Raw genomic sequence first — 56313 nt, 5'->3', positions numbered from 1 at the left:
GGGTGTCGTCTCGCTCGCCGAGCGCTTCGGCGGCCGCACCGTCACGCGCGAGACCTTCGCCGCCATGGTCGAGGACGTTGCGGTGCGGCTCAAGGCGTTCGACGGGCGCGACCGGCTCGCGCATGTGCTGGCCAGCCCCAACTTCCACCTGCTCGGCACTTCCGGCACGGTGACGACGCTCGCCGGCGTCCATCTCGATCTCGATCGCTATGACCGCCGCCGCGTCGATGGACTTTGGATGAACCGCGAGAGCGTCGACCGCATGGTGGAGAAGCTGATCGGCTGGGATTTCCAGCAGCGCGTCGCCAATCCCTGCATCGGCGCCGACCGTGCCGACCTCGTGCTCGCCGGCTGCGCCATCCTGGAGGCAATCCGCGGCGTATGGCCGTCCGAGCGCCTGCGCGTCGCCGACCGCGGCTTGCGCGAGGGCATCTTGAGCGAATTGATGGCCGACGACGGCGCCTGGCGGCGCTAGAGCCGGATGATTTCGGATCGAGTCGATCCGAAATCTGAATCCGGCTCTAAATCAAAGAGATAGAGCATGATGTCGTTCGAAAACCACTTCACACTTTTCGGCGTCATGCTCTAGGCAATTCCAGCAAAAACCGTGCAGCGGTTTTGCGCCGGGAATCGCGTAGAGAAGGGTGAGCATGACCCCAAAGTGGGAGCCGGTTCTGGAGACGATCGTGCTCAAAAGAGATCGTTCATGACGAAAAAGCCGGAAAAACCGGGCTCGGCCGGCATACGCGTGCTGAAGACGAGGATCAAGAAAAAGAGCGGCCTGAAGGAATCCTCGCGCCGCTGGCTCGAGCGTCACATGAATGATCCCTACGTGCAGCGCTCCAAGGCCGACGGTTTCAGGTCGCGCGCGGCCTATAAGCTGATCGAGATCGACGACAAGCATCATCTGCTGAAACCCGGCATGAAGGTGATCGACCTCGGCGCGGCGCCCGGCGGCTGGTGCCAGGTGGCGGCGGCGCGCACGAAATCGACGGCCGAGAACCCGCACGTCGTCGGTATCGACTATCTCGAAATGGACGCCGTGCCGGGCGCGGCCATCCTGCAGCTGGATTTCCTCGATCCGGACGCGCCGCGAAAGCTTTCCGAGGCGCTCGGCGGCCAGCCCGACGTCGTGCTGTCGGACATGGCCGCGCCAACAACGGGGCATCGCCGCACCGACCATTTGCGCACCATGCATCTTTGCGAGGTGGCGGCCGACTTCGCGCTTTCCGTGCTGAAGCCCGGCGGGCATTTGCTCGCCAAGACCTTCCAGGGCGGCGCGGAAAATGAGCTTCTGTCGCGGCTCAAGCAGAACTTCCGCTCGGTCCACCACGTCAAGCCGCCGGCCTCGCGGGACGAGTCCGTGGAGCTTTATCTGCTGGCGAAGGAGTTCAAGGGATAGCGCCGGCTAAAGGTGCTTAGCAGCGATCCTTCGCGCCCCCCTCTGTCCTTCCGGACATCTCCCCCACAAGGGGGGAGATTGGCGATTTCGGCGCTCCGCCTAGTTCTGCGAGGTTGGAGATTGGCGAAAGCCGGCGTGAAGTCCGATCTCCCCCCAAGTGGGGGAGATGGCCGGCAGGCCAGAGGGGGGCGCTGTCCTGCCAGCTTAAAAATTCTGGCGCTGTGCTCCGCCGCTCACTTCCCAGCCGTAGCCGCCGGCTCCAGCGTCTTCGGCGTTGTTAGCCGGCCGTGGCCCGACACCGCATTGCCGGCATCGGGCGCCAGCCGCATGAAGGTCAGCGACGCCGCCGCCGAAACCGCTGCGACGATGAAGAAGGCAATGTGGAAATCATTGAGCGTCAGCGGCCCGCGATGGATCGACGTCGATACTTCCAGGATGCCGCCGGCCAGCGCCACGCCGAGCGCGATCGAGAGCTGCTGGAATACCGCAGTGATCGGCGTCGCCTTGCTGGTGTCGGCGGCCGAGACCTCGGCATAGGAGAGTGCATTGACGCCGGTGAAGAACATCGAGCGGATGAAGCCGCCGACCAGCAATATCGCGAGCATCAGCGCATAGGGCGTTTGCGGCGTGAAGAGACCGTAGATGGCGATCGAGCCCGCGGCGATCAGCGATCCCCAGATCAGCACCCGCCGGAACCCTGCCAGGCGGAAAAGCAGCGCGGTGACGAACTTCATGCCGATGGCGCCGATGGCCGAGACGAAGGTGATCATGCCGGACTGGAACGGCGTCAGCCCGAAGCCGATCTGGAACATCAGCGGCAGCAGGAATGGCACCGCGCCGATGCCGACGCGGAACAGCGATCCGCCCAGCACCGAGGAGCGAAACACCTGGTTGCGGAAGAGCTCAAGCGCCAGCAGAGGGTTTTTGGCGCGCCGCGCGTGCAGGAGATAGAGTACGCCCGAGATGACACCGACTGCCACCGTGATGAAGCCGGCGATCGGCGGCAGCGCCGGCAGGCTGATCACAGAAAGCCCGAAAACAATGCCCGACGCGGCAAGCCCGCTGAGCACGAAGCCCGGAAAATCCAGCGGCGGGGTCTCGGTCGACTCCGTCTCCGGCAGGAAGCGGGTGGCAAGCCAGATGCCCAGCAGCCCGATCGGCACATTGATCAGGAAGATCCAGTGCCAGGTGAAATAAGTGGTGATGAAGCCGCCGATCGGCGGGCCGACCAGCGGTCCGACGAGCGCCGGCACCGTCAGCCAGGACATTGCCGCGACAAGCTCGCTCTTCGGTGTGGCGCGCACCAGCACGAGGCGCCCGACCGGCGTCATCATGGCACCGCCCATGCCCTGCAGGAAGCGCGACACGACAAAGGCTGGCAGCGAGTCGGAGAATGCGCAAGCGACCGAACCGGCGATGAAGACGGTGATCGCGGCGCGAAAGACATTCTTGGCCCCGAACCGGTCCGCCATCCAGCCGCTGATCGGAATGAAGATCGCCAGCGACACGAGATAGGCTGTCAGCGCCAGCTTGAGCGCGATCGGGCTGGTATGGATGTCGATGGCAATCGCCGGCAGCGAGGTCGCGATCACGGTCGAATCCATGTTCTCCATGAAGAGTGCGACCGCCAGGATGAGCGGGATGATGCGGTTCAAGGGAACGCCCTGACTTGTCTTCGCGATTCGAGGCCGAGCCGGCACGACCGGGCGGTTATCACGCATTGCCCCGGATGTCGTATTAAATTGCTGTCACTTTTGTGCGACCGCAACCGCTGGTGGCTCCAGAATGGAAACGCCCAACACTTTGCGATGGACCGCAAGGTTCGGCTTTTCATCGGCAACAGGACGTGTTACCAGCCAGCGCCAATCCTGAAAGGGAAGATGAGAGTCGGCGCTGGTCATCGCGGTCCAGCGCCTTTTCGGCATTCATGAGGACTGGCCATGGCAAAAATCATCGAGACGTCCACCGGCGCCCTGGCGCTGACCTTCGACGACGTGCTGTTGCAGCCCGGTCATTCCGAGGTCATGCCGGGCGAGACCGACATCCGCACCCGCATCGCCACCGACATCGACCTCAACGTGCCCATCCTGTCGGCCGCCATGGACACCGTGACCGAGGCGAGGCTCGCCATCGCCATGGCGCAGGCCGGCGGCATCGGCGTCATCCATCGCAATTTCTCGCCGGCCGAGCAGGCCGAGCAGGTCAGGCAGGTTAAGAAATTCGAGTCCGGCATGGTGGTGAACCCCGTCACCATCGGGCCTGATGCAACGCTTGCGGACGCGCTGGCGCTGATGCGCGCCCACGGCATTTCGGGCATTCCGGTGGTGGAGAACGGCGGAACCGGCGGCCACACGGTGGGCCGGCTGGTCGGCATTCTCACCAATCGCGACGTGCGCTTCGCCTCCGATCCTTCGCAGAAGGTCTATGAATTGATGACCCGTGAGAACCTGATCACGGTCAAGGAGAATGTCGACCAGGACGAGGCCAAGCGCCTGCTGCACAAGCATCGCATCGAGAAGCTGGTGGTGGTCGACAGGAACGGCAACTGCGTCGGCCTGATCACCGTCAAGGACATCGAGAAGTCGCAGCTCAACCCGCATGCCACCAAGGACTCGCAGGGGCGGCTGCGCGCAGCCGCCGCCACCAGCGTCGGCGATGACGGCTTCGAGCGCGCCGAGCGCCTGATCGATGCCGGCGTCGACCTTCTGGTCATCGACACCGCGCATGGCCACTCGCAACGCGTGCTGGACGCGGTGACGCGGGCAAAGAAGCTCTCCAATTCCGTGCGCATCCTGGCCGGCAACGTCGCCACTGCCGAGGGCACGCAGGCGCTGATCGACGCCGGCGCCGACGCCGTCAAGGTCGGCATCGGACCAGGCTCGATCTGCACCACCAGAATCGTTGCCGGCGTCGGCGTGCCGCAGCTGTCGGCGATCATGTCGGCGGTGGAGACGGCCGAGAAGGCGGGCGTCTCGGTGATCGCCGACGGCGGTATCAAATATTCGGGCGACCTCGCCAAGGCGCTCGCCGCCGGCGCAAGCGCCGCCATGATCGGCTCGCTGCTTGCCGGAACCGACGAGAGCCCGGGCGAGGTCTATCTGCATCAGGGCCGCTCGTTCAAAGCCTATCGCGGCATGGGTTCGGTCGGCGCCATGGCGCGCGGTTCGGCCGATCGCTACTTCCAGGCCGAGGTGCGCGACACCCTGAAACTCGTTCCGGAGGGCATTGAGGGGCAGGTCCCCTACAAAGGACCTGTGGCTGGCGTGTTGCACCAGCTTGCAGGCGGTCTGAAAGCCGCTATGGGTTATGTCGGTGGGCGCGATCTTGCCGAGTTCCGCGAACGCGCCACCTTTGTGCGCATATCAAACGCCGGACTTCGTGAAAGCCACGCCCATGACGTCACGATCACCCGCGAAAGCCCGAATTATCCGGGCGGACTTTGATCAGGCTGGCGATCGGCCGGATCGCCAGAGGCTTTTGCGTGGTTTGATCGGAGCGGTGCTGCGCCTGTCGCGTCACGCGGCGGCGCTGTCGGTCGCTTCCGCCGCGGTCTTCACCGCCATGACCGCACTTGAATTCCTCTATTTCCGCAGTCTCAGCGGCGGTCTCGCTTCGCTCGACATGCGCGTCACCGGTTTCACGCCGGACGAAGGCATGGCATGGCTGACCGCGCTTGGACGCCGGGGCGGCGAGATCATCCTGGTTTGGCACTATCTGACCTTCGACCTGCTGTTCCCGGCACTGCTGTCGCTTACCCTGGTCAGCCTGATCCTGGCTTTTGGCCGACGGCACGCAGGTTTCCGCGCCATGCCGGCGCAATTGCAGGCGCTCTCGGCGGTGCTGCTGGTTGTGCCTTACACGATCGCGGACTACGCGCAGAACTTTGCCGTTGCGCGGCTCTTGTCGGATTTCCAATCGGCCAATCCCGATTCGCTGGCTTTCGCTTCGTCGGTGACGGTCACGAAGTTCGCGCTTCTGGCCATTCCCTTCATGGCCGTGGCGGTTCTAGCTCTGGCTGGGCGGCGGCGTTGAGCAGGGCAGGGGGCGACAGGTGAACCAAACCGCCATTTTCTGGCCGATGCTGGCGCATGTGCTGCTCGTCTACATCGTTTACCTGGTCATGCTGAAGCGGCGCTACCTCGCCGTGCAATCCGGCGAGGCCAAGCTCAGCCAGTACAAGGTCCGCTCCACCGAGCCGGCCTCGAGCGTCACCGTCGCCAACAACCTGATCAACCAGTTTGAACTGCCGGTTCTCTTCCACGTCCTGTGCCTGGCGCTCTTCGTCACCAACGGCGTCAACTACCTGACGCTGGTGCTGATGTGGCTTTTCATCGTCACGCGCTATGTCCATGCCTGGGTGCATCTCAACAGGAATCATGTGCTGCACCGCAGCCGCGCCTTCTTTCTCGGCGCCGGTATCCTCTTGGTGGCCTGGATCTGGTTCGCCCTGCACCTGCTTGGCGTGGTGTGAGCTCTCCTGAGCTTCTTTCCTTGCGGGAGAAGGTGAGGGCGCTACAAATCGAACACAGCGATCTTGCGCTTATCGAACTTGATGCCGATTTCGCCGCGCACCAGTCTCAGCGCCTGCTCGCCGAACACCGCGCGCCGCCAGCCTTGCAGCGCCGGCACCTCGGCGGCATCGCCCTCGGCGGCGATGCGGTCGATGTCGTCGCTGGAAGCGAGAACCTTGGACGCGACGCCCTCCTTCTCGGCGACGATCCTCAGCAGCACCTTGAGCAGTTCGGCAGCCGCGTTCGAGCCTTCGGGTGGCTGGAACGTCTTGGGCAGTTTCGGCATCGCTTCCTTCGGCACGGCGAGCGCCGCGTTGACGGCTGCCAGCAGCGCCGTTGCCGTCGCAGAGCGTTCCCAGCCCTTGGGCGTGGTGCGCAACCGGCCGAGCGCTGTCGCATCGCGCGGCGCCTGCTGCGCGATCTCGTAGATGGCGTCATCCTTGAGCACGCGGCCGCGCGGCACGTCGCGCTCGCGCGCCTCGCGCTCGCGCCAGGCGGCAACCGCCTGCACGACGGCAAGCTCCTGCGGCTTGCGCAGCCGCATCTTCAGGCGCTTCCATGCATCCTCGGGGTGCGGGTCATAGGTCTCGCGCGAGGTCAGCACGTCCATCTCTTCGTTCAGCCAGTGGGCGCGATCCTCGCGCTCCAGCTCGGCGCTGAGATGCTGATAGACCTTGATCAGATGGGTGACGTCGGCGAGCGCGTATTCGAGCTGCTTGTCGGATAGCGGCCGATGGCGCCAGTCGGTGAAGCGCGAGGATTTATCGAGCCGGGCGCCGGTGACGCGCTGCACCAGCTGGTCGTAGGACACGCTGTCGCCGAAGCCGCACACCATCGCCGCCACCTGGGTATCGAATACCGGATGCGGCACGAGGTCGCCGAGGTGGACGATGATTTCGATGTCCTGGCGGGCGGCGTGAAAGACCTTGATGACCGCTTCGTTGGCCATCAGCCGGAAGAACGGCTTCAGGTCGATGTCGGGCGATAGCGGATCGATCAGCGCCGTCAGTCCGGGTGCAGCCATCTGGATCAGGCAAAGAATCGGCCAGAAAGTCGTCTCGCGGATGAATTCGGTGTCGACGGTGACGAATTCGGACTTTTCGAACGCCGCGATGACGCTCTCGAGTTCTTCCTGGGTGGTGATGACGTGCATCAAATCGCTTTTGGCAAAAAATCAGGTCTCTCTCCATTCCAGCCGCAGGCGCTTTCGTCAAGCCGCCGCTGGAGCAATTCCAGGAAAACTGTGCAACGGTTTTCGGCCTGGAATTGCGCAAAAACAATCGGTTAGAGGGCTCAGCGTTTCTACCGGACGCTGAACCTCTCTAGCCGGCTGCGTCCGGATCGCCGTTTCGGCGCGCCAGTCGCCCGAACAATGTCGAGGTTCGCAAAAGCGCGGTGAAGCGGCTCCGATTGTCGGCCGGAACGCCGGATCGGACCTGCATCCGGTAGAGGATCACGATGATGAGAATGGCGTAGACGGCTGCACTGAAGATGAAGAGCGCGCTCGGCCCGAAGAATTGCATCACCGCCGATGCCGCGATCGGCCCGCCGATGGCGCCGAAGGAATAGAACAGCATCAGCGCCGCATTGATTAGCACGAATTCACCCTTGCCTGCGCGGTCATTGGAATGTGCCGCCGACAGCGAGTAAAGCGGCATGGCGAAGCTGCCGAAGATGAAGACGATGACGAAGTTGAGGAACGGGTCGCTGCGCGCCACGAAGGCCAGCGCCAGCGCCGCGAGCATGGCGCAGCATGTTGTCGTCAGCAGCACCGAGCGCCGGTCCCAGCGGTCGGAGAGATAGCCGAGCGGATACTGGATAAGCGCCCCGCCAAAGATGCCGACGCTGACGAAGGTCACGACGTCGGCAACCGACATGCCGATCTCCTCGGCATAGACCGGGGACAGCGTGCGGAAGGCGCTGTTGGTCACTCCGACGGCGATGCAGCCGATCGAGCCGAGCGGCGAGATCCGCCACACCCGCGGCAGGTCGAGCTTGACCTCTTCCGGCGGCGCCGGATTGGAGCGGTCACCAAGCGAGACCGGCACCAGCGACAAGGTGATCATCATCGACATCACGGCGAAGATGGCGAAGCCGCCGGCGCCGAACACCGGGATCAGGAACTGCGCGCTGGTCACCGAGCCGATGTCGACCATGCGGTAGATGGCGAGCACCCGGGCACGGTCCTTGTTGCCGACGCCTGAATTGAGCCATGCCTCCATGACGGTGAACAGGCCGGCGAAGCAGAAGCCGCCGGCAAAGCGTATCGCGCACCACATCACCGGGTTGATAACAAGCACCAAGAGCAGCGTGCCGACCGAAGCGATCGCGGCGAGTGCCGAGAACGTCCGTACATGGCCGACGGCCTTGAGGATGTGGGTGACCGCAAGGCAGCCGAGCAGGAAGCCGGCGAAGTAGAACGTGCCCATCAGGCCGATGTCGGAGGCGGAAAAGCCTTCCCGCGCGCCGCGCAATGCAATCAGCGTGCCCTGCAGTCCGTTGCCGCCGAGCAGGATGCCTGCGGCAATGAGGAGAGGGATCAGCGGGCGGATAGAGGACATCTGGAAGGGCAATCACGTTCGAGTGATCCTTCTTGGACCATTGCCCCCATCAATGCCAGCCCAATCCGGCCCTGGTCCGGTCATCCTGTCGACCTGGACGAGCGCAGCCCTCGTCGCGGTCCGGCTGGCCAACCCTTGGCTGTCCGGCTCAGGCCCGCAATGCATCCCGGATGGCATCGTCGAGGCGTTCGACGATCGCATCGATGACCTGCTCGCCGCTGATGAACGGTGGCGCGAGAAGCACGTGGTCGCCATTGACCCCGTCGATCGTGCCTCCCATGGGGTACACGAGAAGCCCACGCGCCATCGCCGCCTTCTTGATCCTCGCATGCAGTTTCCGCTTCGGATCGAACGGCTGCCTGGTCGAACGGTCTTCGACCAGTTCGACGCCCATGAACAGGCCGCGCCCGCGGACGTCGCCGACATTAGGATGATTGCTGAACCGCTCGCCAAGCCGGCGCGACAGATAGTGGCCCATGGCTCTGACGTTTTCGAGCAGCCTGTCGCGGGCGATCACCTCCCGAACGGCAAGTGCCGCCGCACAGGCCATGGGATGGCCGATATAGGTGTGGCCGTGCTGGAAAAGGCCCGAGCCGTTCGCGAACGCATCGAATATCTTTCGGCTGAGCAGGACGGCGCCGATCGGTTGATAGCCGCCGCCCAGCCCTTTGGCGATCGTCATCAGGTCGGGAACGACGCCGTCCTGCTCGCAGGCATGCAGCGTTCCGGTGCGGCCCATGCCGCACATGACCTCGTCGAGGATCAGCAGGACGCCGTGGCGGTCGCAGATTTCGCGGATGCGGCGGAGGTAATCCGCCACCGGCGGCACGGCGCCTGCCGTCGCGCCGACCACCGTTTCGGCAACGAAGGCCATGATCGTTTCAGGCCCGAGCTCGAGGATCTTGTCCTCCAGCGCCTGTGCCGCGCGCGCGGCATATTCTGCATCCGTCTCGCCCGCTTCCTGGAAACGATAGGCGAAGCAGGGATCAATGTGATGCGTGTCGATGAGCAGCGGCCGGAACTGCGCGCGGCGCCATTCGTTGCCGCCGGTCGCGAGCGCGCCGAGCGTGTTGCCGTGGTAGCTTTGCCTGCGGGCGATGATGTTGCGGCGCTGCGGCTCGCCGATCTCGACGAAATACTGCCGCGCCATCTTGAGCGCGGCCTCGACCGCCTCCGAGCCGCCCGAGACGAAATAGCAATGGCTGATCCCGGCCGGAGCGTCCGCCACGAGCCGGTCGGCGAGCGCTTCGGCGACGTCGCTGGTGAAGAAGCTGGTATGGGCATAGGCAAGCCGGTCGGCCTGCCGGTGCATGGCGGCGAGGATATCGGGATGACCGTGGCCGAGGCACGAAACCGCTGCTCCGCCCGAGGCATCGATATAGGCGCGCCCGTCGGTATCGAAGAGCTCGACGCCCTTGCCGCCGCTGGCGATGGGCAGCTTGGCGTGGATCTGGCGGTGCAGGATGTGGGTCATGCTTTCCTCCGGCCGCGCGGCGTCAGAATGTGGATGTCGAGTTGGGACAGTTGATCCTCGGTGCGGCGAATGGCGGCGAGCGAACCTTCTCCCCCCTTGCCGGCGATCAGCGCCGCGAGAACCTCGCCGACGATGAAGGCCGGCGCCATGGTGTGGAAGAAGGACGGGCTTTCGGTCGCGATCAGGACCGAAAGTCCAGCCAAACCGACGAGCGGCGATACGGCGCTGTCGGTGAGCGCGATCACCGGCACGCCATTGGCTGCCGCGCGACGGGCAAGGTCGACGGTTGTCCTGGTGTAGGGGGCGACGCTGACCACGAGCAGCACGTCCTCGTCGGTCGCCAGGCGAATGGCGTCGGTACCGGCTCCCGATGCGGCGTCCAGCATGACGGCCTTTTCGCCGAGGAAGGACATGACATAGGCGAAATGCGCGACGACCGGATGGCTGGAGCGCAGCCCGAGGCAGAATATCCGGCGCGCCGCATGCAGCGCCTCGGCGGCGGCGACCAGAGACTCGAGCCGGTCGGTCTCGCCGAGTTCGGCGACTTGGGCCGACAGCGACCTGATCATCTCGGCGGCCAACGCCCGGTCGCCAACCTGCTTTTGCCGCGCGAGCTGCGCGCCGGCCTTGCCCGCAAAGCCGAGTTCTCCTTGTCGCATGGCGTTGGCGTAGAGCGACCGCAGCGGTTCGTAGCCGTCGAAGCCCAGCCGTTTCGCCAGGCGCACCATCGTCCAGGGCTGCAAGCCGGCGCGACGGGCCTGCTCGCGCATCGACAACAGCGCGACGTCTTCGGGATTGTCGAGCAGATAGCGCGCAGCGCCCTGCAACTGGGAGGGCAAGGTGTCGAAGATCTCGACGATGGCATCGGAGAGTGGCGCGCGGATCATGCCGCAACCATAGACGCCGCTGCTCGGGCATGCAATAGATGTTGCAAACAATAGCAGTATGCAACAAATGGAGCTGGCCATGCGCAACGGCACAACTGAAGGGCAGGCCGCTTCCGGGCGATCCGATTCGGTCGTCATCGCCGTGGCGCCCAATGGCGGCAGGCGCACGAAGGTGGATCATTCCGCCTTGCCGATCACCCCCGAAGAACTGGCGAGCGTTGCCGCAGCCTCGCTCGATGCCGGCGCTCCATGATCCATGTCCATGTCCGCGACCGCGATGGAGGTCACCTGCTGGACGCCGAGGCTTATCGGGCCGCGACGGCGGCGATCAAAGCTCGCGTCGGCGAAGGTCTGGTGGTCCAGATCACGAGTGAGGCCTTGGAGATGTATCAACCAGAGCAGCAGATGCGCGTGGTGCTTGAGACGCGCCCCGAAGCGGTTTCGCTGGCCTTGCGCGAATTCGTCCCGGATGAAGCGCACGAAAGCGCCTTCGCTGCGTTTCTCCAAAAGTTGCGGGTGGAGAAGATCGCGCCGCAGGTCATCCTCTATTCGCCGGAAGAAGCGACCCGGCTGGCGGCGCTCGCGAAGCGCGGCGTGATACCCTTCGACAACGTGCCCGTTCTCTATGTGCTTGGTCGCTACACGGTCGGGCAGAAATCCAGCCCTGCCGACTTGCTGCCGTTTCTGGCCCCCGGCACTGCCCCATTCAGGCATTGGATGGTCTGCGCCTTCGGCGCTTGCGAGACGGCCTGCGTCACCGCCGCGGCACTGCTTGGGGGGCACGCGCGCGTCGGATTCGAAAACAATCTTTTGCTCCCCGATGGAGCGCTGGCTTCCGGAAATCAGGACCTTGTCGCGGCCACCAGACGGGCGGTCGAAGCGTGTGGGCTGAGGCTTGCCGGTGCGGACGCGTTGCGAGCCCAATGGGCCTTCGACTAGGGCTCATTTCTCCGGGACCAAACAGGCGGTCATGCAAATCTAAAAGGCATTCATAGAACAAAATGCATTTTAGATTTGCGATAAGGGTACAGCGGTGCTAGGGTTCCGTGGCAATTCCAACAAACAGGGGAACCCGAAAAATGAAGTTCGCGCTTGCAAGCCTCACCGCCGCAGCGGCCGTCGCGGCAACACTTGTGCTTGGCCAACCTGCCTTTGCCGCCGACCTGATCGTGGCGACGGACACCGCCTTTGTTCCGTTCGAATTCAAGGAGGGCGACAAGTATGTCGGCTTCGACATCGACCTGTGGGCGGCAATCGCCAAGGACATTGGCGTGACCTACACGCTGCAGCCGATGGACTTCAACGGCATCATTCCGGCGCTGCAGACCAAGCAGGTCGACGTCGGCCTTGCCGGCATCACCATCAAGGATGAACGCAAGAAGGTCATCGACTTTTCGGATGGCTATTACGACAGCGGCTTCCTGCTGATGGTGCCGGTCGACAGTGCGATCAAGGGTCCGGACGATCTCGCCGGCAAGACGCTTGCCGTCAAGACCGGCACCTCAGCCACCGACTACGCCAAGGAGCACTTCAAGGACACCGAGTTGCGCCTGTTCCCGAACAGCGACAATGCCTATCTGGAAGTCGCGACCGGGCGCGCCGACGCCGCCATGCACGACACACCGAACGTGCTTTACTACATCAAGACCAACGGCCAGGGGAAAGTGAAGACCGTCGGCCCGCAAATGATGGCCCAGCAATATGGCATCGCCTTCCCGAAGGGCAGCGAGCTCGTCGCCAAGGTCAACGCGTCGATCGCCAAGCTGAAAAGCGACGGCACCTATAACACGATCTACAAGAAGTGGTTCGGCACCGAACCGCCAAAGAGCTGATCGCCGGGATTCTCTGCGCGCCGGGCGCGTCCGGTGCGCTTTCCTTGAAGGACAGCTCTCATGGATTTCGATTGGTCCGTTATCTGGCAGGCCCTGCCTGAGCTCTTGAAAGGAGCGCGCCTCACCGTGCTGATCGCGCTCGCCGGGCTCGCCGGCGGGCTGGTGATCGGCTTCACCGCCGGCCTGGCGCGCGCCTACGGCAATGCCGTTCTCAACGCGATCGCCTTCCTCTATGTGGAGCTGATACGCGGCACGCCGATCATCGTGCAGGTCATGTTCATCTATTTCGCATTGCCGATTCTTGCCGATGTCCGCATCAACCCGCTGGCGGCCGCCATCATGGCAATCGTCATCAATGCCGGCGCCTATATCGCCGAGATCGTGCGCGGCTCGTTTCTTTCCGTCCATCGCGGCTTGCGCGAAGCCGGCCTGGCGCTTGGCCTGCCGTTCTGGAAGGTGCTTTTCTACATCATCGGTCCACTCGCGTTCCGCCGCATGATCCCGGCGCTCGGCAACCAGTTCATCGTCAGCCTGAAGGACACGTCGCTGTTTATCGTCATCGGCGTCGGCGAGCTCACCCGGCAGGGCCAGGAAATCATGGCGGCCAACTTCCGTGCCGTCGAGATCTGGTCCGCCGTGGCCATGTTCTACCTGATCATGACCGGCACGCTTACGCTGATCCTCAGGCTGACCGAGAAGAGGATGCGCATCCTGTGAGCATCGTGGAATTCAGGAAGGTTACCAAGCGCTTCGGCCACGTCACGATCCTCGACGAAGTCGACCTGGCGATTGAACCTGGCGAGAAGATCGTTCTGATCGGTCCCTCCGGATCCGGCAAGTCGACGCTGCTTCGCTGCATCAACGCGCTTGAAGAGATCAACGGCGGAGATCTCGTCGTCGACGGCATCAGCGTCAAGTCCGGCGGCCGCATGGTTCGCCTGATCCGTCAGGAAGCCGGCATGGTCTTCCAGCAGTTCAATCTCTTTCCGCAGATGACGGCGCTCGAGAACGTCGCCTTCGGCCCGCACCGTGTGCGCGGTGAGACGCGGCAGCAGGCGCGCAAGCAAGCGCTGGAAATGCTGGCCAAGGTCGGGCTCGCCGATCGGGCGCATCACTATCCGAGTGAACTTTCCGGCGGCCAGCAGCAACGCGTCGCCATCGCCCGCGCGCTCGCCGTCAGGCCTAAGCTGATGCTGTTCGACGAGCCGACCTCGGCGCTCGATCCCGAGCTCCGGCATGAAGTGCTGCGCGTCATGCAGGCGCTCGCCGAAGAGGGCATGACGATGATTGTGGTCACCCACGAGATGGCCTTCGCCCGCAAGGTCGGCACCAGGCTGATTTTCATGGAAGGCGGCAAGATCGCCGTCGACGGCGAGCCGCGGGAGCTGCTCGAGAACCCGCAAAATCCTCGCTTGAAAGAGTTTCTGCAGCATGTCGCATGATGATTGCCGCCTGCTTTCCTTCATCGAGGTCTCGGGCTCGCCATATGATGTCGGAGCAACCCTGGGGCGTTTCGGCCGCGCGGCCCTGCACGATCATTTCCGCCAATCTGCCGCATGGCAGGAGCTGGTTTCTCGCCGCTTCGATACCCGCATCGGCATGATGGCAACGATCGTGCGGGACCGGTTTCCGCGATACTGGGCCGAATTGCGGGGCCTGGCCGCCGGTCTGGAATTGCCCTTCGAGGACGTTTTCCTGTGGAACTGTCGCGGCGATATCTGGGCGATGGCGCCGGACGGCTGCACCACCGTGCAATTGCCGGGTTCGCCGCACGTCATCGGCCATAATGAGGATGGCGCTCCCGACTTTGCCGGTCACTGCGCGCTGGCGCATGTGGCTTCCGAGGGCGGCAATCACTTCACAGCCTTCGTCTATCCCGGCTCGCTGCCCGGCCACACGTTTGGCGTCACGTCGACGGGCCTGGTCCAGGCCGTCAACAACATCAGGCCGCTGGCCGCCGGCGCCGGCACGCCGCGTATGGTGCTCGCGCGCGCGATGCTTGATGCATCAAATCTTGACGCGGCGTTGGCCGTGCTCAGATCGGCGCCCCGCGCCGGCGCCTTTCACCTGACCCTGGGCCAGGCCGGAGACGAACGGCTCCTCAGCGTCGAGTTCACCGCCCAAGTCCTGTCGGTCGACCGTGTCGACGTGCCGCGGGTTCACTCGAACCACCTCATCCATGCCGACTCCGGACGCGTGTCGCAGATCGTCACAGGATCGTCCGGTGTCCGCCAGCGGCGTGGCGAACTGCTGCTCGATCAGCCGCTCCAGTCTGATCCGCAAACCCGCGCGCTTGGCATATTGTGGGACGCAGCCGACCCGGAGCTGCCGATTCACCGCACCGACCCGGACGACAGCGATATCGAGAACACCTTGGCGACCGCGGTCATCTGCATCGGGGCTGACAAGGTCGAATGGTCTGTCTACGATGCCCCGCATGAAGCAGCTCGCTTCGACATGCGCGACGGGTTGGTCCCTGTCGCCGCGTGAGCAGGAACGGGGGCGATGCCTGAGGAAGCCATAGCGGAGCCGCCGCGCACCATCGAAGAACTCAGGGCGCTGGCGCTCTCGGTCGGCCGCGACGAGGCTGGCTTTTCCCTCGGCTCGAAGGCGCATGACGTGTTCGCCAAGCTGGTGGAGGCTCCGGAACAATCGGCGGTGCGCTCGATCTCGGAGCTCGCCGCTCAGTTCGGCATCAATCCATCGACACTGACCAGGCTGGCGAAACGTCTCGGCTTCGAAGGTTTTGGCGATTTCCAGGCCGTCTTCCGCAAGGCCATCGCAAACGACCAGCAATATTTCTACAGCCGCCAGGCCGGACGGTTGCTGGCGACTCCGTCCGCCGGCGATGCAGAGGTCGAGGTTTTCGCGCAGTTGGCGCAGGAAACGGCGGCGAATGTCGACGCTTTCCTGGGCCAGTTGGATGGCGCGTCGCTGAAGGGGGCGACGAAGCTGCTCGCAAGCGCGCGTCGCGTGCGCATCCATGGCGTTCGCCAGTTCCATTCGCTGGCGAGCTTTCTCACCTATTGCCTGGGAATGGTGCGCTCCGACGTCGCGCTCCTGGACGCGCCGCGGCTGGGTGTCGCCGAGGCGCTCTCACAGCTGGATAAAGGCGACGTCGTCATCATCGCAAGCTGCGCGCCCTATACGAGGAGCGTCGCCGAGGTGGGTCGCATCGCCGCTGCGAACGGCCAAACCGTAATGGCGATCACCGATTCCCGATCCTCGCCGCTCGTCCCTCCGGCCAAGCACGCCTTCTTCATTCCCCATGCCAGCAGTTTCTATTCGAACAGCATGGGTGCCTATGTCGTCTTTTGCGAAGCGCTGCTCAACCTCGTCGCCCGGGAACTGGGCGACAAGGCTCTGAACTCGCTGGCCGGGCGCGAGCGTCTGATTGCAGAAATGAACATAGAAGTCGGCTGATCCCACAAGGGACAGCTTGATCTTATGCCTCGTTGGCCCGCGCCAGCGCTTCCTGGGTCGTGCCGGATCCCACCTCGGCCAGCGTGGGGCGCCGGCCAAGAGAGCCCGCTGTCAGCAGGCTGAGTGCGATGAACGGGATGCCGATGCCGAAGGCCGAGCGAATGCCCCAGTGGTCGGAGACGAAGCCGAGCAGCGGCGGGCCGAGCAGGAAAGCAATGAAGGAGATTTGCGACAATGCCGCCACGTTGATGGCCGCCGGGCGGTCGCTTCGCTGCGCGGCTGCCGAAATCGCCAGCGGGAAGATGGCGCTGCTCCCGATGCCCAGGAGCACGAAGCCGAACATCGAGACAAATGGCGCGGGCGAGAAGAAGACCACGACGACGCCGGCGGCCATCGTCGCCAGGAGGGTGCGCGCCACGCCGCTCGGCGAGTGGCGGTCGACGAAGCTGTCGGCAAAGAAGCGCGTCGCCGCCTGCGAGAACGCAAACAGAGCCACCGTTAAGCCGGCGATGAACGGGCCGGATTCGAAGACGGTCCGCATATAGATGGCCGACCAGTCGATGCTCGCGCCTTCCAGCAGCATCGCCGAAAGCGTCACCGCGACGAGCACGAGGATCGGCAGTGTCGGCCGCGCAAACATGGGCGCCGTGTCGCCGGAGGTGGCAAAGCGCGCAGGGGCCGGCTCGTAGCCGCCGAGAAACAGCGCCATCGCAACGGCCACCATCGGCACGACGAGGGCCAGGTGGAGTTGCGGTGACAGGCCGAGATGCGCCATGGCGCCGCCGAACAGGCCGGCGCCGAAGAAGCCCGCGCTCCAGAATGAATGCGCGCGGTTCATGATGCGTCGCTTGAGCAGGAACTCGGTTCTGTCGGCCTCGACGTTGAGAATGATTTCGACGCTGCCGATCATCAGGCCGATAGGAAGCAGCATCAGAAACAGCGCGACCGGCCCGGACGCGTGCACGGCGATGGCGTAGACAAGCGCCAGAAGCGGGACCAGCCAGAGCAGCGCCCGGCGGAAGCCGACACGTTCCAGGATCGGCGCTGCCAGCGTCAGCGCGATCAAGGTGCCGATGGGCGTCCCTATCAGACTGAGCCCCAGTGTTCCGTCTGCGATGCCCATCGCGTGCTTGATGTCGGGCAGCCGTGGGAAAATGTTGCCCATGGCGAAGGAATAGATCCCGAACCCGGCATAGACGCGGTGCTGAGGGGCGAGTTTGAGGCCAAAGGTCATAGCGGCCCTTTCCGATAGGACGTTTTGCCAGATGGATGGTCGCCAGCCATCAGTCGATGCCCCCCTCGACTTCGCGCACTCGATTGGGCCGGTCAAAAGTCGTCAGAGACCACCCGCGAATGCATTCTCGTTGAATGAATTCTGCGAATTCGTCGGAAATAAACCGGCGTTTGATGCGATAGTCGTACCAGATGGCACGACCTTCCGCGCAGGATCGCCAGATCGCGATCTTGGTCTTGCTTCCGCCCTCTTCCAGGTAGCGGAAGTATTCGGGCAGTTCCGGATCGTAGACCCGTTTGAATACGCCTTCCGAAGCATCGAGCGCGACGCAGTCCAGCCGCCCGCAAATGTCGAGGAATCTCCAGCGGTCGATCCCCGTCTCCGTGTCCGTGGCAAGGCGGGCCGGGAGAAACTTGTGGCGACCGGGCTCGATCCGCTCGATCTCGGCCCTGACTTTGTCGCTCACCAGCCAGCCCATTCCGGTACTGATGATGTCGGGAAGGTCGGCCGAGCTTCCCCTGATCTTGATCTCGAACGGTTCGAAGTCCGGGAGTTCGAAACCGTTGATCATCTCGACGGGATCGGCAACGGCGTACAGCGGATCGTCTTTCGGCAATTGCTCATATTGCGCAGTCATCGCGTCGCACACCTTGTCGTATGCGGCCACGTTTTCCGGAGCGACCGTCAGCTTTGGGCGGTCCTCGTTGCGGAGAGATGTTGCGATATACCACGCCATTCATGCGCCCCTATTTTGCCGTTGCGCCACGGTCGGCATCGCCGATCCATGCACCGTTTCTTGCATGAACAGGCAAATCATGCAAGAACGTGCATAAAGAAAGAGGTTCGTGCATGCTGACCGAGGAACGTCACCAATTCATACTCGACCGCCTGGCGGCGGACGGGAAGGTTCTTGCCGGCGAGCTGGCCAGCCGCTTCGGCGTTTCCGAGGACACGGTACGCCGCGATCTGCGAGAACTCGCCAAGGCCGGCCAACTCCGGCGCGTCTATGGCGGGGCGATCACCTTGGCGCCGTTCGCTGCCGCAACGATCAGTCAGCGCAGCAGCCACGCTGTCGAGGAAAAGATGCGCCTGGCGAAGGCTGCGGTGGAGGTTGTCACCGCCGGTCAGGCGCTGTTCATCGATGGCGGCACCACCAACGAGGCGATCGCCCGCGCCCTCCCGCGCGACATTGAGCTGACGGTCGCCACCAATTCGCTGGGGGTCGCATCGGCGCTGGCCGATCTTCCGCTGGTCGAGCTGATCATGCTCGGCGGCCGCTATTCGCGCGACCTCGGCACCTGCGTCGGCGGCGACACACTAGCGGCCGTCGCGCAGCTCGGGGCCGATCTGTTTTTCCTCGGATCCTGCGGCCTCGATGCCTCGCGCGGCGTCACGGCGTTCGATTCGGCCGAGGCCGAGGTAAAGCGCGCCATGGCCAGGAACAGCGCCGGCATCGTCATCGCGGTCACGAACGACAAGCTCGCCACCGCGGCTCCCTACCGGGTCGCTGCGCCCGACGCGATCCGGCATCTGGTGGTCGAAAGCACGGCGCCTGCCGATATCCTCGCCGATTTCGAGCGACAGGGTGCCGAAATCCGCTTCGCTTGAACAACGAGGCCGCGAGCCTGTTGTGACGCTTGCCCCATGCGACCACTTAACTTGACAAAGCGGGTCTCTCATGCGCTTTTCGCGCCAATTTTCGAGCCGGGCTTTCGCTCGCAATTCCGGATTCCAGCAATGACCATGCATCGTTACCGCAGCCACACCTGTGCCCAATTGCGAAAGAGCGACGTCGGCAATCCCGTCCGTCTGTCGGGTTGGGTGCATCGCGTGCGGGACCATGGCGGGCTGCTGTTCATCGACCTTCGCGACCACTATGGCCTGACGCAGATCGTCGCCGATCCGGATTCGCCCGCCTTCAAGATCGCCGAGACGGTGCGCGGCGAATGGGTGATCCGCGTCGACGGCGCGGTCAAGGCGCGTCTGCCCGAAACCGTCAACGCCAACCTGCCGACCGGCGAGATCGAGATTTTCGCGCGCGAGATCGAGGTGCTGTCGGCGGCCAAGGAACTGCCGCTGCCGGTGTTCGGCGAGCCGGACTATCCGGAAGACATCCGCCTGAAATATCGCTTCCTCGACCTGCGCCGCGAGACGCTGCATAAGAACATCATCGCGCGCACCAAGATCATCGCCGAGATGCGCAACCGCATGGGGGAGGCGGGTTTCACCGAGTTCTCGACGCCGATCCTGACCGCGTCGTCGCCTGAAGGCGCGCGCGACTTCCTGGTGCCGTCACGCATCCATCCGGGCACCTTCTACGCGCTGCCGCAGGCGCCGCAGCAATACAAGCAGCTGATCATGGTCTCCGGCTTCGACCGCTATTTCCAGATCGCGCCCTGCTTCCGCGACGAAGATCCGCGCGCCGACCGTCTGCCTGGCGAGTTCTACCAGCTTGACCTCGAGATGAGCTTCGTCGAGCAGGACGACGTGCTTTCCACCATGGAGCCGGTGCTTCGCGGCGTCTTCGAGACCTTCGCCGCCGGCAAGCCGGTGACCCAGAAATTCCGGCGCATCCCTTATGACGAGGCCATGCGCACCTATGGCACCGACAAGCCGGACCTGCGCAACCCGATCGAGATGCAGGCGGTATCGGACCATTTCCGCGGCTCCGGCTTCAAGGTTTTCGCCAACATCCTGGCCAACGATCCGAAGGCCGAGGTGTGGGCCATTCCGGCGAAGACCGGCGGCAGCCGTGCCTTCTGCGACCGCATGAATTCCTGGGCGCAGGGCGAGGGCCAGCCTGGTCTTGGCTATATCTTCTGGCGCAAGGAGGGCGACAAGCTCGAAGGCGCGGGTCCGATCGCCAAGAACATCGGTGAGGAACGCACCGAGGCCGTGCGCCAGCAGCTCGGCCTTGCCGACGGCGATGCCGCCTTCTTTGTCGCGGGCGATCCGAAGAAGTTCGTTTCCTTTGCGGGTGCTGCTCGCACCCGCGCCGGCGAGGAGTTGAATCTCGTCGACCGCGACCGCTTCGAATTGTGCTGGATCGTCGACTTCCCGTTCTTCGAGTGGAACGAGGACGAGAAGAAGATCGACTTCGCCCACAACCCGTTCTCGATGCCGCAGGGCGGCATCGAGGCGCTCGGCGGCGAGGACCTGCTCGGCATCAAGGCGTTCCAGTACGACATGGTCTGCAACGGCTTCGAGATCGCGTCCGGCGGCATCCGCAACCACCTGCCGGAAACGATGGTCAAGGCCTTCGAAACCGTCGGGCTTGATCGCGCCACGGTCGAGGAGCGCTTCGGCGGCCTCTACCGCGCCTTCCAGTACGGTGCGCCGCCGCATGGCGGTATGGCGGCCGGCATAGACCGCATCGTCATGCTGCTGGTCGGCGCCAAGAACCTGCGCGAGGTCACCATGTTCCCGATGAACCAGCAGGCGTATGACTTGCTGATGAACGCGCCCTCGGAAGCCACGCCGCAGCAGCTGCGTGAGCTGTCGCTGCGCGTGGCCGTGGCTAAGAAGGATTGACGGCAGCGTTGCAACTGCCCTTTCTCCCCGGCCCTATACGGTATAGAGGCGGGGAGAAGGAGCACGGCCCGCTCAGTCCTCGTTGGCCCTGACCTTGACGCCGAGCGTCTTCGGCAGGTCGAGCGGGTTGGACATCGCGCCGGCCATGATCAGCGCGAACGGCACGGCAGCGGGCGGCTCGGCCGAGATTTCGAGGCTCTTCGGATCGTCGAGGAACTTGCTGACCGCAGCGGTGACCTCGGCCGTCAGTTCCGGATTGTTGAGCTGCGCCATGCCGAACGGCACCACGGCCTTGGCCTGGTTGGCGACGTCCTTGGCCGACATGCCCTGCTGCTTGCCGACATAGTCGAGCACCTTGCCGGTGAGCGAATCGTCGTCGAAGCGGATCGAGGCGCCGTTGAAGGAAAGCTGCTGCAGCAGGCCGAGCATGGCCATGCTTTCCGCCGAGTTGTCGGCGCCCTGGGGTTGCGCGGCGAGCTTCTTTTGCATCTCCTGCATCGACTTGACGAACTCGACGGTGTAGCCGCCGAGGTTGAAGGTCATGCCGAGCGTGCCGGCATTCTCGACCGAGATGTCATATTTCGACAGTTCCATCTTGCCGTCGCTCGGCTGCCAGGTGCCCGCCATCGCGATGGTGCCGGAGATGTTCTGGTAGCCAAGCGCGTCGATGACCTCCTTCGATTTGGGGTCGTCGACCAGCGTCAGGTCGGCATTGAACTTTTCGGTGTTGGCGGTGAAATCCATCGGCTTGCCGTCTGCCGGCGGGTTGATCTGGACCGCGAGCCCGTCCATCGAGAAGGCGGTCTTGTCGGCGACCTTGACCGTCATGTTCGACAGTTCGGCCGACTTGTACATCATCAGCGAGCCCAGCGGGTCGGTGCTGCCTTCGGCCGGAACCTTCATGTCGTGGATGACGAAGGGGCTGAGATTGAGCGTCACGCCGTCCTGGCTGCGCTCGAAGGCCGAAGTCGACACGGTTGCGATATCGAAGCCGCCGTTGGCCTCGGTGACGCCTTCCAGCTTCACATCGCCGATCGGGAGCGCCTCCTTCTCAGCCGCCGGCTTGATGGAGACGCCCTGCAGCACCACGTTGGAGTTGTCGCCGGAGACCCCGGTCCAGGAAATCTCGACGCCCTGCGTGGCAAGCATGGATTTGACGCGCTCGGCGACCGCCGGGTCAGCGGCGAGGGCGCTATTCAGGGGCAAAGTCAGAAGAAAGGTCGAAAAAGTCAGCTTCTTGAGCATGGTGTTTTGAATGGTCATGGCGAGTTCCCTGTCCTGAAAAGTGCTTTGAATTCTACTCCACCACCATTCCGTGACGAACGGAACGGGAAGAAGGCATTTCCCGGCACCTTTGTCGAAATCGGCGATGAAAAGCAAACCCGGTCGGAGGCCTTTGGCATATGCGGTGAATTTGTCATGAAGACAGCGGCTCCCATTCCGCTCCACTGCGCCGACCCGTTGCATGCGAAATAGAGCCGGCATGTAACAAGTTGATGTTGGCCGGCGCGGACTGCCCCAGAGACTTACGTTGCAGATTGCCGGCAAATTGGAGCGGCGGGCCGGGTGGTTCCGTGAAATCCTTCACATCATTGTCCGTGAGGCCTGTAGAAGGCAGCGGTGTCCGGTGCCGGGGCGAGTCTCTGCGGATTTCGGTGTCGGCGCTTGCCGCGAATCACCCGCTCGGCTAGTTCCACGCCCATGGGAAAAAGGCTTTTGCCACCGCAAGACAATGGCGGCGGCGATCACATCGAACCGGTCGATCTGAAGAAGGCGCTCGAGGAGCGCTATCTCGCCTATGCGCTGTCGACCATCATGCACCGGGCATTGCCGGATGTGCGCGACGGGCTGAAGCCTGTCCATCGCCGCATCATGCATGCCATGCGGCTTTTGAGGCTCAACCCCGACCAGGGCTTCGCCAAATGCGCCCGCATCGTCGGCGAGGTGATGGGTAAGTTCCACCCGCATGGCGATCAGTCGATCTACGATGCGCTGGTGCGTCTGGCGCAGGAATTCTCGATGCGCTACCCGCTGGTCGACGGGCAGGGCAATTTCGGCAACATCGATGGCGATAACGCGGCCGCCATGCGCTACACCGAAGCGCGCATGACCGATGTGGCGAGCGACTTGCTCGCCGGCATCACCGAGGATGCGGTCGACTACCGGCCGACCTACAATGAGGAGGATGAGGAGCCGGTCGTGCTCCCCGGCGCCTTCCCGAACCTGCTCGCCAATGGCTCCTCCGGCATTGCGGTCGGCATGGCGACTTCGATCCCGCCGCACAACGCCGCCGAGCTCTGCGACGCCGCTCTCCACCTGATCGAGCATCCGGATGCGCCCGTGGCGAAGCTGATGGATTTCGTCCAGGGGCCGGATTTCCCGACCGGCGGCATCATCGTCGACAGCCGCGCCTCGATCCTCGAAGCCTATGAGACAGGGCGCGGCGGTTTCCGCGTGCGCGCCAAATGGAACCAGGAAGACCAGGGCAGGGGCACCTGGAGTATCGTCGTCACCGAGATCCCCTACGGCGTCCAGAAGGCCAGGCTGATCGAGAAGATCGCCGAGCTCTTGATGGCGCGCAAGCTGCCGCTGCTTGAGGACATCCGCGACGAGAGCGCCGAGGATATCCGCATCGTGCTGGTGCCGAAGAGCCGCACGGTCGATCCCGGTATTCTGATGGAATCGCTGTTCAAGCTCACCGAGCTCGAAAGTCGCTTCCCGCTCAACATGAATGTGCTGTCGCGCGGCAAAGTGCCGAACGTGCTGTCGCTGCGGGGCGTGCTGAAGGAGTGGCTCGATCATCGCCGCGACGTGCTGATCCGCCGTTCGAAGCATCGGCTGGGCGAAATCGAGAAGCGGCTGGAAATCCTCGCCGGCTACCTGATCGCCTATTTGAACATCGACGAGGTGATCAGGATCATCCGCGAGGAGGATGAGCCGAAACAGGTGATGATGGCCCGCTGGTCGCTCACCGACAGCCAGGCCGAAGCCATCCTCAACATGCGTCTGCGCGCCTTGCGCAAGCTCGAAGAGATCGAGATCCGCAAGGAATTCGACGGGCTTACCGCAGAGAAGAAGCAGATCGAGGCCTTGCTGGCCTCCGAGGCCAAGCAATGGGCGACGATCAAGTGGGAAGTCACCAGCATCCGCGACAAGTTCGGGCCGGAGACCGCGCTCGGCAAGCGCCGCACCCAGTTCGCCGACGCGCCGGAACATGACCTCACCGACATCGCGCACGCCATGATCGAACGCGAGCCGGTCACGGTCGTGGTGTCCGAAAAGGGCTGGCTGCGTGCCATGAAGGGTCACCTGACCGATCACTCGCAGCTTGCCTTCAAGGAAGGCGACAGCCTGAAGCTGGCCTTCCATGCCCAGACCACCGACAAGATCCTGATCTTCACCACCGGCGGCAAGTTCTACACCATCGGCGCCGACCGGCTGCCGGGCGGGCGCGGCCATGGCGAGCCGATCCGTATCATCGTCGACATGGAGAACGACCAGGATATCGTCACCGCCTTCGTGCACGATCCCAAGCGCAAGCTGCTGCTCGTTTCCTACGACGCCAACGGCTTCATCGTTTCGGAGGAAGAGATCGTCGCCAACACCCGCAAGGGCAAGCAGGTGATGAACATCAAGGCGCCGGACGAGGCCAGGCGCTGCATTCCGGTCGCCGGCGACCACCTCGCCATCGTTGGCGACAATCGCAAGATGCTGGTGTTCCCGCTTGCCGAAATTCCGGAAATGGCGCGCGGCAAGGGCGTGCGCCTGCAGAAATACAGGGATGGCGGCGTGTTGGACCTCAAGACCTTCACGCTCGAGACCGGGCTTTCCTGGCAGGATTCTGCCGACCGAACCTTCACCAAGTCGCGCGAGGAACTGACCGAATGGATCGGCGCCCGCGCCGCCGCCGGCCGCATGGTACCGAAGGGATTCCCGCGGACGGGCAAATTTGGTTGAAGTTAGCTGATCTCCCTCTTGTGGGGAGATGCCCGGCAGGGCAGAGGGGGGCGCTGTCCCGCCGGCCTGTCAGTTCGATGCATCTATCAGCCCTTCGTAAGACAGATTGCGAAGGTCGTGTTCCTTCGCGCCCCCCCTCTGTCCTGCCGGACATCTCCCCCACAAGGGGGGAGATTGGCAGCTGCACCCCAAACATTTGGACTATCGCCACGATTGCTGCACTATGATCGTCCATAAGCATCCATGAACCACCGGGCAGGGGAGAAACGCCGGATTGAAGCGGGCTGAAAACCAGAAGCCGGGGCAGCGCCTGTTTGGGCTGTCGACGCCGCTCAGGGCGGCTGTCATTCCGCCGCTGTCGGCGGCGCGTTGGCTCCTGGTGCTGATCGTCGCCGCCGGTGTTTATTTCTTCCATGGCTTCCTGTTCCCAGTGCTGGCGGCGCTTGTCATCGCTTTTGCCAGCTGGCCGCTCTACCGCCGGCTGCTTGTCGCCGTCGGCGGCAGTCGCACCATCGCTGCGACCTTTGCCATCCTGTTCATCCTCACTTTCCTGGTCGTGCCGATCGCGCTTGCCGGCACCTATGCCATCAACGAGCTGCGCGAATGGGTGACCTGGGCCATCGAGACCAACCGCCACGGCTCGGTCACGCCGCAATGGATCGCGACCATGCCGGTCGTCGGCGAATGGCTGAACGAGCAATGGATGGCCAATCTCGGGCATCCCGGCGGCATCGGAGAATTGATCCAACTGGTGAGCGGCTCCAACATCGGCACCATCTATCGCGGCGCCTTGGCGGCCGGCGGTAGCGCGTTTGGCCTCCTGCTCACGCTGCTCTTCATGCTGATCGCGCTGTTCTTTGCCTATCGCGACGGCGAGTCTTTCGCCGCCCAGGTCGATCGGCTCGGCGAGCGCATCCTGCCGACGCGCTGGGAGCGCATCTCCCGCGTCGTGCCGGCGACCATCTCGTCCACGGTCACCGGCATGACCATCATCGCGATCGGCGAGGGGGTGGTGCTGGGCGTCGCCTACTGGCTGGCCGGCGTGCCTTCGCCGGTGACGCTCGGGGCGCTCACCGGCATCATGGCGCTGATCCCCGGCGGCGCGCCGCTCTCCTTCACGCTGGTCTCGATCTACCTCGCCGCCAGCGGCAAGCTGTTTGCCGGCCTGGCGCTGTTCGTTTGGGGCGCGGTCGAGCTCTTCATTGTGGACAAGACGTTGCGCCCGAAGCTGGTCGGCGGGCCGATCAAGCTGCCGTTCCTGCCGACTTTTTTCGGGCTGATCGGCGGCGTCAAGACGATGGGCTTCCTCGGCCTGTTCATCGGCCCGGTGCTGATGGCACTGCTCGTCGCCATCTGGCGCGAATGGCTGCGTGAGGTGGAATTGGCCGATGAAATGGCCCAGACGAGCCAGGCCGAGCCGGAAGGCGGCCCGCCGCAGATCGAGATGGTCGCGGAGCGCGGCGCGGCGAAAAAATCTCAGGCCGGGTGAACCACGGCCAGCGCCGCGCGCCGCTTTCGCCCCTCATGCAACTGCCACAGCGAATGCGCGACCAGCGTCACGATCAGGATCGTCCCGCCGATCAGGCTGTTGCGCGATGGAGCCTCGGCAAAGATCAGCCACACCCATACCGGGGCGAACACCGTTTCCAGTAGGTAGAACATCGCCACTTCCGGCCCTGAAATGTATTTCGGCCCATTGGCGAGGCAGAAGAACGAGATTGGCATGACCACGGCGCCGTTGAGGATGATCCACCACGGCGCGTCGACGTGAAAGCCGGTCTTCGTTACCATGATGATCGCCACGGCGAATGGCAGGATCACCCCTACGAGCGATGTGAAACCCATCTCCCTGCCGCTGGCTCGCGAGACGGTGATGGCGCAGGCAACGCAGAGTGCCGAGCACAGCGCCATGACGTCGCCGAACAGATGTCCATTGCCAATGGAGTCGCTGACAATGATTCCGACGCCGACGATCATGATCGCCAGCGCCGCGAGCGTCAGCGGCTGCGGCCTTTCCTTGAGGAATAGCCAGGACAGCAGTGCCGAGAACATTGTGGTGAAGGCGAGGATGAAGACGAGGTCGGCGGTCGAGGTGTGATAGACGCCGGTGATGAAGGCAATCGAGCCGAGCCCATAGAAGGTGGCGACGACCACGCCCAGCCGGCCCGGAATGAGCTTTGGCGCCTTGTCGCTCAACGAGCGCCAGACCGCCCAGATGACAATCGCGGCAATGAACATGCTTGCGGTGCGCAGCATCAGAATCGTCCAGGCCTCGCCATGGGCGAGCCGGACCAACGGGATGTCTACGGTCAGCGTCATGCCGCCTATGGCGGTCAAAAGCAGGCCTTTCTGGTGGTCGTGATGGGAGGACATGCGGGCAATTCTCGCGGGTGGAATGCAGGTCGCCAGGCAACCGGCGCGATAGCGAAATCTCCAGCCAGGCGCCTCAAAACTCAGCGTCGCCTGACTTGAAACAGTTAAGCTTCGACCTTGAAAAACTCAGCGACTGACCGCTTCGTCGTCGTAGCGTTCCCAACCTTTCGGGCCGAGATGCTCCTGCGGCATGAAACGCATCTTATAGCTCATCTTGCGCGAGCCGTTGACCCAGTAGCCGAGATAGACGTGGGGCAGCCCCATCGCCCTGGCGCGGGCGATGTGGTCGAGGATCATGAAGGTGCCGAGCGACCGATCCTCGAAATCGGGGCTGAAGTAGGAATAGACCATCGACAGGCCGTCAGCCATCTTGTCGGTCAGCGCCACCGCGATCAACTCGCCCTGGCCTTTGCCGGTGATGAAGCTGTCGGGGCCGCGACGCCGGTATTCGATGATCTTGGTGTCGACATGCGTGTCCTCAACCATCATGGCATAGTCGAGCACCGTCATGTCGGACATGCCGCCGCGCCGGTGGCGGGCGTCGAGATAGGCGCGGAAGAGCGAATATTGCTCGGTCGACGGCTGCGCGTCATGCATGGCGCCGATAAGATCGGCGTTGCGCTGGATCACGCGGCGCATATTGCGGCTGGCGGAAAATTCCTGCGCCAGGATGCGCACCGACACGCAGGCCCGGCACGACTCGCAGGCCGGCCGGTAGGCGATATTCTGCGAGCGCCGGAAGCCGCCTTGCGTCAACAGGTCGTTCATCTCCGGAGCCTTGTCGCCAACCAGGTGCGTGAACACCTTGCGCTCGAACTGGCCCTCCAAATACGGACACGGCGACGGCGCGGTCAGGAAGAACTGCGGCGACTGGGTCGGATGCTGCGTCATCTATTCTTGGAAGTGCTCCTACGAATCACCCTACCTTTGGCCCGGTCGGGGAAAAATTCAACAGGATTGTGGGGCAGCGACCTGTCGAAGGCCCTCATATTTGGGCACAAGGCGTCGAACCGAGCCGGCGATGGCTGTAGCGAACGCCATCAAACGTCATGGCGGGTGACCACGGTCCCCAAGAGCAGGTCGTGCAGCGTGCGCTTGCGATCGGAAAACAGCGTCACCAGCAGCACCAGCGGCGTCAGGATGACATTGCCGGCCCAAAACAACACGGAGTGCACGACTGCGGTCATGCCGTCGATGCGGCTGCCGTCGAGCTTGTCCAGACGGATGCCCATGAGCTTCATGCCCGTGGTCGCCTGGTCTTTGCTGCCCAGCGTGTTCCAGATGTAGAGAATGGCGACCAGCGGCACCAGCACGGAAAACAGCGCCCAGCCAAGGCCGAAGGTCAAGAGTCCGAGAATGGCGACCAGGATGGCGAACGGGACTGTGAGCAGCGCGACGATGAAATAGTCGAGGATGAAGGCAAAGATACGCCTCGTGCGCACGCCGCGATAGGCGCGAGTGTCCTCGAGCCTCGTGGTGATGATCTCGCCGTCAAGCACGCGCGCGTTCATATCGGTTCCTCGCAACGGCCTGAAACAGCTGTCGGCCGTCGCACTGAGATGGTGAAAACCGGCCTCGGAATCAAGGTCGGCGCTTTTCGCCGTCAGAGCAGTAAGCCAGGGCGAGGGTCGGTTGAACCGGTTGAATTCGCGGCGCGTATGGCGTTAGCTTGCTGCGGCGCAAGAAGACGCCGAGTGGGGCAGGAATGGATTACGACATGGTGGTCATCGGCAGCGGGCCTTCAGGGCGCCGCGCCGCGGTGCAGTCGGCCAAGCTTGGCAAGTCGGTGCTGGTGGTGGATCGAGGCCGGCGGCTGGGAGGCGTGTCGGTGCACACGGGCACCATCCCGTCGAAGACATTGCGCGAGACGGTGCTCAACCTATCCGGCTGGCGCGAACGCGGCTTCTACGGGCGCGGCTATCGGGTCAAGCAGGACATCTCGATCGCCGACCTGATCGAGCGGCTGCACAAGACGCTCGATCACGAGGTCGAGGTGCTGCAGCACCAGTTTATGCGCAACGCAGTCAAGAGCGCACGCGCAACCGCCAAATTCCTCAGTCCCAACAAGGTTGGCCTGACCGCCGACAATGGCGACTACAGCGAGGTCGGTTTCGCCAATGCCCTGATCGCGGTCGGCACCAGGCCGCACCGCCCGCGCGACGTGCCGTTCGACAAGACACGCGTGTTCGACAGCGACGAGGTGCTTGAGCTCAACCGCTTGCCGCGAACGCTGACGGTCATCGGCGCCGGCGTGATCGGCGTCGAATATGCCACGATCTTCTCGGCGCTCGACGTGCCGGTCACGCTGGTCGAGCCGCGCAACAGCATCCTCGACTTCGTCGACCGCGAGATCGTCGATGATTTCATCCACCAGATGCGCGACCGCGGCATGACCATCCGTCTCGGCAGCACGATCAAGGAGGTCGCCTCAAAGCCCGACTACGCCGAGGTGACGCTTGCCGACGGCCGCACCATCCGTTCCGAAATCCTGCTCTATGCCGCCGGCCGCAGCGGCAATCTTGGCAGCCTTGGCCTCGACGCTGTCGGCATCGAGGCCGACTCCCGGGGCCGCATCAAGGTCGATCCGCAAACCTTTCAGACCAGCGTCGCCAATATCTATGCCACCGGCGATGTGATCGGCTTCCCGAGCCTTGCCTCGACCTCGATGGAACAGGGCAGGGTGGCCGCTTGCCATGCCTTTGGCGTTGCACTGCCGCCGCCGCCCGAGAGCTTTCCCTATGGCATCTACGCCGTGCCCGAGATCTCCACCGTCGGCCAGTCCGAGGAACAGGTGCGTGAGAGCGGTGCCGCCTACGAGGTCGGAGTGGCACGTTTCCGCGAAACCTCGCGCGGCCACATCATGGGCGTCAACAGCGGCTTTCTGAAACTTCTGTTCTCGGTCGAGACGCGTCGCCTGCTCGGCGCCCACATCGTCGGCGAGGGCGCGACCGAACTGATCCATATCGGCCAGGCGGTAATCAATCTCGGCGGCACGGTCGATTTCTTTGTCAACAACACCTTCAACTATCCGACACTGGCCGAGGCCTACAAGATTGCCGGCCTGGACGCCTGGAACAGGATGAGCCAGGGATAGGGCACCTATTCGGCGGTTCAGCCCTTCGGTTCCGTAGCCGGTCGGCGGCCCGCCAGCCATTGCCTGGCAATGGCGGCATCGGCGTCGCCGAATTCATGGCCCGCGGCGATGATGCGCGCGTCGACCTCGGCGCCGCGCTGGCTGAGCAGCGTCACCAGGGCCGGCGCGAATGGGCCGTAGGTTTGATCGGTCGCACCGGCTATGACCAGCACCCGGGTGCCGCCGAGGGCGGTGGCCGGCGGATCGTCGAGCACCGGCATTGCTCTCAACAGAATAGCGTCCCTGACCAGGCCGGGATGGAGCAGCATCAGGCTGGAGACGAGATTGGCGCCGTTGGAATAACCGAGGAAGGCGGCCTGGGGGAGGTCAAGGCCATGGCGACTAGCCACCTCGGCTATGAAGCGGGCATAGGCGGCCGTCTCGGTGCGTATGCTCGACTGCTCGAAGCTGGTCGGCGTGATGCGCTCGAACCAGCGGAAGCCGTCGTCCTGGGCGATGCGGCCGCGCGCGGTGATCAGCGTGGCACGCGGCGCGATCTGTCTTGCCAGTGGGATGATCGTCGTCTCGTCGACGCCCGACCCGTGCAGCGCGAACAGGCATTCGCCGCTTGCGTTTTCCGGCTTCAGCAAACGATAGGCAAAGAGCAGATCCCGACGTAGCTCGCTGTTTTCGTCCGCATATTCGGACATGTTCACATCCTTTTGATTCCGTGGTGCTTTTGTTGTTTTGCCGGCTTGAAAACGGATTATTTTCGCGCTCCGCGAAAGTTGATTGAACCAGGCCCACTTCAGTCCGTTTCTGCGCCGATAGTCTCCCCGTGGGAGGAATCAAAGCGGTGCGCCCCGGGGGTCGCATTGCCCCAATGAACGACCAGCTTTGAGGCCTTTTGTCGATGACCATGCCAGTTTTGTCGGAGCGCGCTGAGCGTGTCCAGGAACGCGATACGCGTCTCAACGGTCGCCATGCGCGCGTCAACGATCGCGACACGCGTATCGATGTGCTGCGCGCGCTCGCCCTGCTCACGATTTTCATCGATCATGTGCCGGGCACTGTCTTCGAAAGCATGACCTACAAGAATTTTGGCTTCTCCGACGCGGCCGAGGCTTTCGTCCTGATTTCGGGCATATCGGTGGCGCTTGCCTATGGCGGCAAGTTCAGGCCGGGCGGGAGGCTTCTGGCGGCCCTGAAGATGTGGCGGCGTGCGGGGGTCCTCTATGTCGCCCATATCGTCATCACCATGGTGGTGATGGCGTTGTTCTGCGCCGCGGCGGTGTTCGCCCACCGGCCTGAGTTGCTGAAGCTGATCAACATCGAGCCGCTGATGAAGAACACGCCGGAAGTGCTGGTCGGCATCGTCACGCTGGGCCATCAGCTCGGCTATAACAACATCCTGCCGGTCTATGCGGCGCTGCTGCTGGCTGCCCCCGCCTTTGTGCTGCTGATCAGCTACCGGCCGGTCCTCGCATTGACGCTTTCCGGACTGCTGTGGCTCATCGCCGGGGTTTGGCAGATCGCGCCGCCGAACTATCCCGAACCCGGCTTCTGGTTCCTCAACCCGCTCTCCTGGCAGTTCCTGTTCAACATCGGCCTCGCCGCCATGCTGCATGTCAGGCGCGGCGGATCCATCCCCGTCAACCGCTGGCTGCTCGGCCTATGCGGTGTGTATGTGCTGGCGGCGGTGGTTTGGGTGCATAGCCCGCTCTGGGGCAAGGTGACGTGGTTCGACTTGCCGGTGGTGATCGGCGGCTTCGACAAGACCTTTCTGTCGCTGCCTCGGCTGCTGCATATCCTCGCCGTCAGCTACCTGATTGTCGCCTTGCCCGCGGTCTCGAACCTGTTCCGTACCAGCACCGACAATCCGCTGGCCATACTCGGCAAGCGTTCCCTGCCGGTGTTCATCGCCGGCACACTGATCGCCATGGCGGCTCAGGTGCTGAAGCTGATCAATCCGGGCGGGGTCGTCTATGACAGCCTCCTGATATCGGCCGGCATCGCCATGCAATTCGCGCTGGCCTTCTACCTCGAATGGCTGTCCAGCCTGGGCACCACTCGTGCAAAGCCGGAGCGCGAAAATGTAGCTCCGGAACGCACTGCATTCGGCGCGCGATCGGTGCCGGCGAGCGCCTACTGACGAAGGAGCGTGACACTTCGGTCCGGACTAATGTCGAACGAAGTGTTGTAGCAGTTCCGGGTTCTATCGACGTTCACCTGCTCTTGCGAGCTCAAGCCTCTGGCGCAGGGCCAGTGGAGGATCTGACGATCAATTCGAGGTCGAGCGTTTCGCGCCGCACTGTTCCATCGTAATCCAGGATCATGCGCGCCGCGCGCCGACCGATCTCGACGATGGGCTGGGCGATCGTCGTCAGTGGCGGCAAGCACAGCACGCCGTCGGGTACGCCGTCGAAGCCGATAACCGAGACATCGCCGGGAACGCTCAAGCCACGCTCGACCAGCCACTCGATCGCGACCATCGCCATCCGGTCCGACATCGCCAGGATAGCGGTGGGCGGATCGCCGTTGGCGAAGATCGTTTCGAGTCCAGCCCTGGTGGTGACCGCCTCGTTCTCGGTTTCGTAGACGGGCACCTTGGCGGTATCGATGCCGAACTGGGAAAGTTCCTCGAAATAGCCGGCAAGACGGTTGCGCGATCCGGCGTAAATCGCCGTCCCGAAACGCTCAGGCGCGACCAGACCGACACGGCCGTCGCCGAAAGGCAGCGACAGCACGGCGAAGCGGCGATGCCCAAGCTCGGCGAGATGACGGGCGGCAAGCCGCGCGCCGGCGACATTGTCGACGCCGATCATGGAAATGGTGTCGTCATCGAAGCCGAGTTCCAGCGCCACGAAGGGCAACCTGCGCTCGCGCGTCAGCTCGACGAGACGCGGGCCGCCTTCGATACAGAACAGGATAAAGCCGTCGACCAGCGCGCTCTGAATGTTCCAGGCGAGTTTTTCGTCATCTCGGGCCGACACCAGGGCAATCCCGGCCCCTGTGGTGTCACACGCTTGCGAGATGCCGGCCATCATGACGCGGGCAAACGGATCGTCAAAGAAATAGGATAGATGCTCGGTGGTGGCGACGCCAATCGCATTGACCTTGCCGGCGCGCAACAGGCGGCCTTTCGGGTCCGGTCCTGCATACCCCATCGCCTCCGCGACCGCCTTGACCCGTTCGCGCACCTCGGCGCGCACGATTTCCGGACGGCTGAAAACGTTGGAGGCCGTGCCATGCGACACGCCGGCGGCCTTGGCGATGTCCGCCAGCCGGATCGGTCGTCCCTGGCCTTCGGCGAGTGATGCCATGTCGTTCCTCCGAATCCGGTCAGGTGACAAGCATGACCGTGGAATGGTTGCCGGTCCTCTAACATTTTTGTTGGATCGATTCAAATATCGCTTGACTCTCGGGGCTCGAGGTCTAAGGTTGAATCGATCCAAGTTCGCCGCCGCAGCAGGCGGCTTTTGGCAAGGAGAGTGCCATGCATCCGGTCAATTATCTGTTCGAAGATGTTTATCACAACGATTGGGGCATCGCTTCGGCTGCGTTCAGCGAGAAACGCCGCGGCAAGGCAAGCCCGTGGAAGCGCGAACCGCGCTTCCTTGTGGGGCGCAAGCGCAGCTAGACAGCCAGTCTTTTCTATTCGGAGAAATTGGATCGATTCAACATTAAGGAGGGCAGCCATGCATCCGATTGGCCACCTGTTCCAGGACATCTACCGCAACTATTGGGGCATCTCGCCCCGGTCCGACCTGCCGGAGCGGCGCCGCGCCGTTCAACCGGCGACGCGCAAGCTGCGTTCGGAACGCAGGTAAATTGCCCGTGCGCGCGTCCGGCATCGCCTTGACGAATGCCCGATAGATCTAGCGACGCCACAGCGCGCAGACGGCGACCGCCAGCCAGCCGGCGATCAGCAAAGTGCCACCGATCGGCGCCGACATCGGAAACAGCCGAGAGCCGAGGAAGTCACGGGCAAGCAGGTCGCCGCTGAACAGCAACAGTCCGGCGAGCAGCACCAGGCTTGCGATCCTGAGGCCTCGGTTGCTGCCCGTAAGGCCGATGGCGAGGAAGACCGGGGCGTGCATCAGCAAAAACGAGGCGGCAGTGCCGGTGAAGGCGCCACCGCGGTGAGCGGCAAGCGCCGACAGCGCCACGCCGGCGGCGCCGATAACTCCGCCCGCCAGCACCAGAATGGGGTTGCCGCCGTTCGACGACTGAACTGGCAGGCTCATGGCGGATGCTCCGTGTTTCGCGTGAGCGAGCCCTCAGGACTCGCGAGCTACCAGCAGCATATGCCGCGCCCGTCGCGACTGGACAAGCCAGTTATAGACTGCTCCCAGCGCCATCAACGCCGAGGTGCCGAGGAACACTGCCCGCATGCCGAAATGACCGCCGACAAACCCGCCGGCAAGCGGTCCTGCGACTTGGCCGACATATTGCGCCGAGATCGACAGTCCCAGCACATTGCCGCCGATGCCGTCCGGAATGTTGTGGCGGATGACGCTGGTGATGCAGGGCAGCAGGCCGCCGAGCGCCAGCCCCATCAGGAAGCGCAGCCCGATCAACTGCCAGCTGTCTGTGACGAAGGCCTGGGGGATGAGCAGCAGCGCCGATACGGCGAGCGCGCCGACAACCACGTTCCAGTGACCGACGCGGTCGGCAAGCCTGCCCAGCCTTGATGAGGACAGGATGGTGCCGAGCGCCGCCGCCGCCATCACCACGCCGGCGATCATCGTCACCCGGTTCTGGTTCTCGACGAGTTGCTGCACATAGACGGTGATGATCGGCTCGATCGACATGGTGGCAAAGGCCAGCAGCATGCCCGTCGCCAGCATCGCGACGACCGGTCGCTTGTCGGGGATTTGCGACCAGCCGCTTTGCGCCTTCTTTACCGTCGCGACCTTTGCCGCTTGCGGACGCGGGTTCTCCTTGATCAGGAAGGTCGTGGCCAGGAAAGCCAGGAAGATGACGGCGCCGGAGAGCAGGAAGGTGGCGCGGATACCGATGAGCGGCGGCAGCGCCCCGCCGAGCAGCGGACCGACCAGCGAGCCTGCGGTGATGCCGGCCGACAGCACGCCTAGCGCCCAGCCCGAGCGGTGCTTTGGCGTCTGCATCGCCACAAGGATGGTCGATCCCGAGGAATAGCCGCCGGCAAAGCCGATCAGCAGTCTGAGCAGCACCAGTTGCCAGACGCTCTGCACCATGCCGGTCAGCGACATGCAGATCGCCATGCCGAAGCTCGCGCGCACCAGCATCAGCTTACGGCCGTAACGATCGCCGAGGCGTCCCCAGAGCGGCGCGACCAGGGCGGCGGCGAAGAAAGTCGCGCCATAGGCGATGCCTGACCACTGCACGATTGCCGCATGTCCTTGCGCGCCCAGCTGTTCGACGTAGAGCGGCAGGAAGGGCAGCAGCAGCGTCATGGCGATCAGCGTGCTGAACGAACCGGCGAAGCAGACGGCGAGATTGCGCCGCCAATGGACGTTGTAGTCGCCTTGGCCCGTGTCGTCCTGCCTCATCTCATGCGTGCCCTTACCGGGGTTGTTCCGGATACCATTTTGGGATACCAAATCGGTATCCGTCATGGACCTCAACCTTGCCGCTGTCAATGCGGCTCTGGAAAGCGGGAACGACGATGTCGCAGATGCAGAGCGTCGAAAGACAATTACGCGAGATGATCCTTGGGCTGGAAATCGGTCCAGGCGAGCGGCTGACCGAGCGCTGGATCGAAAACCGTTTCGGCGCCTCGCGCACGCCGGTCCGGGCAGCCCTGCTGCGGCTCGAGACTGAAGGCCTGATCGGCCGTGACGGTCGCGCCTGGACGGTGGCGCCGATCAACCTCACCGAGCTGGCGCAGATTGCCGTCTACCGCGAGGCTGTCGAGATCGCGGCTGTCCGGCTGACGGCCGAACTCCCTGATCGAGGCGGGATTGAGGTGATCGCCGCGATGCTCGATTCCTGCGACGGCGACACCCCTCGCGAGGAGTGGCACCGCGTCGGCATGGATTTCCATATCGAGCTGGCCAGGCTGTCCGGCAACGAGTTCCTTCTGAGGGCCGTGCGCGATGCGATGACGAGGCTCTCGCGCGCCCGCTGGCTTGAAGTTCGCGACGAGGCGGCGCTCCGCCGCGCCTGGGCCGAGCACCATGCCATCCTGGCCGCCGTCCGGGCCGGCGACGGCGACGCGGCCGCACGGCTTCTCTCGGCTCACATTGCCGGCAGTCGCGACCGGCTGGTGAATTCCCTGCACGACGACAGGCGGGCGCTGCGCGCCAGGGGCTTTGCCGTCGTCGCTGCCTGATCCTGTGCTGACCTCGGCGGACATTCAGGCCTGTCGCGGCACGCGGGCTTGCAAGATATTCCCCACAATGCTGTAGGAGGCGCGGGGAATTCAACGCCACCAATCTTTGAAAACGACGCACGCATGGCCTCGCCCTTACGCACCGCAGCGCGGGTATTCTATTTCATACGCAACATCACGCGCGATGTGGTGCCTCAGGCTCTCTTCCGCCGCCGCCTGGCCAGCCGGCTGCAGGAGGCCAGCCTTTCTGGCGAAACGATCCGCAACCGCGTCAACTACTACAACAGGCTAGAGCACAGCTTCGTGCCGAGCCCGACGGCGGTGCCGGCCGGCCGGATCCCCAGCTTTGGCAGCATGTACTATTACGACCTGAAGGAGTTCGCCCGCTACTTCGATCGCGACCTGCTCATCGACGTCCAGTTCGGCGACCTCGCCCACGTGCCCAAGATGCCTTCGATCGTCAAGGATCGGCCGATTGGGAATGACAATGCCAATGCCGTGATCATGAAGCTCGACAAGTTCCGCCATTTCAGAATGCCGGCGGACAGGCTGGCCTTCGCCGACAAGCGCCCGATGGTTGTCTGGCGCGGCCATCTCAACAATCCGATACGGGCCCGGTTCATCGATGCCGTGCGCGGCCTGCCGATCTGCGATGCCGGCTCGCCCAAGCCCGAAGCGCCGGCAGCGTATCGCAAGCCCTATCTCACCATCCCGCAGCAGCGGAAGTTCCGCTACATCGTCTCGCTCGAGGGCAACGATGTGGCGACGAACTTGAAATGGATCATGAGCTCGAATTCGCTCTGTCTGATGCCGCCGCCGAAATACGAAACCTGGTTCGCCGAGGCTGAGATCGAGGCCAACGTGCACTATGTGCCCTTGGCGTCCGACTTTTCGGACGTCGCCGACAAGGTCGCCTACTATGAGAAGCATCCGGCAGAGGCCCAGCGCATTGTCGCGGCCGCCCATGCCTATTGCCGCAGGTTTCACAACGAGAGAGAGGAGAGCACGGTTTCGCTGCTCGTCCTCTATAAATACTTCGTCCTGAGCGGCCAGATCGAACCGGATCCGCAAGTGTGGCGCTACATCACGGGCTAGAATACAGAAAGCGCTTCAGCGGTTTTCCGTCCGGAACTGGCGCAGGAAACGGATAGACAAAGCGGTTCCGCGACGCGCTGAACTCCAACAGCTCTCAAATATCACCGCGATCGAGCACCAGATCGGCCGGGCCGAAGCGCTCCTTGGCCGTGAACTGCTGGTGCCAATAGGGATAGAGCACCGGCGGGCGGCTGACCGCGTCGAGGCGCTGCCGCTCGTCGAAGGACAGCGTCAGGCTTGCGGCGGCAAGGTTGTCCTTGAGCTGGTCCTCGTTGCGTGCGCCGATCACCAGCGAGCTGATCGCGGGCCGCCCGAGCAGCCAGGCGAGCGCCACCTGCGCCGCCGACACGCCGCGCGTCTTGCCGATCTCGACCAGCACGTCGACGATCCGCCACAACCGGTCCTCGTCGCGGATCGGCGGTTCAGACCAGCCTGCGAGCTGCCGTGCCGTTGGGCTGTCGCGCCGATATTTGCCTGAAAGCAGGCCGCCGGCGAGGGGACTCCACACCAGAACGCCGAGGCCCTGGTCGACGGAGATCGGCAGCAATTCGTATTCCGCCTCGCGCGCTTCCAGCGTGTAGTGGATCTGCTGCGTGACGAAACGCGGCTGGTGACGTCCGTCGCTGACGGCAAGTGCCTTCATCACCTGCCAGCCGGAATAGTTGGAGCAGCCGACATAGCGGATCTTGCCCTGCGTCACCAAGGTGTCGAGCGCTGCGATCGTCTCCTCCAGCGGCGTGACGCCGTCCCATTCGTGCAGGAAGTAGATGTCGATGACGTCCGTTCTGAGCCGCTTGAGACTTCCTTCGCATTCGCGGATCAGATGATGCCGTGACAAGCCTTCATCGTTGGGCCCCTTGCCGATGCGCATGCGGGCTTTGGTTGCGATCAGCACGTCGTTCTTGCGTTTGCCGTCGAGCGCCTCGCCGATGATCTCTTCGGAAAGGCCGTTCGAATAGACGTTGGCGGTGTCGATGAGGTTGATGCCGGCATCGATGCAGGTGTCGATGATGCGCCTGGCTTGCGGCAGATCGGAATTGCCGACGGCCGCGAACGGACCGGCGCCGCCGAAGGTCATCGTGCCGAGGGTCAACGTCGAAACCTTCAGGCCGGAACGGCCGAGAGTGCGGTACTCCATGCGGTGACCTCGTGATCGAGATTGAAAAGGCGCGCCTGGGGCGCCGGAACAAGGCCGGCATTTGTAGGACAATTCCGTTGTCTTGTCTCGCTCGCCGAGCACGTATCGGCTGGGCCAGGTCCTGCAACAAGACCGTCATTGCCGACCGAGCTTCGCTCGGCCCTCTTCTCCGATGGGGAGAGGGAAGTCGTTTAGCCCCGCTCGATCATCACATGCGTGGCGTCGGCGGTTGCGACCTGGCCGGTGCAACGATAGCCGAGCTTCGGCATGTCGAGGCCGCCGAGGAGATGCTCGCCGGAGCCGAGCAGGACCGGCGAGATCGCGAGGTGCATTTCATCGATGAGGCTCTCCTGGAGATATTGCCTGACCGTCGAAACGCCGCCGCCGACGCGCACATCCTTACCATTGGCCGCTGCTTTGGCCTGTTCCAGCGCCGAATGAATCCCGTCGGTGACGAAATGGAAGGTCGTGCCGCCTTGCATGGCGATCGGCGCGCGCTTGTAATGGGTGAGCACGAAGACAGGGACGTGATAGGGCGGGTTGTCGCCCCACCAGCCTTTCCAGTTCTCGTCCGGCCAGTCGCCGCGGATGGGTCCGAACATGTTGCGGCCGAGAATCCAGGCGCCGACATTCTCGAAACTGCGCGCGGTGAAGCTGTCATCGGTATCCGTGGATCCGCCCTCCTGCCCGAACATCCTGCGGAATGTCCGGGTGCCGATCATCCATTTGTGCAGGGCCTCGCCGCTGACGCCCAACGGGCTGTTCAGGCTTTGATCCCGACCGGCGCCATAGCCGTCGAGCGACAAGGTGAAGGCGTTGACACGCAGCTTGGACATGGCTGTCTCCTGAACCGGTGGTCAAATGCAAGCAGTTATGAGTTAACTCGACCGATTGCAAAATGCAAGCGGTAATTTGACGGCGCGCCACCGGGAGGTTTTCCTCAGGGCGTCCGATCATCGGTAAGCGAAGGCTGAGGGCGTTCCACCCCGGCGTACAGCATTGTCCAGCGATGGCAATTGAACAGCTGTGGATCGGTGTATGTGCGTGCGCTGAGGCTCAGCCCCTCAGCATCTCCGCCGCCGTCGGCGCGAAATAGGTGAGAATGCCGTCGCAGCCGGCGCGCTTGAAAGCGAGCAGGGACTCCAGCATCGCCTTTTCGCCGTCGATCCAGCCATTGGCGCCCGCTGCCTTGATCATCGAATATTCGCCTGAAACTTGGTAAGCGAAGGTCGGCATCTGGAATTCGTCCTTCAGCCTGCGAATGATGTCGAGATAGGGTAGCCCCGGCTTCACCATCAGCATGTCGGCGCCTTCGGCGAGATCCTGCTCGGCCTCGCGCACCGCCTCGTCGGAATTGGCGTGATCGATATAGTAGGTCTTCTTGTCACCCTTGAGCAGGCCGGCGGTTCCCACCGCCTCGCGATAGGGTCCGTAGAAGGCCGAGGCGAACTTCGTCGCGTAGGACATGATCGCCACGTCCTGGAAACCGTTGGCGTCGAGCGCGTCGCGGATCGCGCCGATCCGCCCGTCCATCATGTCCGATGGGGCAATGATGTCGGCGCCTGCCGCCGCCTGGATCACGGCCGCGGCGGTGACCTGCTCCACCGTCTCGTCGTTCAGGATGATGCCGTCGCGCAAAATGCCGTCGTGGCCGTGGCTGGTGAACGGGTCGAGCGCGGCATCGGTGATGATGCCGATCTCCGGCACCGCGGCCTTGATGGCGCGGGTGGTGCGGTTGATGATGTTTTCAGGATCGAGGATATGCGAGCCGGTCTGGTCGCGCAGCGACAGCTCGACATTGGGGAAGGTGGCGATCGCCGGAATGCCGAGCTTGGCGGCGCGCTCGGCCTCCTTGACCGCGAGGTCGACAGAAAGACGGAAGACGCCGGGCATGGCCGCGATCGGCTCCCTCACATCTTTGCCTTCGACGACGAAGATCGGCCAGATCAGGTCGTTGACCGAGAGCTGGTTCTCCTGCACCAGGCGTCGCGACCAGTTGGCCTTGCGCATGCGTCTGAGCCGCCGGCTGCCTGTGATCTCGTCGACGCTGCGCGCGCCGGCAGGCTTCGCGGGGGTGAATCTGTTCATCGCCAAAACTCGCTTTCGGTCGGGCTTTTACCACGCACCTTTGTCGCTGACCAATGCGACACGATTGTGCCAGTGCCGCCAACCTCCCGGCTAGTGGGGGAGGTGCCCGGCAGGGCAGAGGGGGCATGAAGGATCGCCGACATTTGGAATTGCCCAACGCGATCTTCAAGGCTGTCCGTTGCCCGACAAGATCTGCGCAGCGCCCCTCACGGCCACGCGAAACGCCTCGTCGAAGCTGACGCCGCGTACCTGCCATCGATAGGTCTTGCCGCGATCGGCCAGACGCCAGTCGGCAATCCAGCCCAATTCCTTGTCGCTCCAGATGATGGTGCCGGCAAGCGCCCGGGCTGCAGCTGCTTTTCTCGCGAGCAGGTCGAGCTTTGCCATGTCGGATTTGCGCAGTGCCGTTCCGTCAAGTCCTGCCAGTCGCGCAGCCTTGGGGAAACTGACGTGCAGCAGCAGGGGGCCGGTGGCGTTGATGAAGGATTCGCGCATCGCTTCGCCGCGCACGTCGTCCGCCGTCAGCACAAAATGCCTCGAGCCTTGCTCGGCCGCGAGGAAGACGGACAGCACCGGCCGCTCGCCAAGCCAGGGCTTGCTGCCCAGTTGCGCCAGGAGCTTGTCCACGACGGTTGGCTTGTAGAGGCAGGTGAGGTCGTGCGGCCGGTCGTGCGTGCCTTGCTCGTCATGCACCGGGATGCCTTCGAGCCGGTCTCGGTAGCGGAAGCGGTCGACGAAATCCCCGGCCTTCTCGCGCAGCGCCAGCATTTCGGGCTTCTGCGGCAGTCGCTGGTCGCCCGAGACTCTGACCAGAACTTTATCCAGGCAATCCTTGAAGCCGACCTCGCGGTTCACCTCGCCGGTGCCGGTGACGATGGTCTGCGCCTGGTAGAGCTCGTCTGCCGTCGCGGCGATGGCCGGCAGAGCTCAAGGCACAGGAGGCCTGCCAATCCAGCCGCGAGACGAGAAAATCCCGGCATGTCGATCTGCTCGAAAATCCGTCGAACCGTGGGGGCACGATAGTTTGCCGGTTTCGTAACATCTGGCGAGGCCAGCCGCCAGAGCGCTACCCCCGGCATTGACGCGTCCAAGTGCCACCTTTAGCACTTCAGTCCCCCGCAAAAAGCGGAGAGAGGGATTCTCTGGCGATGGATTTTGGCGGAGGCGACGAGATTCGCTTCGAACGTTTGGGCAAGGCCGGCGTGGTCACGTTGACGCGGCCGCAGGCGCTCAACGCGGTCACCCATGGCATGATCAAGGCGCTTGGCAGGGCGCTCGATGCTTGGGAACGTGATGCCGACGTGAGCGTCGTCATTGTCAAGGCTGAGGGCAGGGCGTTCTCCGCCGGCGGCGATATCCTCCACATTTACGAGGCTGGCCGCGCCGGCAAGCCGCCGGTCGACTTCTTCGCGGACGAATACCGGCTCAATGCCCGCATCAACGGCTTGAAGAAGCCCTATGTCGCGCTGGTCGACGGTATCGTCATGGGCGGCGGCGTCGGCATCTCCTTCCACGGCTCGCACCGCGTGCTGACTGAGAATGCCCAGTTCGCCATGCCCGAAGTCGGCATCGGCTTCTTCCCCGATGTCGGCGCCAGCCATCTGCTGCCCGATCTCGGCGGCAGTTTCGGCATGTATCTCGCGCTGACGGGAAATCGCATCCGCTCCGGCGATGCACTGTGGTCGGGCCTCGCCACGCACACCATCAAGGCCGAGGACCAGGCAGGGCTGCTCGATGAACTGGCGGTGTCAGGTGATCCAGACTCCGAGCTGCGCGGCTTCTTCACGCCCGCCAAGCGCGAGACCGAGCGGCAGGATCTGGCCTCGATCGCCCGGCACTTTTCGCAACCCTCGCTCGCCGACATCATCGCCAGTCTAGAACAGGCCGCCGCCGCCGACGCGTTTGCCGCGAAAACGCTGGCCGCGATCAGAACCCGTTCGCCGACCAGCTTGCATGTCGCTTGGCGCCAGATCAGCGCCGGGCTGACGATGTCGATGTACGAATGCATGAAGATGGAGTTCCGCATCCTCAACCGCATGCTTGCCGGCCACGACTTTTACGAAGGCATCCGTGCCGCCATCATCGACAAGGGCTCGACGCCGCGCTGGCGCCCGGCGACCCTGGACGAGGTGAGCACTGCCGACATCGATGCCTATTTCGCGCCGCTCGGCCCTCAGGAGCTGCGCCTGTGAGCGAGGTCACCTCACGGCGCGTGGTGCTGCAGCCATCGACCACCGAGATCATCTTCGCCTGGTTCCAGCGTGTGATCGCCGGCTACTGCCTGCTGTTCGGCGTTCTCTACTGGATCCGGCTGATCGGCATCTACCAGGGACCGCTGTGGCGCTTCGACCTGATGCCCGTGCACTGGCAGGTGGCTGCAGTGACGCTCGCCGTCTTCTTTCCCTTCGCCGCCGCCGGGTTGTGGATGCTGGCGTCCTGGGGGCCGGTGATCTGGTTCATCTGCGCGGCGACCGAGATCGTGATGTATGCCGGCTTTCCGGATCTGTTCGGCCACCGGCTCCTGATCATCGTCTCGCATGGCTGCGTGGCGCTGCTCTATGTCGTCTTCCGCGTGACGATCTGGCTGCAGAAGCGCCAGCTCCGCCAATAGGCTGGCGGGCCGCCGAGGCAGCCCAAATCCGGACCGGATTTTGCCCGCGGCTATTGGCTAAACCTTTAGGTTAATTGATCTTGTTCACGTGACCGTTCGTTAATCCTCTTTCGAAACCACTTACCGGTAAGCTCTTGTTAGCCCTGGCGTTTAAGTCGAATTTTATGAGTATTCGATAGTGTCGCGATCAAGGTGAAGAACAAAAAATCACCGGGCGACAAACGAGAGGCAAAGACAATGATCAATTCGCGTCCGGCGGCGAAGACCGCTAACGTTTCCGACGATCGCCGCGAGGCGATCCGTTCGCTGTACATGGAATCGCTGCAGTTGGTGGAGCGTCTGCACCGCCGCCTGCTTGACGTGATCAAGGATGAGTTCGATCGCAACGGCCGCTCCGACATCAACGCCATCCAGGCGCTGCTGCTCTTCAACATCGGCAACTCGGAGCTGACCGCCGGCGAACTGCGCTCGCGTGGTTACTATCTCGGCTCGAATGTCTCCTACAATCTGAAGAAGCTGGTCGACCTCGGCTTCATCAACCACCAGCGCTCGCGCATCGATCGCCGCTCGGTCCGCGTCTCGCTGACGCCGAAGGGCAACGAGGTGGCGGAAGTCGTTGCCGGCCTCTACGAGCGCCATGTCGGCTCGATCGAGCAGGTCGGCGGCATCAACACCGACGAGTTCAAGCAGATGAACCGCGCGCTGCAGCGCCTCGACCGCTTCTGGAACGACACCATCGCTTACCGGATGTAAGCATTGGAAGCCTGAGACACTGAAGCCGCGCCGGAGAAGCGCGGCCGGGGGAAACAATGGGGGATCGGTGTCGAAAGGCGCCGGCCCCTTTTTTTCGGACCACGCATGCCGGAGGGGGGCCTGACCTTTGCTTTTGCCTCCCCAATGCCTAGTGTGACCGGCACAAGGGGGGGCGATGGGTCGAAGGAATAGCTTCGCAATCTGTTCTGTCGCAGCGGCGTTGTCGCTGCCGCCAGAAGCGGGCTTCGCCGAAGAGTGGTGGCAAGGCTCCTTCGCCGCGGAAGGCAGTAGCCCGTGCGACAACAATGACTCGATCGTGACGTTCACCGATACATCCGTGGAAATGTGGGAAGTTGGGTGCACTCTGGACCGGGTCCAGAAAGTCAAGGGCCTCGACGCCATCATCTTGGATATGACGTGCTCGGACGATTCCCACAGTACGGAAAAGCGGCGCGGCCTCCTGCTCAAGCTCCAGGACAACAAGGTCTTGCGATACCCCGAATACCAAGTCTTGCAACTCTGTTCGGAACTCGAGGCCAAGAAACCTTAGATCGCCAGTTCACTCCCCGTTGTCGCGGTCACCAGTGCTCAAAAACACCGGTCGCTTTTTTCCTTCCGCCGCCGCACGCAAATCGCGGGTCAAGGCCACGTTGCCGCCATAATCCCGGTAAAAGCGAGGATGCGGGTGACGCTGCGGGCAGATGCCTGGCGCTTCCTGGAGCCGGCTTCGGGGCTGCGCGTTTGTCGCGGCCTCGCTATGCGGATCATGGTTGGCTAATTGTTAAGATTGCCGACCCTAGAGTGCGGGCAAGCCCGCCAGTAGAGCGAACCGAGCGAGATTAGATACAGCTAGAATGTCTGGAACGTCCATGAGAACCAGCCGCCGTTTCTTCCTTTCCGGAGCCTCCGCGCTCGCCGCCGCCATGGTCGCGGGCCGTGCCAGCGCACAGGATGTGATCGGGGATATCCTGAAATCCTCTGCCCGCGGCAACTGGGACGACCAGTTCGACGCACGCGCCAGCCAGACCGGCAAGGTTGCCTCGACGCTGCCGATCTTCAGTCTGCAGACCGTAGCCTTTACCGAGCAGGCGGTGGCGCAATATCAGACCATTGTCGGGCAAGGCGGCTGGGAACAGGTTCCGGCAACCAAGAAGCTTCAGCTCGGCGTCGACGATCCGGATGTCGTGCCGCTGCGCAAGCGGCTGATGATGTCGGGCGACCTGTCGCAGAGCGCCGGCGTCTCGACCGCGTTCGACTCCTATGTCGACTCGGCGGTGAAGCGCTTCCAGCTCCGCCACGGCCTGCCGGCCGACGGCTCGATGGGCAAATACACCTATGCGGCGATGAACGTCTCGGCGCAGATCCGGCTCGGCCAACTGCAGACCAATCTGCAGCGTCTGCGCGAGAAGGCCGGCACGTTGGGCAATCGCTATGTGCTGGTCGACATTCCGGCGGCGCAGGTGGAAGCCGTCGAGAACGACCGCGTCGTGCTTCGCCACACTGCGATCGTCGGCAAGATCGATCGCCAGACCCCGATCGTCAATTCCAAGATCAACGAGATCATCGTCAATCCTTACTGGAATGCGCCGGTGTCGATCGTGCGCAAGGACATCATTCCGCTGATGCGGAAGGACCCGAATTATCTCAAGGACAGCCACATCCGCCTGTTCGCGCCGGACGGCAACGAGGTCGATCCGATGACGGTCGACTGGTCGACCGACGATGCCGAAAAATACCGGTTCCGGCAGGACCCAGGTGCCGGCAACGCCATGGCCTCGGTCAAGATCAACTTCCCGAGCCCGGATGGCGTCTACATGCACGACACGCCGCAGCAGAGCCTGTTCGGCAAGCTCATGCGCTTCGATTCATCCGGCTGCGTGCGCGTCCAGAACGTGCGCGACCTCGTCACCTGGATCCTGCGTGACACGCCCGGCTGGGATCGTCAGCATTTCGAGGCCACGATCAAGACCGGCGAGAACACTCCGGTGCAGGTCGTCAACCCCGTGCCGGTGCACTTCCTTTATCTGTCGGCCTGGTCGACCGGCCCCGGCGTCGTGCAGTTCCGCGACGACATCTACGGCCTCGACGGCAACGAGCAGCTGCAGATCACTTCTTCGCTGTAAGCAACTGAAATGCCGAATGAAAAGGCCGCTCTCGAGCGGCCTTTTCTGTTTGCTGGGGGCTTGACCCACCAGCCCCGCCCGCAATTGTGCGCCTACAGCGTCAAGCCTGCGGCTGGCGTTCCGGCGCGGGTATTGCGCTCCATTTGGCCAGGCGTGTCGCCATGCAGGAAATCATGTGTCGAGACGGCCCGCCAGCCGGTGCGCTTTGGCGCAATTCGGCAAGCAAATTTCGCGCGGCAAACGTGGCAGGTTAGAAACAACTGTGTTAATGGCGGCCACCTCGCAGATCTCCGGCCCCAAGGGAAATCAAGCTATGTCAACAGCCGCGGCAGCCTCCAGCAATTCCGAATCCTTTTTCGAGACCAAGCTTGCCGACGCCGATCCGGAAATTTTCGGTGCTATCGGCAAGGAGCTCGGCCGCCAGCGCCACGAGATCGAACTGATCGCGTCCGAAAATATCGTCTCCCGTGCCGTGCTCGAGGCCCAGGGGTCGATCATGACCAACAAGTATGCGGAAGGCTATCCGGGCAAGCGCTACTACGGCGGCTGCCAGTTCGTCGACATAGCCGAGGAACTCGCCATCGAGCGCGCCAAAAAGCTGTTCGGCTGCAATTTCGCCAATGTGCAGCCGAACTCCGGCAGCCAGATGAACCAGGCAGTGTTCCTGGCGCTGCTGCAGCCCGGCGACACCTTCATGGGCCTCGATCTCAATTCCGGCGGCCATCTCACCCACGGCTCGCCGGTCAACATGAGCGGTAAGTGGTTCAAGGTCGTTTCCTATGGCGTGCGCAAGGACGATCATTTGCTCGACATGGACGCGATCGAAAAGACCGCGCATGAGACCAAGCCGAAGCTGATCCTGGCCGGCGGCACCGCCTACTCGCGTATCTGGGACTGGAAGCGCTTCCGCGAGATCGCCGATTCGATCGGCGCCTACCTGATGGTCGACATGGCCCATATCGCCGGCCTGGTCGCGGGCGGCGTACACCCATCGCCGCTGCCTTATGCCCATGTCGTGACCACGACGACGCACAAGTCGCTGCGCGGCCCGCGCGGCGGCATGATCCTCTGCAATGACGAGGATATCGCCAAGAAGATGAATTCGGCGGTGTTCCCGGGTCTGCAGGGCGGCCCGCTCATGCATGTCATCGCCGCCAAGGCGGTGGCATTCGGCGAGGCGCTGAAGCCGAGTTTCAAGATTTACGCCGAAAGCATCGTCGCCAACGCCAAGGCGCTGGCATCCAGCCTCAAGGAAACGGGTCTCGATATCGTTTCGGGCGGCACGGACAACCATCTGATGCTGGTCGACCTGCGCCCGAAGAACGCCACCGGCAAGCGCGCCGAGGCGGCTCTTGGCCGCGCCAACATTACCTGCAACAAGAACGGCATTCCCTTCGACCCGGAGAAGCCTTTCGTCACCTCGGGCGTTCGCCTCGGCACGCCGGCCGGCACCACGCGCGGCTTCGGCCAGGCCGAATTTCGCGAGATCGGCAAGCTCATCGCCGAGGTGCTGGACGGGTTGAAGGTGGCGAACTCCGACGAAGGCAATGCAGCCGTCGAGGCGGCCGTCAAGGCCAAGGTCACGGCACTGACTGATCGCTTCCCGCTCTACCCCTATCTCGGTTGACCGTGCGCCGCAGGTCATCTCTTATCCGCCGGCAGCGCGCCGCCCTCTGATCGGGCGGCGCTCCGAACAGGAGAGAGGATGATGTGCAATTTCCGCCCCGCCGCCTGTGCTGTTCTTGGCTGGCTGGCCATTTCCTTGCCGGCGTTGCCCGTTGCCGCGCAAACGGATTCGCTGCCGGCACCGAAGACAGAGACATTCGGGCGGTGGTCGACCATTGTCGATGAACTGAAGGCGGGCGAGGAGGTGCGCAAGACTTGTGCCGCCTCGACCGCCTTTCTCGATTCCTATGGCACCGGGGGAACTCTCACGCTGGCCATCTCGAACGGAGATGCGCTTCCCCCGAACGGCTATCCGAGCATAGTCATCGCCCTGCGGAACAAGGATCTGCCGACCGGGGAGCATATTGCGGCCGAGTTCAGCGACGACAAGGGCAAGGTAAAGGCGACCGTCAGCGCCGATGTAGGCGACCAGTGGATGCTGGACAACAAGACCGACATTGCTCTTGCCGTGCTGCGTGCGATGCGCCGCGCTTCCACCGTTGATGTCGTGTTCGGCAAGCAGCCTGTCGGGACGATCTCGATGGATGGCTTCACCAAGGCCTATCGCAGCCTCGGCCTGTCATGCGGTTTTCCGACGGTCGACGTCGCGCCCTGATCGCTGCGATGTGCAGAGCAGGGGCGCTGGCAATCTGCCTGGCGCCTCGCTATCTGTGAAGCGCGAAAGACCTCCTGGCTTTGCCATAGCGGCAAAAAGCACTAAGCCTTTCCGCAAGCCAAGAATCGCGAACCAAAGGCTCTCCATGCGCTGCCCCTATTGCCAGTCCGAAGATACGCAGGTGAAGGATTCGCGCCCGGCCGAGGATGGCGCGGCAATCCGCAGGCGGCGCGTGTGTCCCGATTGCGGCGGCCGCTTCACCACGTTCGAGCGCGTGCAACTGCGCGACCTCGTCGTCATCAAGAAGTCCGGCCGCAAGGTTCCGTTCGATCGCGACAAACTCCTGCGCTCGGTCGAGATCGCGGTGCGCAAGCGCAATGTCGACCCCGAGCGCATCGACCGCGCAGTGACCGGAATCGTGCGCCAGTTGGAAAGCTCCGGCGAAACGGAAGTGGCCTCGGGCGAGGTCGGCCGCCTGGTGATGGAGGCGCTCAAGTCGCTCGACGACGTCGCCTATGTCCGCTTCGCCTCGGTCTATCGCAATTTCCGCGAAGCCAAGGATTTCCACGAACTGCTGGGCGAATTGAAGGGCGACGAGGAAAAAAGTGAAGAGGACGCCGGCTGAGCATGGCGGGATCTCGATTGAGCGAGGCCGAACAGGGAGCTCTTGATCGCCGCTACATGGCCGCGGCGCTGAGGCTATCGCGTCGCAATGCCGGACGCACCTCGACCAATCCCTCAGTCGGCACGATCATCGTACGCGACGACGGCGCCGGCCCGATGATCGTTGGCACCGGCGTCACTGCCGTCGGCGGCCGGCCGCATGCCGAGACCGAAGCGTTGGTGGAGGCAGGCGAATTGGCGCGGGGCGCCACCGCCTATGTCACGTTGGAGCCTTGCGCCCATCACGGCCGCACGCCGCCCTGTGCGAATGCGCTGGTCAACGCCGGCATTGCTCGGGTCGTGGGTTCAGCGAGCGATCCCGACCCGCGCGTCTCCGGTAGGGGCTACGCCATCCTGCGCTCCGCCGGCATAGAGGTGGTGGAGAAAGTGCTGGCCGCCGAAGCTTCCGAGCAGATGGCCGGTTACTTGATTCGATCGCTTAAGAAGCGGCCCGAAGTGATACTGAAGCTTGCGCTTTCGAGCGACGGCAAGATCGGCAGGAGAGGGGCCGGCCAGATCGCGATCACCGGCGAGATTGCGCGCCGCGAGGTCTATATGATGCGCGCCGAGGCCGACGCCATTCTTGTCGGCATCGGCACGGCGCTGGAGGATGATCCTGCGCTGACCGTGCGCCTGCCGGGCCTGGAGACCCGCTCGCCGGCGCGCATCATCCTCGATCGCCAGATTCGCCTGCCCGAATCCTCAAAGCTGGTCTCCGGCGTAGACCACGTGCCGCTCTATGTGGCGGCCTGCCTCGAAGCCGACGCGCACCGCAGGGCAGCTCTCGAGCGCGCTGGCGTGCATTTCATCGGCACCGAGACGCATGAAGGCGAGGTGGCTTTGCCGGAATTGCTCGAGGATCTGGCGGCACTCGGCATGGCGAGCGTGCTCGTCGAGGGCGGCGCCAAGGTCGCCAAGGCGTTCCTGGACGAAGAACTGGTCGACCGCATCGTGTTGTTCCGAGGGCCGGATGCGATCGGCGAGGACGGCATTGCATCGCCTATAGACGCTGACCACATCCCGCCGGGTTTCCGCAAGTTGCGCGAAATGCGCTTCGGGGAGGACGGCTACGCCGAGTGGACACGACCATGACTCCAAGAAGTGAGGACCGGTTCTTGGATAGGAGCATGGTCATACGGAAAGACCGAAACTGATGTTTACCGGAATTGTCACCGACGTTGGCACTGTCGCCAACGTGAAGCGGCTCAGCGAAGGTATCGGCCTGCGCATCGACACGGCGTACGACCCCGCGACGATTGCGATCGGCGCTTCGATTTCCTGCGGCGGCGTCTGCCTGACCGTGACCGGATTGCCCGAGCAGGGCTCCAACGCGCGCTGGTTCGAGGTCGAGGCCTGGGAAGAAGCGCTCAGGCTGACCACCGCAGCAGGCTGGAAATCCGGCACCCGGATCAACCTCGAGCGGGCGCTGAAGATCGGCGACGAGCTCGGCGGCCATATCGTCTCCGGCCATGTCGACGGCACGGCCCAGATCGTCGAGCGCAAGGAAGAGGGCGATGCCGTGCGTTTCACGCTGGACGCGCCACGCCACCTCGCGCGATTCATTGCGCCGAAGGGCTCGGTCGCGCTCGATGGCACGTCGCTCACCGTCAACAAGGTCGAAGGCACCCGTTTCGACGTGCTCTTGATCCAGCATTCGCTGAGCGTCACCACCTGGGGCGACCGCCGGACCGGCGACCGCGTCAATATCGAAATCGACACCATGGCGCGCTATGCCGCACGATTGGTGGAGGCGGCTAAAGAAGGGCTTTGATGGTTCAGGCCGAAGGCAGAAGGCGGTCGATCATCGACGGATGAGCTTTGAGGTGCTGGCGGATATCGATGCTGGCCGAGTGATTGATCAGAAAGAGATCGAGGCTTGGGCCAGAGACCTGGAGACTGCACCAACACGTCGGCCTGATTAAATTACGCAGCGTCGCATAGTAACATCTTCCGCTTGCGATCAACCCGGCTTCGGCCTAAGTCACCGGCGATCCCCCGGAGACTTTTATGGCTGGCATATCCGAACACGGCAAAGCGTTCATTCGTCCGAAGGCGAAGGCGCACCTGCTCATCATCGAGGCGCGCTTTCACGACGATCTCGCCGACGCGCTGCTCGAAGGCGCGACCGGCGCGCTGGACGAAGCGGGCGCCACCTATGACGTCGTCACCGTCCCGGGTTCGCTGGAAATCCCGGCCGTGATATCCTTCGCGCTGGACGGCGCCGGCGAAGGCGGCGCGCGTTACGATGGTTTCGTTGCGCTCGGCACCATTATCCGGGGCGACACCTATCATTTCGACATCGTCGCCAATGAGTCGAGCCGCGCGCTGATGGATCTGTCGGTGCATGAGGCGATCGCGATCGGGAATGGCATCCTGACCACCGAGAATGACGCGCAGGCCTGGACCCGCGCCAGGCGCAGCGAAGGCGACAAGGGCGGCTTCGCCGCCCGCGCGGCGCTGACCATGATCGCTCTGAAAGAGAAATTGGGAGCGCAATCGTGAGCGATCCCGGTTCGACCGGTGCCGTGCGCCACGCCAACAAGCGCGGCGCCGCCCGTCTGGCTGCCGTTCAGGCGCTCTACCAGATGGATGTTGCCGGCAGCGGCGTGTTCGAAACCACCGCCGAATACGAGGCCTTCCGCCTCGGCAAGGAAGTCGACGGCGCGCTTTATCGCGAGGCGGACGCGCAATGGTTCCGCGCCATCCTGACCGGCGTCGTCGAGAACCAGAAGACCATCGATCCGGTGATCCACCAGGCGCTCACCGACGACTGGCCGCTGTCGAGGCTGGATTCGACGCTGCGCGCCATCCTGCGCGCCGGCGTCTACGAGCTGATGAAACGTGACGACGTGCCAGTGGCCGTCATCGTCTCGGAATATGTCGACATCGCCAAAGCCTTCTACGAGGAGGACGAGCCCAAGCTGGTCAATGCCGTGCTCGATCGCGTCGCCCGCCGGGTGCGCGGCGAGGGTCGCGGCAAGGACGCTTCATGACCGCGGCCTCGGCTGTGGTCGCCGGGGCTGGCAGGGAGGCGCGCCGCACGGCGCTGCTGCTGGCGGCGGCGCAGGCCATTGTCGGCTCCGCCGCGCCCATCGCCATTTCGCTCGGCGCGCTCGCCGGACAATATCTGCTCGGCCCCGACAAATCTCTGGCGACAGCCCCCGTCACCGGCTTCAATCTCGGCGTCGCGCTCGGCGCCCTGCCGGCAGCCGCCATCATCCGCCGGCTTGGCCATCGCGGCGGTTTCATGACCGGGACGATCGTCACCGCGCTGGGTGGCCTCGTCGCGACGGTGGCGCTCTATCGGGCCAGCTTCTGGCTGTTCGCCTTTGGACTTGGCATCATCGGCGTCGGCGGAGCCTTCGTCCAGCAGTTCCGTTTCGCCGCCGCCGACAATGCGCCGTCGGAATTCAAGGCGCGCGCCATTTCCTTCGTCCTGGCTGGCGGCATCGTCACCGCCATCCTTGGACCGCAGATCGTCATCTACACCCGCGAACTCCTGGCGCCCGTGATGTTTGCCGGGTCCTTCGCCTCGATCCTGGTGCTGGCCGCGGTTGGCGCCGTCATCCTTTCGTTCCTGCACATGTCCAGGCGCACAAGAATCGCCACCGAAGCCGCCGCAAGCGACGCCCGGCCGCTGGTTGAGATCGCTACCCAGCCGCGCTTCGTCGCAGCACTGTTCTGCGCCGTCGGCAGCTACGCGTTGATGAGCTTCGTCATGACCGGAGCGCCGCTCGCCATGGTAGGCTGTGGGCTCTCGACCGACGACGCCACGCTGGGAATCTCCTGGCATGTGATGGCAATGTTCGGGCCAAGCTTCTTCACCGGTTCGCTGATCCATCGCTTCGGCGCCGAGCGCATTGTTGCCGTCGGGCTGGTCCTGCTCATAGGTTGCGCCGTGGTGGCGCTTTCGGGCCTCGCATTATGGCAGTTCTGGACGGCGCTGATCCTGCTCGGGCTCGGCTGGAATTTCGGATTCATCGGCGCCACCGCCATGGTTGCCGCCAGCTACCGAACTTCGGAAAAGGGCAAGGTTCAGGGCTTCCACGACTTCGTCCTGTTCGGTTCCGTCGCCTTCGCTTCGCTGATGTCCGGTGCGGTCTACAACGCCTGGGGCTGGACCATGCTGAACTGGATAGTGCTTCCCGTCACCGTGCTATGCTTTATGGCGCTTGGCGCCCTGAAACTGCGGGAAGTGCGCGCCGCCGACTGACGTTGCGCCTGCCGCGACCGGGTCGGCTGGCCTGATTGTCGTCGTTCCGGCGGTGCCGATCGACGCCGGCAAACGTCCGCGGGCAGGTCGTCGGCGTGGGCTGGAATGCCTTGCCGGAGGATCGTCAAAAGATCTCGTCCGGAACGGTTACTCAACGTCATTTCAATCGATCTAATTTTGAAAGCCGCGCCAGGATGCCCGGCGTGGCGCCCGTCATTCCGGTGAAAGCAGGGCAAAAACCGAACAATATCTTGACGTTCCAAGCCCTGTTTCGCATACACGCCAGCGAAGGGGCGGATTCCGCTTGGCGTCATCCGTCCCCCGTCTCAACGGTCCAGGGAGGGGTTCTTCTGGGCCAACAATCGAGGAAAATCCGGCAATGACCATCATTTCCGCCGTCATCGCCTGCGGCCTGCTTTCAGTCCTGTACGCCATCTGGGCGACACGTTCGGTCCTCGCGTCCGACCAGGGCAACCAGCGCATGCAGGAAATCTCTGCTGCCATTCGCGAGGGTGCCCAGGCCTATCTGGCCCGCCAGTACACGACCATCGCCGTCGTCGGCATCGTCGTGCTCGTGCTCGCCTGGTGGCTGCTGTCCATCACCTCCGCGATCGGCTTTCTGATCGGCGCCGTGCTGTCGGGCGCTGCCGGCTTCATAGGCATGCATGTCTCGGTGCGCGCCAATGTGCGCACCGCACAGGCCGCGTCCAACAGCCTTGCCGCCGGCCTCGACATCGCCTTCAAGTCCGGCGCCATCACCGGCCTGCTGGTGGCGGGGCTGGCGCTGCTCGGCGTCTCGATCTACTACCTCATCCTCACGGGTCCGCTCGGCCTGCAGCCCAATGACCGCGTCGTCATCGACTCGCTGGTCTCGCTTGGCTTCGGCGCTTCGCTGATCTCGATCTTCGCCCGTCTCGGCGGCGGCATCTTCACCAAGGGCGCGGACGTCGGCGGCGATCTTGTCGGCAAGGTGGAGGCCGGCATCCCTGAGGACGATCCGCGCAATCCGGCTACCATCGCCGACAATGTCGGTGACAATGTCGGCGACTGCGCCGGCATGGCCGCGGACCTGTTCGAAACCTATGCGGTGACCGTCGTCGCCACCATGGTGCTGGCCGCCATCTTCTTCGGCGGCACCGCCGTTCTGGGTGCCGCCATGCTCTATCCGCTGGCCATCTGCGGCGCCTGCATCCTGACCTCGATCGTCGGCACCTTCTTCGTCAAGCTGGGCTCCAACGGCTCGATCATGGGCGCACTCTACAAGGGCCTGATTGTCACCGGCCTGCTGTCGATCGTCGGCCTCGGCGCGGCAACTTCGGCGACGCTCGGCTGGGGCGAGGTCGGCACCGTCGGCGGCATCGCCATCACCGGCAAGAACCTGTTCGTATGCGGCCTGGTCGGCCTGGCTGTGACCGGCCTCATCGTGGTGATCACCGAATATTATACCGGCACCAACAAGCGCCCGGTCAATTCGATCGCCCAGGCTTCGGTGACCGGCCACGGCACCAACGTCATCCAGGGGCTCGCGGTCTCGCTGGAATCGACGGCACTGCCGGCGATCGTCATCGTCGGCGGCATCATCGCGACCTACCAGCTCGGCGGACTCTTCGGCACGGCGATCGCGGTCACCACCATGCTCGGCCTCGCCGGCATGATCGTGGCGCTCGACGCTTTCGGCCCGGTCACCGACAATGCCGGCGGCATTGCCGAAATGTCGGGTCTGCCGAAAGAAGTGCGCCATTCCACCGACGCGCTCGACGCTGTCGGCAACACCACCAAGGCGGTGACCAAAGGCTATGCGATCGGTTCGGCCGGCCTCGGCGCGCTGGTGCTGTTCGCGGCCTATTCGAACGACCTGAAGTTCTTTGCGGCCAATGGCGACAAATATCCCTACTTCCAGGGCATGGGCGAGGTTTCCTTCGACCTCTCCAATCCCTATGTCGTCGCCGGCCTGATCTTCGGCGGTCTGATTCCGTACCTGTTCGGCGGCATTGCCATGACCGCCGTCGGCCGCGCCGCCGGCTCGATCGTCGAGGAGGTGCGCAAGCAGTTCCGCGAGGACAAGGGCATCATGGCCGGCACGTCGAAGCCGAACTATGCCCGCGCGGTCGACCTGCTGACCAAGGCCGCGATCCGCGAAATGATCATTCCCTCGCTGCTGCCGGTGCTGGCGCCGCTCGTCGTCTATTTCGGCGTGCTGCTGATCTCCGGCTCGAAGGCCTCGGCCTTTGCCGCGCTCGGCGCCTCGCTGCTCGGCGTCATCGTCAACGGCCTTTTCGTCGCCGTTTCGATGACCTCCGGCGGCGGCGCCTGGGACAATGCTAAGAAGTCGTTCGAGGACGGCTTCACCGACAAGGACGGCATCAAGCACTTGAAGGGTTCCGAGGCGCACAAGGCCTCGGTCACCGGCGACACCGTCGGCGACCCCTACAAGGATACCGCCGGTCCGGCGGTCAACCCGGCGATCAAGATCACCAACATCGTGGCGCTGCTGTTGCTTGCCGTGCTCGCGCACGGCTGATCCGGATCCGTTCCCACGCGAAAACCCGCGGGAGTGATCCCGCGGGTTTTGCTTGTGAGCTAAGCACCGCAAACAAAAAACCCGCCGGCGAGCCGACGGGTTCTGATCTGCGAAAGCCGGGAGAGATCTCAGGGCGTGCCGCCGCCACCCGGGATGCCAGGCGCCAGCTTGCTGGCGCCGTTGATGATCTGGCTGAGGAAGTTCTGGTCCTTGCCGCCGGTCGGCGTCGTCCTCGAGATGAAGTCGAAGATCT

55 protein-coding genes and 1 pseudogene (2 of these 56 running past the window's edge) are annotated in these 56313 nt (G+C 63.6%); 35 read left to right on the top strand and 21 right to left on the bottom strand.

Annotation, left to right across the window (positions count from 1 at the left end; all coding sequences use genetic code 11):
• Together EN818_RS03750 and EN818_RS03745 are read left to right on the top strand one after the other, a co-directional pair.
• Window positions 1-475, top strand: partial view of a Ppx/GppA phosphatase family protein gene (locus tag EN818_RS03750; RefSeq protein ID WP_095808342.1) — the final stretch only. Its footprint begins 836 nt before the window's first position; 475 of the gene's 1311 nt are visible here — the last part of the coding sequence; its start codon lies off the left edge, out of view; it ends in the stop codon at window positions 473-475.
• A gap of 231 nt (window positions 476-706) precedes the next feature.
• Window positions 707-1402: an RlmE family RNA methyltransferase gene (locus EN818_RS03745; protein WP_095808341.1), complete on the top strand. Its 696-nt coding sequence runs from the start codon at window positions 707-709 to the stop codon at window positions 1400-1402.
• Window positions 1403-1635: 233 nt separating this feature from the next.
• Here the strand turns inward: EN818_RS03745 and EN818_RS03735 are convergent, their stop codons facing one another.
• Together EN818_RS03735 and EN818_RS32550 are read right to left on the bottom strand one after the other, a co-directional pair.
• Window positions 1636-3057 carry an MFS transporter gene (locus tag EN818_RS03735; protein WP_095808340.1) on the bottom strand — a complete coding sequence of 474 codons (1422 nt, stop codon included), beginning with the start codon at window positions 3055-3057 and terminating at the stop codon, window positions 1636-1638.
• A 93-nt stretch (window positions 3058-3150) separates the two neighbouring features.
• Complete coding sequence (locus EN818_RS32550; protein WP_165349844.1) at window positions 3151-3303, bottom strand: hypothetical protein; 153 nt, start codon at window positions 3301-3303, stop codon at window positions 3151-3153.
• 39 nt (window positions 3304-3342) lie between these two features.
• On the opposite strand from EN818_RS32550, the gene guaB reads away from it, so the two are divergent.
• Genes guaB through EN818_RS03720 form a run of 3 tightly spaced genes read left to right on the top strand, consistent with a single transcriptional unit; the run spans window position 3343 to window position 5873 of the window.
• On the top strand, window positions 3343-4845 hold the full coding sequence (guaB, locus tag EN818_RS03730) for an IMP dehydrogenase (RefSeq protein WP_095808339.1): 1503 nt from the start codon (window positions 3343-3345) through the stop codon (window positions 4843-4845).
• 43 nt (window positions 4846-4888) lie between these two features.
• Entirely contained in the window at window positions 4889-5434 is a 546-nt protein-coding gene (locus EN818_RS03725) for a hypothetical protein (RefSeq protein ID WP_245420554.1), read from the top strand.
• A 19-nt stretch (window positions 5435-5453) separates the two neighbouring features.
• Complete coding sequence (locus EN818_RS03720) at window positions 5454-5873, top strand: MAPEG family protein (RefSeq protein WP_095808338.1); 420 nt, start codon at window positions 5454-5456, stop codon at window positions 5871-5873.
• A gap of 41 nt (window positions 5874-5914) precedes the next feature.
• Here the strand turns inward: EN818_RS03720 and rnd are convergent, their stop codons facing one another.
• The 4 genes from rnd to EN818_RS03700 all read right to left on the bottom strand — a co-directional run bounded on the left by rnd (window position 5915) and on the right by EN818_RS03700 (window position 10835).
• Window positions 5915-7066 carry a ribonuclease D gene (rnd, locus tag EN818_RS03715; protein ID WP_095808337.1) on the bottom strand — a complete coding sequence of 384 codons (1152 nt, stop codon included), beginning with the start codon at window positions 7064-7066 and terminating at the stop codon, window positions 5915-5917.
• A 169-nt stretch (window positions 7067-7235) separates the two neighbouring features.
• Entirely contained in the window at window positions 7236-8474 is a 1239-nt protein-coding gene (locus EN818_RS03710; RefSeq protein WP_095808336.1) for an MFS transporter, read from the bottom strand.
• Window positions 8475-8622: 148 nt separating this feature from the next.
• Complete coding sequence (locus EN818_RS03705; RefSeq protein ID WP_095808335.1) at window positions 8623-9948, bottom strand: aspartate aminotransferase family protein; 1326 nt, start codon at window positions 9946-9948, stop codon at window positions 8623-8625.
• A complete protein-coding gene (locus tag EN818_RS03700) occupies window positions 9945-10835 on the bottom strand; it encodes a MurR/RpiR family transcriptional regulator (RefSeq protein ID WP_135904019.1) in 891 nt (296 codons plus the stop codon). The genes EN818_RS03705 and EN818_RS03700 overlap by 4 nt, the downstream gene beginning before the upstream one ends.
• A gap of 58 nt (window positions 10836-10893) precedes the next feature.
• On the opposite strand from EN818_RS03700, the pseudogene EN818_RS03695 reads away from it, so the two are divergent.
• The 6 genes and pseudogenes from EN818_RS03695 (at window position 10894) to EN818_RS03670 (ending at window position 16090) form a co-directional block, all read left to right on the top strand.
• Window positions 10894-11774: pseudogene (locus tag EN818_RS03695) on the top strand (3-keto-5-aminohexanoate cleavage protein).
• Window positions 11775-11914: 140 nt separating this feature from the next.
• Window positions 11915-12667: a glutamine ABC transporter substrate-binding protein GlnH gene (glnH, locus tag EN818_RS03690; protein ID WP_095808333.1), complete on the top strand. Its 753-nt coding sequence runs from the start codon at window positions 11915-11917 to the stop codon at window positions 12665-12667.
• 60 nt (window positions 12668-12727) lie between these two features.
• Entirely contained in the window at window positions 12728-13384 is a 657-nt protein-coding gene (gene glnP, locus EN818_RS03685) for a glutamine ABC transporter permease GlnP (protein ID WP_095808332.1), read from the top strand.
• Entirely contained in the window at window positions 13381-14109 is a 729-nt protein-coding gene (glnQ, locus tag EN818_RS03680; RefSeq protein WP_095808331.1) for a glutamine ABC transporter ATP-binding protein GlnQ, read from the top strand. The genes glnP and glnQ overlap by 4 nt, the downstream gene beginning before the upstream one ends.
• Window positions 14099-15157 carry a C45 family peptidase gene (locus EN818_RS03675; protein ID WP_095808330.1) on the top strand — a complete coding sequence of 353 codons (1059 nt, stop codon included), beginning with the start codon at window positions 14099-14101 and terminating at the stop codon, window positions 15155-15157. The genes glnQ and EN818_RS03675 overlap by 11 nt, the downstream gene beginning before the upstream one ends.
• Window positions 15158-15172: 15 nt before the next feature.
• Window positions 15173-16090, top strand: coding sequence for a MurR/RpiR family transcriptional regulator (locus tag EN818_RS03670; protein ID WP_095808329.1), 918 nt, complete (start codon window positions 15173-15175; stop codon window positions 16088-16090).
• A gap of 22 nt (window positions 16091-16112) precedes the next feature.
• On the opposite strand, the gene EN818_RS03665 is transcribed toward EN818_RS03670, so the two are convergent.
• On the bottom strand, window positions 16113-17324 hold the full coding sequence (locus tag EN818_RS03665; RefSeq protein ID WP_095808328.1) for an MFS transporter: 1212 nt from the start codon (window positions 17322-17324) through the stop codon (window positions 16113-16115).
• A gap of 49 nt (window positions 17325-17373) precedes the next feature.
• Window positions 17374-18060: a DUF1629 domain-containing protein gene (locus tag EN818_RS03660; RefSeq protein WP_095808327.1), complete on the bottom strand. Its 687-nt coding sequence runs from the start codon at window positions 18058-18060 to the stop codon at window positions 17374-17376.
• A 113-nt stretch (window positions 18061-18173) separates the two neighbouring features.
• Between EN818_RS03660 and EN818_RS03655 the strand changes: the two genes are divergently transcribed.
• Both EN818_RS03655 and aspS read left to right on the top strand, forming a co-directional pair.
• Complete coding sequence (locus EN818_RS03655; protein WP_095808326.1) at window positions 18174-18932, top strand: DeoR/GlpR family DNA-binding transcription regulator; 759 nt, start codon at window positions 18174-18176, stop codon at window positions 18930-18932.
• 129 nt (window positions 18933-19061) lie between these two features.
• On the top strand, window positions 19062-20855 hold the full coding sequence (gene aspS, locus EN818_RS03650) for an aspartate--tRNA ligase (RefSeq protein WP_095808325.1): 1794 nt from the start codon (window positions 19062-19064) through the stop codon (window positions 20853-20855).
• Between the two features lie 72 nt (window positions 20856-20927).
• Here aspS and EN818_RS03645 read toward each other — a convergent pair whose 3' ends face one another.
• Window positions 20928-22118, bottom strand: a complete 1191-nt coding sequence (locus EN818_RS03645; RefSeq protein ID WP_095808324.1) for a hypothetical protein — start codon at window positions 22116-22118, stop codon at window positions 20928-20930.
• Window positions 22119-22556: 438 nt separating this feature from the next.
• On the opposite strand from EN818_RS03645, the gene parC reads away from it, so the two are divergent.
• Window positions 22557-24812, top strand: a complete 2256-nt coding sequence (gene parC / locus EN818_RS03640; protein ID WP_095808323.1) for a DNA topoisomerase IV subunit A — start codon at window positions 22557-22559, stop codon at window positions 24810-24812.
• Window positions 24813-25086: 274 nt separating this feature from the next.
• Window positions 25087-26301, top strand: coding sequence for an AI-2E family transporter (locus tag EN818_RS03635; protein ID WP_095808322.1), 1215 nt, complete (start codon window positions 25087-25089; stop codon window positions 26299-26301).
• Here EN818_RS03635 and EN818_RS03630 read toward each other — a convergent pair.
• The 3 genes from EN818_RS03630 to EN818_RS03620 form a co-directional block, all read right to left on the bottom strand.
• On the bottom strand, window positions 26289-27185 hold the full coding sequence (locus EN818_RS03630) for a DMT family transporter (protein WP_095808321.1): 897 nt from the start codon (window positions 27183-27185) through the stop codon (window positions 26289-26291). The genes EN818_RS03635 and EN818_RS03630 overlap by 13 nt on opposite strands.
• A gap of 126 nt (window positions 27186-27311) precedes the next feature.
• Window positions 27312-28076, bottom strand: a complete 765-nt coding sequence (locus tag EN818_RS03625; RefSeq protein WP_095808320.1) for an arginyltransferase — start codon at window positions 28074-28076, stop codon at window positions 27312-27314.
• A 149-nt stretch (window positions 28077-28225) separates the two neighbouring features.
• Complete coding sequence (locus EN818_RS03620; protein WP_095808319.1) at window positions 28226-28696, bottom strand: RDD family protein; 471 nt, start codon at window positions 28694-28696, stop codon at window positions 28226-28228.
• A 194-nt stretch (window positions 28697-28890) separates the two neighbouring features.
• Here EN818_RS03620 and sthA point away from each other — a divergent pair, with 194 nt between their 5' ends.
• Entirely contained in the window at window positions 28891-30279 is a 1389-nt protein-coding gene (sthA, locus tag EN818_RS03615; RefSeq protein WP_095808318.1) for a Si-specific NAD(P)(+) transhydrogenase, read from the top strand.
• A 17-nt stretch (window positions 30280-30296) separates the two neighbouring features.
• On the opposite strand, the gene EN818_RS03610 is transcribed toward sthA, so the two are convergent.
• Entirely contained in the window at window positions 30297-30968 is a 672-nt protein-coding gene (locus EN818_RS03610) for an alpha/beta hydrolase (RefSeq protein ID WP_095808317.1), read from the bottom strand.
• A gap of 203 nt (window positions 30969-31171) precedes the next feature.
• Here EN818_RS03610 and EN818_RS03605 point away from each other — a divergent pair, with 203 nt between their 5' ends.
• Window positions 31172-32410: an OpgC family protein gene (locus EN818_RS03605; RefSeq protein WP_129552778.1), complete on the top strand. Its 1239-nt coding sequence runs from the start codon at window positions 31172-31174 to the stop codon at window positions 32408-32410.
• 91 nt (window positions 32411-32501) lie between these two features.
• Here EN818_RS03605 and EN818_RS03600 read toward each other — a convergent pair whose 3' ends face one another.
• The gene (locus EN818_RS03600; RefSeq protein WP_095808315.1) at window positions 32502-33581 is read right to left on the bottom strand and encodes a LacI family DNA-binding transcriptional regulator; all 1080 of its coding nucleotides are present in this window, start codon (window positions 33579-33581) and stop codon (window positions 32502-32504) included.
• A 173-nt stretch (window positions 33582-33754) separates the two neighbouring features.
• On the opposite strand from EN818_RS03600, the gene EN818_RS32545 reads away from it, so the two are divergent.
• Both EN818_RS32545 and EN818_RS34270 read left to right on the top strand, forming a co-directional pair.
• A complete protein-coding gene (locus tag EN818_RS32545; protein WP_095808314.1) occupies window positions 33755-33898 on the top strand; it encodes a hypothetical protein in 144 nt (47 codons plus the stop codon).
• Between the two features lie 58 nt (window positions 33899-33956).
• Window positions 33957-34088 carry a hypothetical protein gene (locus tag EN818_RS34270; protein ID WP_095808313.1) on the top strand — a complete coding sequence of 44 codons (132 nt, stop codon included), beginning with the start codon at window positions 33957-33959 and terminating at the stop codon, window positions 34086-34088.
• A gap of 48 nt (window positions 34089-34136) precedes the next feature.
• On the opposite strand, the gene EN818_RS03595 is transcribed toward EN818_RS34270, so the two are convergent.
• Together EN818_RS03595 and EN818_RS03590 are read right to left on the bottom strand one after the other, a co-directional pair.
• Window positions 34137-34505 (bottom strand): DUF423 domain-containing protein, encoded by a 369-nt coding sequence (locus EN818_RS03595; protein WP_095808312.1) that lies wholly within the window; start codon window positions 34503-34505, stop codon window positions 34137-34139.
• Window positions 34506-34538: 33 nt separating this feature from the next.
• Window positions 34539-35792 (bottom strand): multidrug efflux MFS transporter, encoded by a 1254-nt coding sequence (locus EN818_RS03590; RefSeq protein ID WP_129552777.1) that lies wholly within the window; start codon window positions 35790-35792, stop codon window positions 34539-34541.
• Window positions 35793-35908: 116 nt separating this feature from the next.
• On the opposite strand from EN818_RS03590, the gene EN818_RS03585 reads away from it, so the two are divergent.
• Window positions 35909-36574, top strand: a complete 666-nt coding sequence (locus EN818_RS03585; protein ID WP_095808407.1) for a GntR family transcriptional regulator — start codon at window positions 35909-35911, stop codon at window positions 36572-36574.
• A gap of 123 nt (window positions 36575-36697) precedes the next feature.
• Window positions 36698-37669, top strand: coding sequence for a glycosyl transferase family 90 (locus tag EN818_RS03580; protein ID WP_095808310.1), 972 nt, complete (start codon window positions 36698-36700; stop codon window positions 37667-37669).
• Between the two features lie 94 nt (window positions 37670-37763).
• Here EN818_RS03580 and EN818_RS03575 read toward each other — a convergent pair whose 3' ends face one another.
• The 4 genes from EN818_RS03575 to EN818_RS03560 all read right to left on the bottom strand — a co-directional run bounded on the left by EN818_RS03575 (window position 37764) and on the right by EN818_RS03560 (window position 41750).
• A complete protein-coding gene (locus tag EN818_RS03575; RefSeq protein WP_095808309.1) occupies window positions 37764-38807 on the bottom strand; it encodes an aldo/keto reductase in 1044 nt (347 codons plus the stop codon).
• Between the two features lie 191 nt (window positions 38808-38998).
• Complete coding sequence (locus EN818_RS03570) at window positions 38999-39643, bottom strand: dihydrofolate reductase family protein (RefSeq protein WP_095808308.1); 645 nt, start codon at window positions 39641-39643, stop codon at window positions 38999-39001.
• Window positions 39644-39863: 220 nt separating this feature from the next.
• Window positions 39864-40895: a porphobilinogen synthase gene (gene hemB / locus EN818_RS03565; protein ID WP_095808307.1), complete on the bottom strand. Its 1032-nt coding sequence runs from the start codon at window positions 40893-40895 to the stop codon at window positions 39864-39866.
• A gap of 165 nt (window positions 40896-41060) precedes the next feature.
• Entirely contained in the window at window positions 41061-41750 is a 690-nt protein-coding gene (locus EN818_RS03560) for a DUF2066 domain-containing protein (RefSeq protein ID WP_245420541.1), read from the bottom strand.
• A gap of 293 nt (window positions 41751-42043) precedes the next feature.
• On the opposite strand from EN818_RS03560, the gene EN818_RS03555 reads away from it, so the two are divergent.
• From EN818_RS03555 to EN818_RS03490, 14 genes are all read left to right on the top strand, one after another.
• On the top strand, window positions 42044-43087 hold the full coding sequence (locus tag EN818_RS03555; protein WP_095808306.1) for an enoyl-CoA hydratase/isomerase family protein: 1044 nt from the start codon (window positions 42044-42046) through the stop codon (window positions 43085-43087).
• The gene (locus EN818_RS03550) at window positions 43084-43506 is read left to right on the top strand and encodes a DUF6163 family protein (RefSeq protein WP_095808305.1); all 423 of its coding nucleotides are present in this window, start codon (window positions 43084-43086) and stop codon (window positions 43504-43506) included. The genes EN818_RS03555 and EN818_RS03550 overlap by 4 nt, the downstream gene beginning before the upstream one ends.
• A gap of 237 nt (window positions 43507-43743) precedes the next feature.
• On the top strand, window positions 43744-44259 hold the full coding sequence (locus tag EN818_RS03545; RefSeq protein ID WP_008875359.1) for a winged helix DNA-binding protein: 516 nt from the start codon (window positions 43744-43746) through the stop codon (window positions 44257-44259).
• A gap of 175 nt (window positions 44260-44434) precedes the next feature.
• Window positions 44435-44809, top strand: a complete 375-nt coding sequence (locus EN818_RS03540) for a hypothetical protein (RefSeq protein WP_095808304.1) — start codon at window positions 44435-44437, stop codon at window positions 44807-44809.
• A gap of 319 nt (window positions 44810-45128) precedes the next feature.
• Complete coding sequence (locus tag EN818_RS03535) at window positions 45129-46382, top strand: L,D-transpeptidase family protein (protein ID WP_095808303.1); 1254 nt, start codon at window positions 45129-45131, stop codon at window positions 46380-46382.
• Between the two features lie 313 nt (window positions 46383-46695).
• Window positions 46696-48009: a serine hydroxymethyltransferase gene (gene glyA / locus EN818_RS03530; protein WP_129552776.1), complete on the top strand. Its 1314-nt coding sequence runs from the start codon at window positions 46696-46698 to the stop codon at window positions 48007-48009.
• Between the two features lie 81 nt (window positions 48010-48090).
• Window positions 48091-48663: a hypothetical protein gene (locus EN818_RS03525; protein WP_095808406.1), complete on the top strand. Its 573-nt coding sequence runs from the start codon at window positions 48091-48093 to the stop codon at window positions 48661-48663.
• 145 nt (window positions 48664-48808) lie between these two features.
• Window positions 48809-49288, top strand: coding sequence for a transcriptional regulator NrdR (gene nrdR / locus EN818_RS03520; RefSeq protein ID WP_095808301.1), 480 nt, complete (start codon window positions 48809-48811; stop codon window positions 49286-49288).
• Window positions 49289-49290: 2 nt separating this feature from the next.
• Complete coding sequence (gene ribD, locus EN818_RS03515; RefSeq protein WP_165349843.1) at window positions 49291-50418, top strand: bifunctional diaminohydroxyphosphoribosylaminopyrimidine deaminase/5-amino-6-(5-phosphoribosylamino)uracil reductase RibD; 1128 nt, start codon at window positions 49291-49293, stop codon at window positions 50416-50418.
• Between the two features lie 61 nt (window positions 50419-50479).
• Window positions 50480-51097: a riboflavin synthase gene (locus EN818_RS03510; RefSeq protein ID WP_095808299.1), complete on the top strand. Its 618-nt coding sequence runs from the start codon at window positions 50480-50482 to the stop codon at window positions 51095-51097.
• Between the two features lie 236 nt (window positions 51098-51333).
• Window positions 51334-51828 (top strand): 6,7-dimethyl-8-ribityllumazine synthase, encoded by a 495-nt coding sequence (gene ribH, locus EN818_RS03505; protein WP_095808298.1) that lies wholly within the window; start codon window positions 51334-51336, stop codon window positions 51826-51828.
• Entirely contained in the window at window positions 51825-52319 is a 495-nt protein-coding gene (gene nusB / locus EN818_RS03500; RefSeq protein WP_095808297.1) for a transcription antitermination factor NusB, read from the top strand. The genes ribH and nusB overlap by 4 nt, the downstream gene beginning before the upstream one ends.
• Complete coding sequence (locus tag EN818_RS03495) at window positions 52316-53539, top strand: MFS transporter (protein ID WP_095808296.1); 1224 nt, start codon at window positions 52316-52318, stop codon at window positions 53537-53539. Before nusB ends, EN818_RS03495 begins: the two co-directional genes overlap by 4 nt.
• A gap of 379 nt (window positions 53540-53918) precedes the next feature.
• Window positions 53919-56060, top strand: coding sequence for a sodium-translocating pyrophosphatase (locus EN818_RS03490; protein WP_095808295.1), 2142 nt, complete (start codon window positions 53919-53921; stop codon window positions 56058-56060).
• 128 nt (window positions 56061-56188) lie between these two features.
• Here the strand turns inward: EN818_RS03490 and EN818_RS03485 are convergent, their stop codons facing one another.
• A protein-coding gene (locus tag EN818_RS03485; RefSeq protein ID WP_095808294.1) for an outer membrane protein assembly factor BamE crosses the window boundary here: on the bottom strand, window positions 56189-56313 show its 3' end. Its footprint extends 394 nt past the window's final position; the window shows 125 of its 519 coding nt (coding positions 395-519); the start codon falls outside the window, past its right edge — the gene reads right to left on this strand; its stop codon occupies window positions 56189-56191.

Source organism: Mesorhizobium sp. M3A.F.Ca.ET.175.01.1.1 (assembly GCF_004791945.1).
GTDB lineage: Bacteria > Pseudomonadota > Alphaproteobacteria > Rhizobiales > Rhizobiaceae > Mesorhizobium.
The sequence above is the reverse complement of the archived record's forward strand: the minus strand, read 5'-3'. Positions and strand labels throughout refer to the sequence as shown.

Excerpts from the sequence above, each read along its gene's own strand:
- EN818_RS03745 (WP_095808341.1), top strand. The coding sequence starts at position 707 with ATGACGAAAAAGCCGGAAAAACCGGGCTCGGCCGGCATACGCGTGCTG.
- EN818_RS32550 (WP_165349844.1), bottom strand. The coding sequence starts at position 3,303 with ATGACCAGCGCCGACTCTCATCTTCCCTTTCAGGATTGGCGCTGGCTG.
- guaB (WP_095808339.1), top strand. The coding sequence starts at position 3,343 with ATGGCAAAAATCATCGAGACGTCCACCGGCGCCCTGGCGCTGACCTTC.
- rnd (WP_095808337.1), bottom strand. The coding sequence starts at position 7,066 with ATGCACGTCATCACCACCCAGGAAGAACTCGAGAGCGTCATCGCGGCG.
- EN818_RS03710 (WP_095808336.1), bottom strand. The coding sequence starts at position 8,474 with ATGTCCTCTATCCGCCCGCTGATCCCTCTCCTCATTGCCGCAGGCATC.
- EN818_RS03705 (WP_095808335.1), bottom strand. The coding sequence starts at position 9,948 with ATGACCCACATCCTGCACCGCCAGATCCACGCCAAGCTGCCCATCGCC.
- EN818_RS03700 (WP_135904019.1), bottom strand. The coding sequence starts at position 10,835 with ATGATCCGCGCGCCACTCTCCGATGCCATCGTCGAGATCTTCGACACC.
- glnH (WP_095808333.1), top strand. The coding sequence starts at position 11,915 with ATGAAGTTCGCGCTTGCAAGCCTCACCGCCGCAGCGGCCGTCGCGGCA.
- glnP (WP_095808332.1), top strand. The coding sequence starts at position 12,728 with ATGGATTTCGATTGGTCCGTTATCTGGCAGGCCCTGCCTGAGCTCTTG.
- EN818_RS03675 (WP_095808330.1), top strand. The coding sequence starts at position 14,099 with ATGTCGCATGATGATTGCCGCCTGCTTTCCTTCATCGAGGTCTCGGGC.
- EN818_RS03670 (WP_095808329.1), top strand. The coding sequence starts at position 15,173 with ATGCCTGAGGAAGCCATAGCGGAGCCGCCGCGCACCATCGAAGAACTC.
- EN818_RS03665 (WP_095808328.1), bottom strand. The coding sequence starts at position 17,324 with ATGACCTTTGGCCTCAAACTCGCCCCTCAGCACCGCGTCTATGCCGGG.
- EN818_RS03660 (WP_095808327.1), bottom strand. The coding sequence starts at position 18,060 with ATGGCGTGGTATATCGCAACATCTCTCCGCAACGAGGACCGCCCAAAG.
- EN818_RS03655 (WP_095808326.1), top strand. The coding sequence starts at position 18,174 with ATGCTGACCGAGGAACGTCACCAATTCATACTCGACCGCCTGGCGGCG.
- aspS (WP_095808325.1), top strand. The coding sequence starts at position 19,062 with ATGACCATGCATCGTTACCGCAGCCACACCTGTGCCCAATTGCGAAAG.
- EN818_RS03645 (WP_095808324.1), bottom strand. The coding sequence starts at position 22,118 with ATGACCATTCAAAACACCATGCTCAAGAAGCTGACTTTTTCGACCTTT.
- parC (WP_095808323.1), top strand. The coding sequence starts at position 22,557 with ATGGGAAAAAGGCTTTTGCCACCGCAAGACAATGGCGGCGGCGATCAC.
- EN818_RS03630 (WP_095808321.1), bottom strand. The coding sequence starts at position 27,185 with ATGTCCTCCCATCACGACCACCAGAAAGGCCTGCTTTTGACCGCCATA.
- EN818_RS03625 (WP_095808320.1), bottom strand. The coding sequence starts at position 28,076 with ATGACGCAGCATCCGACCCAGTCGCCGCAGTTCTTCCTGACCGCGCCG.
- EN818_RS03620 (WP_095808319.1), bottom strand. The coding sequence starts at position 28,696 with ATGAACGCGCGCGTGCTTGACGGCGAGATCATCACCACGAGGCTCGAG.
- sthA (WP_095808318.1), top strand. The coding sequence starts at position 28,891 with ATGGATTACGACATGGTGGTCATCGGCAGCGGGCCTTCAGGGCGCCGC.
- EN818_RS03610 (WP_095808317.1), bottom strand. The coding sequence starts at position 30,968 with ATGTCCGAATATGCGGACGAAAACAGCGAGCTACGTCGGGATCTGCTC.
- EN818_RS03605 (WP_129552778.1), top strand. The coding sequence starts at position 31,172 with ATGACCATGCCAGTTTTGTCGGAGCGCGCTGAGCGTGTCCAGGAACGC.
- EN818_RS03600 (WP_095808315.1), bottom strand. The coding sequence starts at position 33,581 with ATGGCATCACTCGCCGAAGGCCAGGGACGACCGATCCGGCTGGCGGAC.
- EN818_RS32545 (WP_095808314.1), top strand. The coding sequence starts at position 33,755 with ATGCATCCGGTCAATTATCTGTTCGAAGATGTTTATCACAACGATTGG.
- EN818_RS34270 (WP_095808313.1), top strand. The coding sequence starts at position 33,957 with ATGCATCCGATTGGCCACCTGTTCCAGGACATCTACCGCAACTATTGG.
- EN818_RS03595 (WP_095808312.1), bottom strand. The coding sequence starts at position 34,505 with ATGAGCCTGCCAGTTCAGTCGTCGAACGGCGGCAACCCCATTCTGGTG.
- EN818_RS03590 (WP_129552777.1), bottom strand. The coding sequence starts at position 35,792 with ATGAGGCAGGACGACACGGGCCAAGGCGACTACAACGTCCATTGGCGG.
- EN818_RS03585 (WP_095808407.1), top strand. The coding sequence starts at position 35,909 with ATGTCGCAGATGCAGAGCGTCGAAAGACAATTACGCGAGATGATCCTT.
- EN818_RS03580 (WP_095808310.1), top strand. The coding sequence starts at position 36,698 with ATGGCCTCGCCCTTACGCACCGCAGCGCGGGTATTCTATTTCATACGC.
- EN818_RS03575 (WP_095808309.1), bottom strand. The coding sequence starts at position 38,807 with ATGGAGTACCGCACTCTCGGCCGTTCCGGCCTGAAGGTTTCGACGTTG.
- EN818_RS03570 (WP_095808308.1), bottom strand. The coding sequence starts at position 39,643 with ATGTCCAAGCTGCGTGTCAACGCCTTCACCTTGTCGCTCGACGGCTAT.
- hemB (WP_095808307.1), bottom strand. The coding sequence starts at position 40,895 with ATGAACAGATTCACCCCCGCGAAGCCTGCCGGCGCGCGCAGCGTCGAC.
- EN818_RS03555 (WP_095808306.1), top strand. The coding sequence starts at position 42,044 with ATGGATTTTGGCGGAGGCGACGAGATTCGCTTCGAACGTTTGGGCAAG.
- EN818_RS03545 (WP_008875359.1), top strand. The coding sequence starts at position 43,744 with ATGATCAATTCGCGTCCGGCGGCGAAGACCGCTAACGTTTCCGACGAT.
- EN818_RS03540 (WP_095808304.1), top strand. The coding sequence starts at position 44,435 with ATGGGTCGAAGGAATAGCTTCGCAATCTGTTCTGTCGCAGCGGCGTTG.
- EN818_RS03535 (WP_095808303.1), top strand. The coding sequence starts at position 45,129 with ATGAGAACCAGCCGCCGTTTCTTCCTTTCCGGAGCCTCCGCGCTCGCC.
- glyA (WP_129552776.1), top strand. The coding sequence starts at position 46,696 with ATGTCAACAGCCGCGGCAGCCTCCAGCAATTCCGAATCCTTTTTCGAG.
- EN818_RS03525 (WP_095808406.1), top strand. The coding sequence starts at position 48,091 with ATGTGCAATTTCCGCCCCGCCGCCTGTGCTGTTCTTGGCTGGCTGGCC.
- nrdR (WP_095808301.1), top strand. The coding sequence starts at position 48,809 with ATGCGCTGCCCCTATTGCCAGTCCGAAGATACGCAGGTGAAGGATTCG.
- ribD (WP_165349843.1), top strand. The coding sequence starts at position 49,291 with ATGGCGGGATCTCGATTGAGCGAGGCCGAACAGGGAGCTCTTGATCGC.
- EN818_RS03510 (WP_095808299.1), top strand. The coding sequence starts at position 50,480 with ATGTTTACCGGAATTGTCACCGACGTTGGCACTGTCGCCAACGTGAAG.
- ribH (WP_095808298.1), top strand. The coding sequence starts at position 51,334 with ATGGCTGGCATATCCGAACACGGCAAAGCGTTCATTCGTCCGAAGGCG.
- EN818_RS03495 (WP_095808296.1), top strand. The coding sequence starts at position 52,316 with ATGACCGCGGCCTCGGCTGTGGTCGCCGGGGCTGGCAGGGAGGCGCGC.
- EN818_RS03490 (WP_095808295.1), top strand. The coding sequence starts at position 53,919 with ATGACCATCATTTCCGCCGTCATCGCCTGCGGCCTGCTTTCAGTCCTG.